This window comes from Thermoflexibacter ruber (assembly GCF_900113045.1).
GTDB classification, from domain to species: domain Bacteria; phylum Bacteroidota; class Bacteroidia; order Cytophagales; family Thermoflexibacteraceae; genus Thermoflexibacter; species Thermoflexibacter ruber.
The window spans coordinates 230,685-285,794 of record NZ_FONY01000001.1 but is presented as its reverse complement, the minus strand read 5'-3'; the positions used below and the strand labels follow the sequence as shown (position 1 = coordinate 285,794).

Below are 55,110 nucleotides of genomic sequence, written 5' to 3'. Positions count from 1 at the left end.
GCTAACATCTGGATAAACGCAACCCTTGCGTTTATTTTTAAAAACTTGCGTTTATTTCCGCTTTATCAGCAGGCTTATCCAACATGATAAAACTCTCCGCAATGATTTCTGTTACGTATTTTTTATTGCTTTCCTTATCTTCATAAGAGCGGGTTTTGATTTTCCCTTCCAAATAAATCGTACTGCCTTTCTTCAGATACTTCCCAGCCAAGTCTGCCAGACTTCGCCAAGCTACTATATTATGCCATTCTGTTTCGCTTTGTACGTTCCCTTCCTTATCTCTATAACTTTCCGTAGTGGCTAAGGAAAATTTAGCCACTGTAATGCCTCCTTCCAACATCTGCACCTCTGGCTCTTTGCCTAAGTTGCCTATCAGCATTACTTTGTTAAGTCCACGCATCTATAATTTATTTTTTTGTTTTGCGAATTAAAAAATTTGTTTTCAAATATCCAAATTATCTAACGGACTTTTTATTTGGTCAAAGCCCTTGGTTGTTACGTGTGTATAAACTTCTGTAGTTTTCGTACTTTCATGTCCAAGTAAAACCTGAATATAACGCAAATCAGTGCCATTTTCCAAGAGATGCGTTGCAAAACTATGGCGTAAGGTATGCACGCTTACTTTCTTTTTTATACCTACTTTTTTGCATATTTCTTGGAAAAATGCTTGTATGCTCCTTGCGGAGTATCTACCTCCTTCTTGCCCTTCAAACAGGTATTCCTTAGGCTTGTATGCCTTGAAATAAGTCCGCAATAGGTCAAGTGTTTTCGTAGAAAGCAAGGTATAGCGGTCTTTTTTGCCCTTGCTTTGCTCTATTCTGATTTGCTTTCTTTCAGAGTCTATATCTTTGATTTTGAGGTTAATAAGCTCGCTTATCCGCAACCCTGCGGAGTAGATAACCGTCAGGATTGCCTTGTGTTTGAGGTTGGTGCTTGCTTTCAAAATTGCTGAAACTTCTTCCATACTAAGTACAGTGGGCAGAGCTTTTTCCTTGTTAGGACGTTCTAAAAAATAAAACTTGCGTTGCCCACCCAATACTCTTTCATAGTAAAACTTAATCGCATTAATTGCTTGATTTTGAGTAGAAGCAGACACCTTGCGGTCTATCACCAAGTACCTGCAAAAAGCAATGATTTTCTCCTCATCAATTTTATCTATTTCTACGGTAGGATAGTGGTTGATAAACTCCTCAAAAAGGCTTTTGTATGCTTTGATAGTACGCTCGCTATACCGCAATTCTTTGAGTTTCAAAATCATACTTTCAGGGCAGGAGCGATAGTTGGGTACATCATATTCCGTTTTGCGGGCTACTTTGCTTGTATCAGTCTTTTCTTCTTCGTAATGAAAATTCAACCCTTCATTTTTTACAATCGCCTGAATTTGAGCCAATAACTTATCAGAAAAAGGAATTGTCCACCATTTGTTTTTGCTATCCCAAGACCAAAAAGGCATTTTCTTAATCGCCAACGTCAATGCTTTATTAAAGCTAAAAATGAGTCTTAGCCTATTGGTTTGTGTCTTTATGACCAAAACATCTTTCGCATCTATTTTTTGAGTAGTTTCCTTTCCTGTTTTTACTTCTATTTCTTGGTGAATCGTAATGTTGCAAATCCTATCTTTGAAATATTCTTTGATAAGCTCCAAGTTATCAGGGTAGTTAGGAATGAGCCAAACCTTTTGTGCCTTGTCAAATTTAGAAAATCGCAAAGTCAAGATAAATTTGGTATCTAATTCATTTTTAGGAAGTTTTAAAATTATTTTCCTGCCTATCACTTCTACTAAAACCGAAGAGACTTTGGGCAGGTTTACTTCTTCTTTTGGGACAGTTGCAGCAGGTTTAGACTTTTCTTCTGTTTGGGTTTCTGCCTTTTCAGGTTTGTCCACGATTATATCGGGGAAAAGCGATTTTAGTTTTCCAAACGCCTCTTTGGTATAAGGAATATGCCAAGCCTTGTGCGTTTTGCTCCACTTCGCCCCTTCCACTTGGCGAAGTAAAGTGATAAACTCCTGATTGTAAGGGAAATCTACTTTGATTCTTGTTTCTTCCCTGTGAATAATTTTGGTAGCTTTTATCATAATACCTGCGTTTATTCCGATATTCCGACTGATAAACGAAGTAAAATTAGCATAAAAAACAAAAAATCCAAGCCATTTGCGACTTGGATTTGGTTTAATACGCTTTTATGCCTAATACATCAAATAAAAAGGCATATTCTAAGGCGATTTCTTTCAAGGCTTCAAACCTGCCCGATGCTCCTCCATGCCCTGCTTCCATATTGGTTTTCAGCACCAAAAGGTTGTTGTCTGTTTTCAAAGTGCGGAGCTTGGCTACCCACTTGGCAGGCTCCCAATACTGCACTTGGGAGTCATGCAAGCCTGTGGTTACGAGCATATTAGGATAGGCTTTTGCCTCTACATTATCATAAGGAGAGTAGGAAAGCATGTAGTCATAGTATTGTTTTTCCTTTGGATTGCCCCATTCATCAAACTCTCCTGTGGTGAGCGGAATAGACTCGTCCAGCATGGTAGTAACCACATCTACAAAAGGCACGTCTGCTACGATTGCCTTGTAAAGGTCAGGGCGTAGATTGACCACCGCTCCCATGAGCAAACCTCCTGCACTTCCACCACTTGCAACCAATTTATCAGCAGAAGTATATTTTTCCTTGATGAGGTGTTCAGAGCAAGCGATAAAGTCAGTAAAGGTATTTTTCTTTTTCAAAAGTTTGCCATCTTCGTACCACTGTCTGCCCATTTCTTCGCCGCCTCTGATGTGGCAAATCGCATAGATAAAACCTCTGTCCAACAAACTCAAGCGCACCGAGCTAAAACTTGCATCTAAAGAATAACCATAAGAGCCATACCCGTATTGATAAAGCGGAGCCGTTCCGTCTTTGGGCGTGCCTTTTTTATACACCAAAGAAATAGGAATTTTGGTGCCGTCTTGGGCAGTGGCATAAATTCTTTCTGCTTGGTAGTTCTCAGGTTTGAATGTGCCACCCACTACTTCCTGCTGTTTGAGCAGGGTTTTCTCTTTAGTGTCCATGTTGTAGTCAAAAGTGGAACTTGGGGTAGTCAGGGAAGTATAGCCGTAGCGCAAGATATTGGTATCAAAATCTAAATTTATTCCTGTACCTGCGGCATAAGTTGGCTCACCAAAGTCGACATAGTGTTCTGTTTTGTCGTTTTTGATAATTCGTAGGTGCATCAAACCTTCTTTTCTTTCTTCTAAGACCAAAAAGTTTTTAAAAACTTCAAAACCTTCCAACAGCACTTCCTTTCTATGGGCAATGACTTCTTTCCATTTTGCCTTGTCCGCAGTTTGGTTTTCTGCTACTTCCATGAGTCGGAAGTTTTTAGCCTGCCAGTTGGTGCGGATGTAAAACTTATCGCCTACGTGGTCTATGCCGTATTCGTGTTCTCTTTCTCTTTTCAAAAAAAGTTTGAATTTTTCATTGGGCTTGCTTGCGTCTAAGATTTGGGCTTCGGTAGTCAGCGTACTGCTGGACGCAATCACCATATATTTCTTTGACTTGGTGCGATATACACCTACATTGAACGTTTCATCTTTTTCCTCAAAAATGAGTTCATCTTTGGCGGGGTCTGAGCCAAGTACGTGCTTGTAGATTTGGTAGGAACGCAAGGTTTGCAAGTCTTGGCGCGCATAAAAAATGGTTTTGTTGTCATTTGCCCAAGCGATATTTCCTGTGATATTAGGAATTACGTCTTGCAAGGTTTCGCCTGTGGTTAAGTTTTTGAAATACAAGGTATAAATCCTGCGACTTACTGTATCAGTAGAATAAGCTAAAATATCTTGATTGTAAGACACTTGCATTCCGCCTACGGCAAAATAGGCATGTCCTTTGGCAAGTTCATTTCCGTCTATCATCACTTCTTCTTGGGCTTGCAAAGAGCCTTTTTTGCGGCAGTAAATCGCATATTCCTTGCCCGTTTCATAGCGTACATAGTAGTAGTAATCATCTAACTTATAAGGCACAGACTCGTCTTGTTCTTTGATTCTGCCCTTCATTTCTGCAAAAAGTTTCTCTTGGGTTTCCTTGGTATGCCCAAGTACGGTATCTAAGTAAGCATTTTCTGCTTTCAGATACTCAATCACCTCGGGGTTTTCTCTTTCATTGAGCCAGTAATAGTTGTCTATGCGTTTGTGTCCATGAATTTCCAATTCTTTAGGGACAATTTTCGCTTTGGGAGGAGTAGCTGTCATGCGTTTAAGTTCTTTATTTTGGTTGTGTTGGTTTTCCTGACCGCAGGAATAAAGCAACAAAGTTAGCAAAAATAGATTTGCTAAGAGAAAAATGGTGTTTGGGAGTTTCATGTTATTTGTTTTTTTAAGTGAGAATGAAGTATAATTTTCAACAAAGTTATCATTTTTTGTTACTCTACCCAGTATTTACCTACTCCTTACCTTCTTTATACTCATACTTAAAACTTTTCCCTGCTATATTTCTGTAGCCCTCAAAAATGGGAGTGGGGAGGTTTTCTTTTTCTTCTATTTCTGTATCGGCTTTGATATTTTTATAAGAAAAAGCACAAATGCTCCCAACTGCCGCCCCCAAAAGATGCGACTCGAAGGAAACGCCTGAACCTGCTGGGAACAAGCCAGTTATCATGCCTCCATACAAAAAAGCGACTGCTATGGCAACAGCAATGGATTTGAGGTCGCGCCGAAAAATGCCACTAAAAAAGAGAAAAGCCGCAAAGCCGTATATCAAGCCGCTTGAGCCTATGTGATACGAAGGACGCGCAAAAAGCCAAACGCTCATGCCCGTTAAGAGATAGATATACAGAAAAACTTTTTTAGCCAACAAGGGATAGAAAAACAAAATCCCTCCACCTAAGATAATGAAGGGAACGGTATTGGAAAATAAGTGGAAAAAATCTCCATGCACTAAGGGCGAGGTAAAAACACCAATAATGCCAAAAAAAGAGCGAGGGTACAAACCCAAAGTGTAGATAAAAGAGGTATTGGTGTAATACTCGTACAGTTTAACTATCCACAAAACCAAGGCACCCAAAGAGGCTATGCCAAAACTGCGAGATAATTTCATACTCTATTTTTGAGTTTTAAACAAAGAGTCGACAAATTCTTTGCGGTTAAATATCTGCAAGTCATCTATTTTCTCACCTACACCTATGTACTTGACAGGAATCTTAAATTGGTCGGAGATACCTATGACCACCCCTCCTTTGGCTGTGCCGTCTAACTTCGTAATTGCCAATGCAGTAACCTCTGTTGCTTGGGTAAACTCTTTGGCTTGGATAAAGGCATTTTGTCCTGTGCTTCCGTCTAACACCAATAAAACCTCATGAGGCACATCGTCGGCGACCTTTTGCATCACCCTTTTGATTTTAGCAAGCTCGTTCATCAGCCCCACTTTGGTGTGCAATCTTCCTGCGGTATCCACTATCACTACGTCTGCATTCATTTCTACGCCTTTTTTTACTGCATCATACGCCACAGAAGCGGGGTCAGTATTCATGCCATGCTCTATCACGGGTACGCCTACGCGCTGACCCCAAAGTTTGAGTTGCTCTACGGCTGCTGCCCGAAAAGTATCTCCTGCGCCTAAAACCACCTTATTCCCCCTTTTTAGAAACTGTGCCGCCAGCTTGCCAATAGTAGTAGTCTTTCCCACCCCATTCACCCCTACGACCATGATGACATAAGGCTTTTTCACCTCTGGCACGAGGAAGTCTTCCAAATCTTGGGTCTTATTTTCCATCAGCAAGGCAATGACCTCTTCCCTTAGAATACGCTCTAACTCTGAGGTATTCAAGTACTTATCTTTTGCCACACGTGCTTCTATCCTCTTGATAATTTTCAAAGTGGTATCTACCCCTACATCAGAAGAAATCAAGATTTCCTCTAACTCGTCCAGTACCTCGTCGTCCACCTTAGACTTCCCTACGATAGCCCTGCTGAGTTTGCTAAATAAATTTTGATTAGTTTTTTCTAATCCTTTGTCTAAGGATTCTTTTTTTTCCTTAGTGAAAAAGTCAAAAATACCCATATAAAAGTAGTTATCAGGCAAAAATAAAAAAAGTCCCTCAAAAATAGGGACTTTACTATAAAAAACACATAAAATCTTTGTGCTAAAAATTAGTTTCCGCTCAATGCTTTCTTTGCGTCTTCCTCAAGCATAATTTCCTCCTTGAAAGTGTAAGCACCTGTCTTAGGTGATTTCACCGCCCTGATAACCTTAGCGTATTTAGCGCCGCCTTCTTTTTTCAATGTCGCAACTACTTTCTTTGCCATAGTCTAAAAAAGTTTTACTTTATTTCCTTGTGAATAGTGTATTTTTTCAAGACAGGGTTGTATTTCTTCAACTCCAGTCTTTCTGTGGTATTTTTCCTATTTTTAGTAGTGATATACCTTGACATTCCTGGTAAGCCTGAGTTTTTGTGTTCAGTACATTCCAAAATTACCTGAATTCTATTGCCTTTCTTTGCCATGATTTATCCAAAATTAAATCGTTAAAAATGAATGATTTAGGATTCAAAAAATTACCATTTTTTGATAAGTCCATTATCTTTTGCTTCTTTCAAAACAGCAGTGATACCTTTCTTGTTGATGGTTTTCAAAGCTGAGGTGCTTACTTTCAAAGTAATCCACTTGTCTTCTTCAGGAATGTAAAAACGCTTTTTGTGCAAATTAGGAGCAAAGGTGCGTTTTGTTTTATTATTTGAGTGCGAAACATTATTCCCTACTTGTGCTTTTTTCCCTGTTAATTCACAAACTTTCATGATTTGAGCTATGATTAGATGATACCTATATACCTTGCAAAAATGTTATTTTCCTTAAATGGACTGCAAAGGTAGGAATAATTTGCATATTTTCAAATCATAGCATTAATTTTTTCCTATTTTTACGGAAGAAATACTGAAAAGAATTAGCATGAAAATTTTACATACTGCCGACTGGCACTTAGGGCATTACCTCAAAGGGCAGGAAAATATGCGACTCGAGGAGCATAACCTCTTTTTAAGCTGGTTGTTAGATACAATTGAAAATGAGCAAATTGACTTATTGCTCATCGCGGGGGATATATTTGACTCGGCTAATCCACCCCATTGGGCAGAGGAGCAGTATTATCGCTTTCTGGCAAATGTCCGCCAAACGGCTTGCAAAAACGTGCTTATCATTGGCGGTAATCACGACTCGCCTACCAACCTGAATGCCCCCAAAGAAATTCTTAAATTCTTAGATGTGTATGTCGTAGGCAAAGCAAGTGATAATCTGCAAGATGAAATCGTGAGTATCAAACATCAAAATCATACAGAACTGGTGATATGCGCTGTACCTTTTCTAAGAGATAGCGATATTCGCAAGGCAATGAGTACAGAAAATATTACTGAAACAGAAAGACGCATCAAAGAGGGAATTATTCAGCACTATCACCAAGTAGCAAGTTTGGTCGCAGATTACAAAAAAGAGGGTATTCCCATTTTGGCAACAGGGCATCTCTACGCCGCAAAAAGCCAAACCTCTGATAGTGAGAAAGAAATACACATAGGCAATCAAGGACAGATAGAAGTAGAAAAACTCCCCAGCATTTTTGATTATATTGCTTTGGGGCATATTCATCGTCCTCAAAAAGTAGGAGGACATCAGCACATTCGCTATTCAGGCTCGCCTATTCCTCTGAGCTTCAGCGAGTACAACGACAGAAAACAAGTAATTATTTTAGAGATAGATACTCATGGACTTACTTCTTTGCAAGAAATCGAAGTTCCTTTATCTCGCCCTCTGTTGAGTTTCAAGGGTTCGTTTGCGGAAGTAGAAAAGGAAATTTTAAGTTATGAGCAAAAAAATCCTTTGAATGCATGGGCAGAGGTCAAGGTAGTGTTACAAGAATATGCAAACGGTTTAGGCGAAAAAATCCACGCCTTAGGCAAGGAAAAAGGCATAGATATTTTGAAAGTAAACATAGAATATGATAGGACACATTTGCCGAGTAGTGAGCCAAGTATTCAACAATCTCTAAGTGAACTTACTCCCTTAGAAGTATTTAGGCAAAAATGTGAGCAGAAAAACATTAATTTAGCAAACGAAGATTACAAAGAAGTATTGGAGGCTTTCCAACTGCTTTTAGAGGAAGTAGAAGGTCAAGAAGAATAGCCTCATGGATTCCTGATTTGTCCGTTGCTTCTGACTATCCACTTATACGAGGTAATCTCAGCCAAAGCCATAGGACCGCGTGCGTGAAGTTTTTGGGTGCTAATGCCTATTTCTGCCCCTAAGCCAAATTGGGCACCGTCTGTAAATGCAGTGGAAGTATTGGCATAGACTACCGCTGCATCTACGGCTTTTAAAAACTGGCTAATAACTTGTTCATTTTCACTAATAATAGCTTCGCTATGTTTGGAACTATACTGGGCGATATGGTCTAAGGCTTCTGAAAAGCTACCCACGGTTTTGATAGACATTTTATACGCCAAAAATTCTGTCCCAAAATGCTCAGGCTGTGCTTGGTGAAGTAGATTAGAAGGATAAGATGAGTTTTTTAATATTTCAAAAGCCTGTTCATCTGCAAAAATCTCTACTTGGTGGGTGGCAAGCGGAGCAACTAACATAGATAAATCTGCCAAGCGGCTTTGATGAATCACAAAACAATCTAAGGCATTGCAAACGCTCACCCTGCGCGTTTTGGCATTGTGAATAATTTTTTTCCCTTTCTCTACGTCCCCACTTTCATCAAAATAGGTATGCACAATTCCTGCTCCTGTTTCTATCACAGGCACTTTTGAGTTTTTTCTCACAAAATCAATGAGTTGCTGGCTTCCTCTCGGAATGATAACATCTACATAACCCACCGCATTGAGCAAGGCAGCGGTAGCTTCTCTTTCTGGAGGCAGGAGCTGAACAATATTTCTACTAACGCCATGTTTATCAAGTGCTTGATGAATGATATGGATAATGGCTGTATTAGAAAAATGAGCATCGCTTCCTCCTTTGAGTATGCTTACGTTTCCTGCTTTGAGGCAAAGTGCAAAAACATCAAAAGTTACGTTAGGGCGCGCCTCATAAATCACCCCAATTACCCCCAAAGGAACGCTTACTTTTTGCAAATGAAGCCCATTAGGCAAATTTTTTTCTTCTATCAACTTTCCTAATGGAGAAGCTAATTGGCTCACGTTCCGCATCTCTCGGGCAATTCCCTCTATGCGTGAGTGCGTTAGTTGCAGTCGGTCGTACTTGGGGTCAGCCTTGTCCATGCGGGCTAAATCTTTGGCATTCTCCGCTAAGATAAAATCACTTTGCTGAACTGCCAAATCAGCTACTTCATTGATTATTAAGTTGATAATATTTTTTTCTATCAAATTGAGTTGGCGGCTTGCTTGTTGCGCCTGCTTAAAAACCTGCTCCAAAGACATAATTTTGAGGTATTTTTTTGAGGTATTTTTCACTTGCTTTTGGCAATATTAGAGGGCAAAGTTTTAATTTCAAAATCAAATACTGATTTCTCATTTTCTTTTCTATAAATTTGCGTCTTGTAAAAAGAAAAGGGATTAAATTCACCATTAAAATATGACATTATTGGACTTTGAAAAACCAATTGCAGAGTTAGAAGCACGCTTGGCAGAAATGAAACAACAGTTGGGCGATAAGCACGATGCCGATTCAGAATCTGCATTGAAAGTTGTTGAGAACAAAATTTTGCAACTCAAAATAGAAACCTATCAAAATTTGACCCCTTGGCAACGCGTTCAGCTTTCTCGCCACCCTGAGCGTCCTTATACCTTAGACTACATATATAGCATCACTAAAGACTTCATAGAATTATTTGGCGACCGTACCGTAAAAGACGACAAGGCAATGGTGGGCGGTTTTGGAACGATAGATGGGCAAACTTTCATGCTGATAGGTCAGCAAAAAGGACGCAATACCAAAGAGCGTCAGTTCCGTAACTTTGGCATGGCAAACCCCGAAGGCTATCGCAAGGCATTGAGGCTAATGAAGTTAGCAGAAAAATTTGATAAGCCTATTGTTACCTTTATAGATACACCAGGAGCCTATCCCGGCATAGAAGCAGAGGAAAGAGGGCAAGCAGAGGCGATAGCACGCAACTTGAAAGAAATGTTTATGCTCAAAGTGCCTGTGATTTGCATAGTCATAGGAGAGGGCGCATCGGGAGGTGCTTTGGGCATTGCGATAGGGGACAGAGTTTTGATGTTAGAAAATACTTGGTATTCAGTGATTTCCCCAGAAAACTGCTCTACTATTCTTTGGAGAAGTTGGAACTTCAAAGAGCAAGCGGCTGCCGCCATGAAACTCACCGCCAAAGATATGCTTGCTTTCAAATTGATTGATGGCATCATAGAAGAACCGCTTGGCGGGGCGCATACCAACAAAGAAGCGACTGCCAACGCAGTGAAACAAGCTATTTTGGCTTATCATTCCGAACTTGCGCAAATGAGTGTGGCAGAACGCATAGACAAGCGAATAGAAAAGTTTGGAAGCATGGGTTTGGTGATTGAGTAAAATATTCCTCATAAGAATTTTGACACACATTAGATGAATCTCAAAAGTATCTCTGGGGCATAGGCAGTGTTTAAGATTATGAAAGCAATTTATCTTTTATTTTTTTATGTTTTACTGATATCATTTTGGTCTTGTCAATCAGAAAACTCACTTAACTCGACAAGCTATCAGGGAAAAGCCTTCCGATATTTTTGGGGCAATGCGATTGATGTGGATAAGTTTGATTTCAAACTTATGGTAGAAAATCAACATGATAACTTGCAAAAATACCAGTATTATTTGACCGACTCAGTAGGCAATCTGCTTAAACTGATGATGGATATAGAGGTAAAAGACAGCATTTTACTAATGACAGTAGGTGATTACAAGCCTAACGTACAGCGTAGGTTAGTAGGAAGTAAAGTGTTCTATATGGGGAAAAAACAAATTACTATTAGTAAATTTAAACGAACTGAGTTGGACGAAAATAAAGATGATGCTGTATTTATCGCCAAGGCGTATGGGGTAGTCAATATGCTTTCATATAGTCAAAAGAATAGAGTAATATACACCATTCGCTCCGATAAAAGCGTAGAAAACTTATTTGCAGAGATAAATCGCTTTTTGGAAAAAGATACTGCTGGTTTTTATTACCAATCTCAAAAATAGCATCAAAAGTAGTGTATAATGTACCTATGTGATTAAAAAATTGTAATTTTAAAGGCTTATTTGAAATTTACAATTCTAAAAATTAATAATTTCTCATTCAGTCATGTCTAAAGTCTTAAGCCTCATTTTCACAGAGGATTTCTTTGCGGGTTGTATCTTACAAGATGGTCAAATTCAGCTATTAGAAGTAGAGGGCTTTCAGCTATTACCTTTATATTTTGAGGTAAAAAATGACAGTTTGATTTATCCCATTAGCAAAAATGAGTTTGAAACCGCTCAGGGACGTACTGTTTTTGGCAATTACTTCCAACAAATAGACGGAAACACCACTTTTTCTTTGTATGGTAGTCATTATGCCTTAGTTACGATTATTACGCACCTCTTAGACCGCATGAAAGAGAAATACAAGGAATTGACAGGAAATTATCATGCGGAACAGCTTATCCCTGTTATTTTAACCCTTCCCATAAATAGTAGCGGTAGGGCAAAAGACCGCTTAAAAGACTTTATCAACAAAAGAGGCTTTAAGATAGTACAAGAAACAAGCCTTTCTAAGGCAATTAAATTAAATTATAATAATTTCTCCAAAATAGCAGTAATAGATGCGCTTGGTAAGACATACATAGAATTTGCTACCATCAGCGACAACGACCAATACAGTGAAAAAATTTATGAGTTTGATGAAGCAGGAGAAAGAGAGATAATTGCTAAAGCTCTGTTTTACAAAGCCTTAGAAAACTCCTTTTCTGCATTGGTACACGATGAGCAAAGCAAAGAAAATGAGTTAAAAAGATATATTCCCATAGCAAGAGAATGGATAAATACCCTCAAACTTAAACAAGAGGTCAATGTGCATCTGACTTTTCCTGATGGCTATGCTGGCAGTGCATTTTTGACTAAAAGAGAGGCAGATGACTTGCTCATAGATACTACTTTGATTTTAAACAAAATCAGGACTTTACAAGACAGAGTTCAGGCTGGTGTATCGCCTCAACGCATTATCTTGTTAGGCGAAAAACTCCATAATTTTGCCTTGCTGACCGCACTCCAACAGCAGTTTGGTGGAGATAAAATCTTCCAACTCACTGAAGATGTAAAGGCAGTCCAAGAAGCCGCAGCAGGAGTACTGCTGCTCTACCAAAAACAATTCCAAGACAGTGCTTCCACCCAAATACAAAAACTTATCAGCGAACACATTAGTAAATATTTAAGCATTTCTGATACTAAGCGGCTTGAGTGGATTAGTATAGCTACTAAATCAGGTATTTCAGAGGTTCAGGTAGATGAATGGATAAGCAGAGAAAGCCAAAAATTGAGAGTAGTCAAAATACTTGGCTTAGAGCAAATTACCCAATTAGAGGAAGTTCAACACCCTAAGCTTGGGAGGGTGGCTCGCAAAATAATGAAAGAGCAATATGCCTCTGACAAATACGAAAGAACTAAGTTTTTTAATGAGTGTAAAGCTATCTCCCAGCTCGACCACCCTCATATAGCTAAAGTAGTGAGTATGAGCGAAGAGAACGAACCCAAACTGTATTATACGGCAGAGTACATAGAAGGAAAAATGCTTTCTACGGCGATGCCTCTGAGCAAAACCAATATCAAACGCTATGCCCTCCAACTTTTAGATGCCTTGCACTATATTCATTCTCGCGATATTTGGTATAAAACCTTGAAACCCAAAAACATCATCATTGTCCCTACTAACGATACCTGTAAATTAGTCGCTTCGGGTTTAGAACTTACTGATAATATCAAGCAACGCCAGCGTCAAAACATCAAAGATTTTGGCTTAATTCTTTTGGAAATGTTTACAGGAAAAACGGCTTATCAGGCTATAGCCCAAGTAAGCGATGAGAAATGGGCAGACATTATCAAAAAGACCTCTACAGGGAGTGCGGCAGAAACATACAAAGAGGTTTATGAGATTATTAGAGATATAGAAGAAATGGACAAAGTAAAAACAAACACTACCAATTTTACTTTTCCAATTAAAAAAATACTTATATGGCTCACCTTGTTTGTGGGACTTTTTTTGGCTTTTGTATTTTTAAAAGATAAATTGCTACACTTACTTTCGTATTCAAATCCCCCTGATGTACCACAGATGAGAGACTTACCCAATATTCAAAAGAGATTTACAGGAAAACTGCGCTTACCTAATAAAAAAAAAATAGACATTTGGCTTACTATCAAAGACTTAAAACCTATGAATGAGAATAAAGCTGTATTTGTGTACTCTGTTAGGATAGACTCGGCAGGAGGCGATATACGTTTTTATCGTGAGCCAGAGAAGATAGGCGAACTATTGCTGGTTGATAAAAAATTAAAATTGCAAAGTCCTACATTTGCAGACTGGGAATATGAACAAGATACGCGAGGCAAAGTAAGTTTAAAATCGCTGAATATAGAAGATTTGTATTTGGATTGACTTAAATCTTTATTATACTCACAACTGACAGGTTTGTAAACCTGTCAGTTGTAAAGAACGGATACCCCAATTACTATTTCATTTTTCTTACAAAACTTCAAACTATGACAAAGCAAGTCGAGCAGGGTATAAAAAGGCTATTGGCTTTGTATGCTTCTGAAAATATCTGCCATGATGAAATGTGGGAAAATGGAAGCGTTAAACCTCATTGGCACAGTTTAATAGCTTATATGCAAGGCTTGGGCAAGCAAGAACTTACCCAAAGGCACGAGGACATCAAAAAAATACTCAGAGAGAATGGCGTAAGCTACAATATCTACGATGACCCCCAAGGTATGAATCGCCCTTGGCAACTCGACCCTATTCCTTTGATAGTAAGCAAAGAGGATTGGGAAGTTACAGAAAAAGGACTAAAACAAAGGGCAGAGTTACTCAATCTCATTTTGAAAGATATTTACGGTGAGCAGCAACTTATCAGGAAAGGTTTTTTACCTTTAGAATTGATTTACAATCATATAGGTTTTCTTAGACCCTGTTTTCAACTTTTTAAAAATCAGGCTTACCCTTTGACTTTTTATGCCGCAGATACCGCAAAAACTGCTGACGGAAGACGCTGGGTCTTAGGAGATAGGACACAAGCTCCCTCTGGGATAGGCTACGCCTTGGAGAATCGCTCCGTTATGAACAAGGTCATGCCCGAGTTTTTCCAGAACCAGCATATCAAAAAACTATCTCATTTCATTGATATACTCCAAAATACACTTTTTGATTTAGCTCCCCAACACAAAGAAAATCCACGTATCGTACTGCTTACGCCGGGAGAGAGAAATGAGGCTTATTTCGAGCATGCTTACTTAGCCTCTTTTTTAGGTTATACCTTAGTACAGGGACAGGATTTGATGGTAAAAGATGAGATGGTTTGGCTCAAAACTCTGGGAGGTTTGGAGCAGGTTGATGTAATTTGGAGAAGGGTAGATGATGCCTTTTGCGACCCCTTGGACTTGCGGGCTGATTCGCACTTGGGTATAGCTGGCTTAGTTACAGCCCTTAGGAAAGGAAATGTATCAGTAGTTAATATATTGGGAAGCAATGTCTTAGAAAACTCTGCTTTGATGGCTTTTCTACCCAATATTTGTCGTTTTTACTTTGGAGAAGATTTGATTTTCCCTTCTGTAGCGACTTGGTGGTGCGGACAAGAAAAAGAAAAACAATACGTATTGGAAAATTTGGAGCATTTAGTTATTAAAACGATTTATCCGCAAGGGAGTACTAATGCTATTTTTGGAAATAAACTCAGCAAAGAAGCCTTAGAAACGTGGAGAACCAAGATTAAAGCCAAACCTTACTTATACTTAGCCCAAGAGCAGTTAGAGTTTATTTCTACGCCCTCTTTTTTCAACCAGCAGTTAGAGCCTCGCCACGCCGTTTGGCGGTGTTTTCTGCTTGGAAATCAAAAAAATGGCTATACAGTGATGGCTGGTGGACTGACGCGCTCTGCGGCAGAGAGGAACAACCTCATTATCTCCAATCAAAAAGGAGGTATTAGCAAAGATACTTGGGTAATTAGTTCAGAATCCGAAGCACAAATGCGTCCACTCAGAATACATATTCACCAGCAAAACACCACAATTTCAAGTCGTTATGCAGAAAATCTTTTCTGGGTAGGACGATATGCAGAAAGAGCAAAACTGTCTGCACGATTGTTGAAAATTGTTATTCAAAAATACAATGAAACACAGTTAAGTAAAAGAAAATCAGATAAAAAACTACTCTATAACCTGCTTTGCGCCCTTACTCAGTTCACCATGACCTACCCAGGTTTCATAGGGGACGGAAGCAAGGCTCGCTTGCAAAAGCCAGAAAAAGAATTACTTGCCGTAGCTATAGATTCTTCTAAAAGTGGCAGTGTGGCTTCCGTAGTGCAGTACCTCATGCGAGCAGTTTACGCCATCAGAAACTGCTGGTCAGCGGATACTTGGCGAATTTTAGACCAAATAGATGACTATTGGAAAATGCTCTCTCAACTTCCAGAACTAAACCTTCGTAACATACAAATGGCTCTTGACCAGTTGATTACACATCTTGCCGCTTTTGCAGGTTTTAACAAAGAAATTCTCAATCGGAAGTACGAGCTACCCTTGTTTGAATTGGGAAAGAGAATAGAGTGTGCTTTGCTTTCTATCTCGCTTAGTCGCTCTACTTTGACATTGGTAGAATCCGCAGAAGTGGAGCATGGTTTGATAGAAACTGTTTTAGCTTGCCAAGAGAGTTTGAATACCTATCGCTTTAAGTATCAATCTTATTTGCATTTGCAGACCGTCTTGGATTTACTCTTGCTTGATGGCACACACCCAAGTTCTCTGCTCTATCAGTTGCAAGTCATTCAAAATCATTTAAAATGTCTTCCTAAATTTAATCATTTTCCTAAACTCAACGAGGAAGAGAAGTTGGTATTGGAGGCTCTTTCTATTTTACAACTCTCTGACACTCATTTGTTAGCCTCACATTCTTCAAAAAGTTTCATACGAGAAGACTTAGAAAAATTGCTTTCTAAGATTGCTGATTTGTTGGCTGGAGCTTCTACGGCAATCGTCAGTAGGTACTTCAGCCATGCCCAAATCCAACAACAACTCTCTGGCGTGCAAGAATTGAAGGATTTGTAGGCATTTAATGGGATTAAATATACCCTTGCTCATATTTGCAAAAGCTACAAAAAAATCTCAACTTAGTAAGTAGATAGCAAACTTTTTAACTCCTCAAATGATGACTTCAAGACGCAATTTTTTCAAAAAAGCAGGTGCTATTGGCTCCCTGGCAACGATTTCTCCTGTTTTTGCCAAAGACGTAGAGCAGGAAAGAGTTTTTACGATAAAAAATATAGAAAATGCAGCAAGTAAAGTGCAACACCTTTCCCCCGAAGAAGCTGCAAAAGACGAAGATTTCTGGTACTGGGTGCAAAAAGCCTTTGTCCAATCCCCCAATTTCATCAACTTGGAAAATGGCTACTGCTCTGCCCAGCCTACGGAAACCATGAATGCCTTGTTTAAAAATATCCAATACATCAATGAGTTGCCTTCTTTTTACATGAGAAGAAACCAACAGGCAGACAGAGAGGAAGTAAAAAAGCAGTTAGCAAAGTTAGCAGGAGTTTCCACAGAGGAAATCATGATTACGCGCAATACCACCGAAGCCTTAGAAACTATTATTTTTGGCTTGCAAACTTTGAAAGAAGGCGACGAGGCTATCATGACCAACCAAGATTACGGCAGTATGTTAGAGGCTTTTTACCTCAGAGCAAGGCGTTACGGCTCAAAAAACGTCATCATTTCTCTGCCCCTGCACCCTAAAAGCAATAAGGAAATCGTAGATTGCTATGAAAAAGCCATTACCCCACGTACTAAAGTCATTTTAGTTACGCACATGATAAACTTGACAGGACAGATTTTGCCTGTCAAAGAAATTGCAGAAATGGCTCATGCCAAAGGTGTAGAAATTATTTCCGACTCTGCGCACTCTTTTGCTCACATAGATTTCAAAATACCTGATTTACAATGCGATTACTTTGGTACGAGCCTGCACAAGTGGCTAAGCACCCCACTTGGAGCTGGACTAATGTATATTAAAAGAGAGAAAATCAAGCAAGTATGGGGGCTTTACGGCGAAACAGGTTTTGCTGATGATGACATTCGTAAGTTTGAGCGAATCGGTACGCACCCTTGTTGGACAAATTTGACCATTTCTAATGCCATTCGTTTTCACAACGCTATTGGAGCAAAGAGGAAAGAGGCGCGTTTGCGTTATTTGAAAAATTATTGGGCAGAAAAGTTAAAAAACAATCCTAAAATTATTTTGAATGTTCCTTTGGAGGCGGAGCGTTCTTGTGGCTTGGGCAATGTAGCCGTCAAAGGACTTAGCCCTACCCAATTAGCTGACATACTGTACGATAAGTATAGAATTTTCACCGTAGGCATAGAAACAGAAGCCGTCAAAGGCATCAGAGTAACGCCTCACTTATACACTACTTTGGAAGAATTGGACGCTTTTGTAAGGGCAATGGAAGAAATAGCAAGAACTTCTTAACAAAAAATTAATCAAACCCTATTGCATTATTCGTTTTTTTGCTACCTTTGCACCCGCAAGCACCTACGACCAGCTCCTGTGAACCCCTCCAGGACGGGAACGTAGCAAAGGTAAACGGTTGTAGCGGTGCGATAGGGGCTTGCTTTTTTATTTTTGCTTTCTCATAAACTCCACTACTGCTCTCCTTATATCATTCCGTAAATCATTCTTATCATTGATATTTGGTCGGATAATTTGCCTAATCTCAGGATTTTGCCCTGTCAAGAAATCTAAGTTTGCTTCCTGCCCCGTCATCAAAAAATCAGTAATTGCAATGCGGTAATACTCCTGCTCTTTGATTTTTTTCTTCCCTATTTTCCATTTTTTCTTCTTGGCTTTGATATTGTCGTAGTGTAGAAATCCACCCTTGCCTTGGTTGTTCCTGCCTGTTTCCAAGACCTTTTTTAGCAAACTTCCTTTCATTTCTACCTCTACAATCTGCCCGCCAAAAGGTAAAATTCTTAGCACATCGTATTCCGTAATTTTCCCTTCCAACTTGTCATCTACTCGGATAGACCCACCATTATAGACAGAAGCAAGCGATTGAGGACAAGCACGCAGCATAGCTTTGGCAATCAAGGTAGTAAGATTGGTATGTTTAGTTCGCACACTGCTCTCCAAGCCGTCCAAAGGCTCTTTTGCCTCCATGAGTTCTTGGGTGGGATTTAAACCTATTGCCCGAATGCTTTGGTCTGCTATGACCAACCATTTATCCACTACTTTGGCAGTAGCGGGGTCGTCAGGAATAGCATTATCTATTTTCTTCAGCTCCGAAGTAATCGTAAGATTTTTGGTGTCCAAATCAAAAACAAAGCGGTGAATATAAGCAGTTTTGGCATTGGCATCGGCTTTGCAAATCCTTACATTGCCTACTTTTACGTCCATGTTGTCATGCTCATGTCCTCCTATAATAAGGGCGAGTTGAGGAATTTTTTGGGCTAACTCTCGGTCTTCTTCTATGCTTTGGTGGGTCAGAGCTACTGTAAAATCCGTTTGGTCTTTCAAGAGATTGTACTCCTCCAAAGCCCTATCAAATTGATTTTCCATTTGTACAAAAGGCTTATCTACAGCCAACATCAAACCTATCAAGCCTATCTTTACTTTCCCTGCATGGATAGTGGTATGATTAGGAAAAAACTCTTTTTGCCCATTTTTTTCCCTAAAAAAAGGGGAGATAGGTGCATTAGCGGTTTTATATTTAGCATTGGCTATCACCCATTGGAAAGTAGATTCATTGAGCCTCTCTTGTAACTCGCTCATTTCCAAGTCAAACTCGTGATTCCCAAAAGTTACATAATCTATGCCCATGACGTTCATCACTTCTACCATTTGTTTTCCTTTGATATTTTTGCCTTCGTATTTGAGCGTACCTATGACAGAAGGATTCAAAAAATCTCCTGCTAATACCATAAAAGTATGCGGATTTTGTGCTTTAAGCTGCTTGTAAAGCGTGGCTACTCGTGCCATGCCCCCGACGGTGCCATTGGACAGAGGAGCGATTTCATAGACATCATTGAGTTGGAGAAAAACTACTTCTTGGGTATTTTGTCCGCTAACATTCCAAGAAAGTAAAAGAAGAAATAGAAATAAGTGGATTTTTTTTAAGACTTTCATTTGATTGGAAATATTAAAAACTGTTTGGTTAAACCGTGTCATGAAAAAAATGTTTTCAAGAATGTATGCTTGGTTTATTGACAATTACCTACAAGGATTTATATTTGTACGAAGGTGTTACCTATCGGCAAGGCACATCACTCAGGGATAAAACTTAAATGTATTTATCTGCAAAATTAGTATTATCTGTGTTTTATAGATAAAATAGGCGGTGACAAATTAAACAAGTTAATACAGTAAAAGTAATCTATTGAAAATCACATAGTAATACTCTGTTAGTATTTTCATCATAAGTTATAAAAATCAGGTCGACCTACGAACAGTCGACCTAATTTTTATATAAAAGACAGGAATTTAAAGATTTATTACTTAGCAGAATCTAACTTTTTAGTTTCTTTCCCTCCATGTGCTATGGATTCTCTCATTTCTGTATCTGCCTGTATGTTTTGTAAGCGATAGTAGTCCATGATACCTAAGTTACCGCTTCTAAGGGCTTCTGCAATAGCCAAAGGAATAGTTGCTTCTGCCTCTATTACCATTGCCCTTGCGTTTTGTGCTTTAGCTTTCATTTCTTGTTCTACGGCAACTGCCATGGCTCTGCGTTCTTCTGCTTTTGCCTCAGCTACTTTTAGTTCGGCATTAGCTTGCTCTATCTGGAGTTTTGCCCCAATATTGTCCCCTACGTCTATGTCTGCAATGTCAATAGAAAGAATTTCAAAGGCAGTTCCAGAGTCTAAGCCTTTGGAAAGCACCAGTTTAGAAATTTTATCGGGATTTTCCAATACGTCTTTGTGAGAAGAAGAAGAACCGATAGAAGTTACTATCCCTTCGCCTACCCTTGCTAAAATCGTTTCTTCACCAGCCCCACCGACCAACTGAGCGATGCTTGCCCTTACTGTAACTCTTGCTTTTACAATCAGTTGGATACCGTCTTGGGCTACAGCTGTAACTTCTGGGGTATTGATAACTCGTGGATTTACAGAGATTTGTACGGCATCAAATACATCTCGTCCTGCTAAGTCTATAGCTGCGGCTTGCTTAAAAGAAAGTTCAATATTGGCTTTGTCCGCAGAAATTAAGGCTTTGATGACAGAGGGAACGTGTCCGCCTGCTAAATAGTGAGTTTCCAAATCAGAAAGTGTAATATCTAAACCTGCTTTGGTGGAGGTAATCATAGAATCCACGATGAGGCGAGGAGGTACTTTACGAATACGCATGAATATCAAATCAAATAGCCCCACACGAACTCCTGAAAATAAAGCTGTTATCCACAAGTTAAGTGGAACGAAATATAAAAAAACAAAGAAGGCAATAATGCCCGCAATGCCAAAAATCAAAATATTTTCCATTGTTTTAGGTTATTAGTGTAAAAATTTAGTTTATGTAGTTTTGTGGTTTGTAGTTACTTGTTTTAGCTTAGTTTTCCAAACTTTTGATTTCCTCTACAAAAATCTTTCTCCCTTCTATTTTTACGACTTTAATGGGCTTGCCAACATCTATGAGTCCTTTGCTACTCGTAACTTCAAACCTCGCCCCACTAATCTCTGCATCTCCCACGGGTCGCAGGGTAGTTTTTGCTGTGCCTACGTCGCCTTCGTTGAGGATATAAATAGGGTCGTCCTCATTTACCTTACTTTTTATGCTCTTTTTCAGGGCAAATTTTTGCCAAACTCCACTTTTCAAACTGTAAAAAAAAGCACCTGCATTGGCAATAACAGTCAGCATAAGCACGATATTACCTACTTCACTCCCAAAATATGAGTAGCTTAGATAGATGCCTGCTCCGCTAAATATAGCCCCTATAATGCCCATAATGGTAACACCGGGCAAGAAAAACACCTCACCTACGAGGAATATTAACCCCAAGAGCAAAAGGAAAATGATAGTAAGCCAATCTAACATACTCAAATTTATAAATTTTAGCAATAAACTATGCAAGTATAAGAAAAAAAATCCAATTTTAATATCTTTGCAAAATTTGTAAACTTTGCAAATAAAAGTTGTGTTAAAAAATTGGGCAATGTAAGCGTTGCCTCATACATAAAATTTCATACTAATATAACAAAGCATGGAAGGATTAATTATGACTGCTCAGCTTTTGTTGGGCTTGTCCATCTTGGTAGGATTGCACGAGGCAGGGCATCTACTCACAGCAAAAATGTTTGGCATGAGGGTAGAGAAGTTTTTTATTGGCTTTCCCCCAAAAATTACGGGTTTTAAATATGGAGAAACCGAATATGCCTTAGGTGCAGTTCCCTTGGGCGGTTTTGTGAAAATATCGGGTATGATAGATGAATCTTTGGACACCAACCAAATGAAGTCCGAACCGCAACCTTGGGAGTTCCGAGCCAAACCCGCATGGCAACGACTCATAGTTATGCTCGGTGGTATTATTGTAAATGTGATTACAGGAATTTTTATTTTTATACTCATGGTTTATTTCTTAGGAGAAACTTATTTCCCTCTCAAAGAAGTAAACAAACACGGTGTATATGTTTCCAAATTAGGGGAAGAGATTGGCTTGCAGACAGGAGATAAAATAGTGGCGATGAATGGACAGCCTGTTGAGCGATTCGAGGATTTGAGGAATCCCAAGTTTTTATTAGAAGACCAAAGCTATTATACAGTATTAAGAAATAATGAAGAAATCAAAATTGCTATCCCTTCTAATTTTTTAGATAAACTCTCTGACAAAGAAAACGCAGGTAGCTTCATAGAGCCGCTTTATCCGTTCACTGTGGGCGAATTGCAAGACGGTATGCCTGCTAAAAAGGCTGGTTTGCAAGTGGGGGACAGGATAGTTGCCATTTCTGGACAGCCTGTGCAGTATTTCCAAGAATTGAGAAATATTTTGCAAGAAAATAAAAATAAAGACATAGAGGTCAAAGTAGAACGCAATGGGAGTTTTCAAACTTTGCCCATGAAAGTAACAGAGGAAGGTACAATAGGCTTCAGACCAGAAATGACCCTTGCTTCGGCTAAGATGCAATATTCATTCCTCGCTTCTATTCCTAAGGGAACGGTCAGTGCCTTCGAGGTAGTAGGTACGCAGATAAAGGCTTTTGGTAAAATATTTAGAGGAGAAGTTTCCCCAACAAAATCTTTGAGCGGTCCCATAGGCATTGCTAAGGTTTTCGGCGGAAGTTGGGACTGGATTCGCTTCTGGACAATTACAGGTATGCTTTCTATGGTCTTGGCTTTTATGAACTTATTGCCTATTCCTGCTTTAGACGGGGGACACGTAGTATTTTTGACCTACGAAATCATCTCAGGACATGCTCCTTCAGAAAAGTTCTTGGAAAATGCTCAAAAAGTAGGTATGGTTATTTTGCTTGTCTTAATGGCTTTTGCCTTTGGTAATGATATTTATAAGCTCATTTTTTAAAATGATATACTCAAAATAAAATGATTTTTCAATCCCTTTCTCAGCAAGAGAAAGGGACTTTGGTTCTCTGAAACTTTTTGTAGAGTTAGCCAATAAACAATACCACATGTAACTTTAAGCCCGTAGGGCTGTCATCTTGGTAGAAAAGAGTAAGCCCAAGCCACCTACAGCAAGGCTGTAGGCATGAAATATGCCACTACTACGCGGTTCTATATGGTCTAATATTCATTATTTTCTACAAAAATAGCACAGCTACGGTGTTAGTCTGAAAGTCCAATGCTTACATAAGTTTTACAAAGGAAGTGTCAGAGAACAGGGACTTTGGAGTAAAGAAAATTTCAAAACCACTTTTGATTGAGTATAAAAAAAAATATAATCAATACAAAGACCTGTCAGATTTCTAAAATCTGATAGGTCTTTTATTTGAAATAACCTATGTAGAAGTTTTTATTTTGATAGGTATGACAGGCATTAGTCCGTGAATCCTGTATGCTTTTTTAGTTTTTTGTTCTATGCACTTATAGTTTTTTCGCAATTTTTCTCCTTTGAGAAAGATACGTCCATCATCTATCTGAAAATAACTATTAGGTGCAACTTCCTCTAAATGTATCACATGTGTTTCTTTATCGTACTTTCTCAACAGTCGCATGAGGTTTTCATCTCTACAGCTCGAGGCGGCGGGATTGCTCATATAGTTTTGCAATGCTTCCTCAATTTCTTTTGGGAAAATGTGCTTATCAAAAAATAGGCTCATCAGTTTTTGGAACTCTCTTTTCCACTCTATTCCATGGGGGAGGACAAGGTGTCTATATTTCTCATAAGTAGTCAGATGTGCCAATTCATGCACAAAAGTCAGCAAAAAGGCATAAGGATTCAGGTTGCTGTTGATAGAAATGCGATGCCCATACTTTCCATCGGGAGAGCGATAGTTACCTAAAATACTGCGGCGAGGTGCGGCAATCTTAAGGTGTACTTTGTACTGAATCAACCATTTCACTACTTGGGTTACAGCCTCAGCAGGAATATATTTTTTGATGATATTTTTAATTTTATCTTCTGTCAAGGGAGTTAATTGGGGTCAGGGTTTTATGCTAAATCATATTTTCTTTACAAATTTAAGAAATTTTTAATTTACCCTAAGTATTTACTTTTCTTTAAAACTTTTTTACCTTAGCTATAAAGAATTTCACGTTTGTATGGACAAAGTTAAAGATGTGAAATATTGGTACTTGCGCAATCACCAAATTTTTTCACAAATGAATGAACAAGAAATCAAAATGCTTTGCGTAATTTCTGGATTTAAAAGAGCCAGAAAAAATGATTTGATTTTCTTTGATGAGGTGAAAAGAATTTACTTCCTCAAAAAAGGCATTGTTAAAATTATTCAAACTGATGCAGAAGGGAACGAAAAGGTCAAAGATTTCCTCCAACAGGGAGATATTTTTGGGGATATTACTTTGGAAAAAGGAAAAAATAGTTTAGGAAACTCCGAGTATGCCAAAGCGGTGAGCGATGAGGTAATTATCTGTTCTTTTATGCCTGATGACTTTGAGCAAGTATTAGAAAAAAATCCGAGCATTGCCCTTAAACTGACCAAGAAGGTAGGAGAGGAACTTCGCACCTTACAAGTCCGATACAATGATTTGATTTTCAGAGATGTAAAAACAAGGCTTATTAACTTTCTCGTAGATTTTTCCCAAAAAAATGGGAAAAAAGAACAAGATAGTATTGCTGTAAAAAATTTTCTCACCCACCAAGATATTGCTGACATCATTGGTGCTACTCGTCAAACGGTAACTTCTCTTATCAACGAACTTGAACGCGATAACAAGCTTCATTATTCTCGTTCAAAGATCATTATTCCTAACATCAACGACTTAAAGATAGGCTAAAAGCCTTCTTCTCTGCTGACTTACAGCTAATTAGGTAGATTTTCCTTTCAAAGACGATGCTCGTACAACCAATTCAGAATGTAAGATAATAGCATTAGTATCTTTGATACTTGACTGTTCGTTGAGATGATTGATGAGGCTTTTTGCTGCTACTTCTCCCATTTCCTGCCCATGATAGCGCACGGTAGTTAAGTTAGGTTCTACTACCATAGCAATAGGGTCATCATTGAACCCTACAATGGCAATATCTTCAGGGATAGAAAAACCTGCTTGTTTGAGGGCTACAATGCAATGCGCTGCATAAAAGTCGTTAGTAATAAAGATAGCATCAGGGACAGGCTTAAGGCTTGTCAGGTATTGTACCATCTCATTGACAGATTGATAGCTAAAATCAGTGGTACGCACCAACTCCTCGCAGTAATGAAGCCCGCTCTCTGCCAAAGCTAAGCGATAGCCTTTCAAGCGGTCTTGATAGACATTCCTTTGTAAGTTGCCTGTGATGTGCATAATGTGTTTGCAACCTTGCGCAATGAGGTGATTAGTAGCTTCGTATCCCGCTTTCAAATTATCTATGACTATGCTCGTACATTTCTTATGCGTAAGTACACGGTCAAAAAAGAGGATAGGTACTCCTTTTTTTATCAGAGGCTCAAAATGGTCTAAGTTTTCTGTGTCATAAGAAAGCGACACAAGCAAACCGTCGACATGGCTGTTGAACATGGTTTTGACGTTAGCCATTTCCTTTTTTACAGATTCTAAAGACTGGGCTATGATGAGGTTATAGGAGGCTTCGTTAGCTACTTTTTCCATACCTGCCAAGACGGTGGACATAAAATAGCTGTTCAGGCGAGGTACTATGACCCCAATCGTATTTGTTTTTTTCCTTCGCAGGTTACTTGCAAAAATATTTGTTCGGTAGCCCAACTCCTTTGCCTTGCTAATAATTACTTTTTTCGTATCTATATTAATAGCAGGGTGGTCGTTCAAGGCTCGACTTACCGTAGCTGGGGATATATTCAACTGCTTGGCAATGTCGTAAATCGTAGTTTCCTTTTCCATTTTCATATTTGCATACTATTTCTGTAAGTTATAAAAGTAAAAACAAACCAACAAGTTTGATGATTAAATCTCTTTGAATTTTTCAAAAAATTGCATTTTTTATGCAATCGGTTTAAAAAAATATCGCTTTTTTTAGGCTAATTTTAAACATTTTGAAGTTTGTTTATTCAAAATAATACTTTTATTTAACAATATTACTTGTTTAGATTAGTAAAAACCTCATAGTGTTTAAAAAATTTTTTACGTAAATATAAAAAATATTTATGCAATCGGTTGCATTTGTTGTAAATCTTTTGCTATATTTATGTTCAAAATGACCTATGAGTCTATAGTGTCGCTTTTTGTATCTCATTTTCAATATTTTAATTATTGTTTGTTAAAAAAAACTACAACAAAAAATTATCAGCCTAAAAAATAAACTTTTTACTCGACCAGAACCACTTGAAAGAATAAGTAACCCTTAGCATCGTATCGAACCATTTATTCAATTAATTAACTCTTATGAAAATGAAAAACTTCATACCCAAAAAGGCTTATGAGTTACTATCGCTTGGATTATGGAGATGGAAATTTGCAATTATCGCATTTGCCTTTCTTCTACTTAGCATGAATAGTAGCTTAGCACAAACCAACCAAGTATCAGGTAGAGTAACCAGCGAAACTGGTGAAGGACTACCGGGCGTAAACATTGTTCTGAAAGGCACAAATAAAGGTACGACCACCGACAGCGATGGGAAATATGCCTTTGCAGGAGTAGATGCCAACTCTGTACTTATTTTTAGTTTTATAGGCTACACTACACAAGAGATTGTAGTTGGTAATCAGACTACTATCAATGTTCAGTTGATGCTGGACATGAAAACACTTTCTGAAGTAGTAGTCGTAGGTTATGGTACGCAGAAAAAAGCAGACGTTACTGGTGCTATTACTTCGGTATCAGAAACAGCTTTGCGCGAAGTACCTGTGGCTAACTTACAGCAAGCACTGCAAGGTAGAGCGGCAGGTTTGGAAATTCAGCGTACCGGTACTCGTCCTGGGGCAGGGGCGCAGATTCGAATTAGGGGAACTCGCTCTATCTCTGGCTCCAATGAACCTTTGATAGTATTGGACGGTATTCCTTTTGACGGAAGTTTGAACGACATTAACCCCAATGACGTGGCTTCTATTGAGGTACTAAAAGATGCCTCGGCTACAGCTATTTACGGCTCAAGGGGTGCAAATGGGATTCTTTTGATTACTTCCAAAAAAGGGGAAACAGGAGATACTAAGGTTTTTTACAACGGCTATCACGGTATAGGTACAGTAGCCAACAAGTATCCTTTGTTTAGTGCCGCAGAGTACCAAGCTATGAGGAATATCTCGCCATGGGCAGAAGGTTACATGCCTGAGGAGCTTAAATCTATCCAAACAGGTAGGACTACCGATTGGCAAGACCTCATGTACCAAGGAGCGTACCGTACAGACCACAATTTGACCATTTCAGGGGGAACCAAAGCCAATACTTTCTCCTTAGGAGCGGGCTATTTTAAGGAAACAGCCCTCTTACCCGGTCAAGACTTTACGCGATTTAACCTAAGAACGGCTATAGATAGCAAGATAGGCAAAAGGATTAGCGTAGGGATTAGCTCTATCAATAGCTTGAACATTACCAATGGTTCTCAGTTCGTAGTAGGGGGGACGATGTACCCTATTCTTTCTTTGAGCCCTTTGATGCCTTCACGCGACTCCTTAGATAGGATTTATAAAGTGCCTTCTGGTAATATTCTGGACAATGTTACTTACAATCCACTTTATCTCAAAGAAAACAATAACAACTGGGTGGACAGGGTAAGAAGATTGAGGACTTTCAATAGCTTGTATGGCGAGTATGAATTTTTTGAAGGCTTAAAATATAGACTAAACTTAGGTCTGTCTTATGAACAACAAGAAAGTGCGCAGTTCCAAGCCTCTGACTTAGCTTCTAATCCAAGTTATTTCAGACCTCAAAGAGGAAATACTGCTTTTGTAAATAACTCTCAAGCATGGGGCTATACCTTAGAGAACTTATTGATTTATGATAAAACCATCGCACAAAAGCACAGAGTAAACTTCACGGGATTGTATAGTATCCAAGAAGGGCAATTTTATAATACTTCTGTAAGGAAAGACTCTATCACTGATAACTTTGTGCAGTTCTACAATTTAGCCCTCTCCACACCAATCAACTCGTCTAATACTGCCTTGGGTGGGGGAGAAAGCAGGTCGGCTATTATTTCCTACATGGGGAGGTTGAACTATGCGTATGATGATAAATACCTGCTTACAGTAACAGGCAGAAGGGACGGCTCATCTCGCTTGGCAGTGGGTAATAAGTGGTTTAACTATGGTGCAGTTTCCGCAGGTTGGAATATTACCAATGAGGACTTTATGCAAGATATTAAACTCTTGACCAACCTCAAGCTCAGAGCAGGTTACGGAGTAACTTCTAACCAATCCGTAGGGATTTATTCCTCTCTGGGTTTAGTATCTAATAATAACGGTTTACAAGCACCGGGAAATATTATCTCTTACAATTTCGGCAATACGATTTTGAGTGGCTATCAAGTTTCTGCCCTGCCCAATGCAAACCTTTCTTGGGAGTTCTCAAAAACAACTAACGTAGGGGTTGATTTTGGAATTTGGGAAAACAGAATCACAGGCTCTATTGAGTATTACCACCAAAAAACAGATAGGATTATTTACGGAGTCAGCCTCCCGGCTACTTCTGGGGTTACGGGTAACTTCCAAACCAATATTGGGGAAATGGAAAACAAGGGCTTTGAGTTTAGTATCTCAAGTGTGAATGTTCGTTTGGACAATGGATTTACTTGGAGTATGGACATCAACCTTTTCACTAATAGGAATAGAATCTTGAAACTGAGCAACAATGTACAAAGAGATATTGCCAATCAGTTACACGTAGGTTATTCTATGACTTCTATCTACGACTTTAAAAAATTAGGTATTTGGCAGATAGACGAGGCGGCAGAAGCGGCGCGATATGGGGCAAGACCCGGACAAATTAAACTCTTGGATTATAGTGGACGCGATGGTGTGCCTGATGGAGTAATCAACGATTTTGATAGGCATATCATTGGTAACGCTGATGCCAAGTTGCAAGGGGGTATGACTCACCGTATTACCTACAAAGGTTTTGACTTCTCAACAGTATTCTATGCAAGATTTGGCGGTTTACTCATTAGCCAGATTCACCAGCCAGATGCCGCCTACTTGACCAACTTAGACGGAAGAAGAAATGGCATCAAGGTCGACTATTGGACACCAACTAACCCAAGTAACTGGTTCCCTATGCCTGGGGCTAACAGAACGGTGAGTACAGAATGGACAACTTTGGGTTACTACGATGCAAGTTTTGTCAAAATTAGAAGCATCAACTTTGGTTATACCTTTGACAAGAGCATACTCAGTAGATTTGGTATGCGGTCAGTTCGCACCTATTTCACTATAGATAATGCAGCTATCTTGTTTTCTCCCTATTTTAGACAGACAGGCATAGACCCTGAAGGTACAGGAACAGGAAATCAAGGGGTTTCTAATCCCGGTAATATTCGCGGCGGAGCAAATGGGGTAGTTACTATCAGTGCAAGCACACCTCCCGCAAGAACATTTACTTTTGGCTTAAACATCTCACTCTAAATCTTATAAATTCGTATGAAAATGAAGAAATTATATAAAATCATTGGCTTTTTAGCTTTGATAAATGTAGCTACTTTTTCAAGTTGTGAAAATAAACTCATTGAAAAACCTTTTACGGTTTTTACACCTGAGTACTTTAAAACACCTTCTGGCTTTCAAAGTGGAATTGTTGCACTCTATTCAGGGTTAAGGTTCTTATACGGACCCGAAGGAGCAGTTACTTTAGGTACAGTAGGTACTGATGAATGGACTTACGCTGACCAACCTCGCACAGGAGCGGGAGGAACGCAAGACATTGTTACTATGGGGAACTACACTTTAGACTTAGGCAATGGTCAAATCCTAACTCCTTGGAATAGAAGCTATTTTAATATCAACTTGGCAAATGGCTTGGTAGAATTTGCAGCACAAGTACCTATGAGCGAATCAGAAAAGAACATTGGTTTGGCAGAGATTCGCTTTCTGAGGGCTTTGTACTATCTCAACTTGGTACAACACTTTGGGGCAGTACCTTTGGACTTAGGCAGTGGAGAGTTGAAATTTAACCAAGTGGCTTTCCAAGATATGAACCGTTTACCTTTGGCAGAGGTACTCACAAAAAACTATCAGGCTATCATAGATGACTTAACTTTTGCAACCAAAAATCTTCCTGATAGGCGACCTGCCAATGCTTTCAGACTTTCCAAAGCAGCAGCATTTGCATTATTGGCAAAAGCGTATATTCATAGAGCTTATTCTTCTGCAAAGCAAGCCACCGACTTTGAAAATGCTTTTACCGCTGCCACAGAAGTAATAAACAACCAAGCAAGGTATGGTACAACTCTGCTCCCTAACTTTGCTGATGTGCATAGACCAAGAAATGATTATAACTTAGAAATTATCTTTTCGGTAGAAAGAATACCCGGTAATAATAATGCCAACGAAGTAGGCAACCCAACGGGTATTGGAGGAGGCAAAGGAGTAGATGCTGCCAATGATTTTAACCCTGACTACACGGCAGTGAGGGCTCCTTTGGTAAACTCAGCTACTCAGCCCTGTGCCACAAGAAATTTACTATACGGTCGTCCTATTAGACGTTTCTGCCCTACACCTTGGTTGTATAACGTGGCTTTTGCTGACAAAGAAAATGATAGTCGCTTTGATGGCTCTTTTCGCATGGTTTGGTTAGCTACCCAAGATGGTGGTGGCTTCAGAGCCAATATAGATACAGGATTTGTCTTAGCAAAAACCAATAGAATTGCAGACTCTTTGAACGCGCTTACTTCCCCTACTGGAGGTCGTTTGAAGCCTTACAGGGTCATAGCACCCAGAGAATTTTATCTGATAGGAGGTTCTTTTGCTCAAAATATCTATCCAGGTCTGAGCAAGTACGAAGACCCTGATAAACTAACTCCTAACGATACAGGAGGTCGTCCTTTCCCAGTGATAAAACTTTCAGAAGTTTATTTATTAGCAGCAGAAGCGGCGGTTCAGCTTGGACGAACTAACGAAGCTGCCAACTTTATCAATGTGCTCAAAAGAAGAGCCGCTTTCCGTCCAGGGCTGACCAACGCTCAAGTAGAAGCTCGCTATAATGCGATTCGTGTGTCGCCGGCTCAGATGAACTTGGATTATATCTTAGACGAACGTACAAGAGAACTCTGTGGAGAAAGCAACAGATGGCCTGACTTGGCAATAAGAGGCAAACTCTTAGAAAGAGTAAAAGCCTTCAATCCTGACGGAGCAGCAAATATCAAAGATTTTCATGTGCTAAGACCTATTCCAAGAAGTCAATTAGATGCTTTGACCGTACCTAATGCATCGATTTATCAAAATCCGGGCTATTAACCACTAAACAATTAAAATTCAAGTAATTATGAAAAAAATAATGAAAAATTTGAAATTGCCTTTATTGGTAATGGCAATTTTACTATCAGCTTGCAAAAAGGAGGTAGAAACAGGAATCTTAAATAAGAGTAACTTTCCTGAAAGTACTACGCCTTTGAAAGATGCCGCAGATTTCCCTATTGGTGTAGCTATTGATTTTACACCGATGATTAATAACCAACAGTATAGAGAAGTGGCTCAGAGAGATTTTGACGGGGTAACTTTCAGCTACCACATGAAGCACGGGGCGATAGTGAGAGATGACGGCACGATGAATTTTACGAATACCGATGCTTTGGTGCAGGCTTCTGACAACTTAGAGATTTTTGGACATACCTTAGGCTGGCATCAAAATCAAAATGCCAGCTACTTGAAAAACTTTTCTGGTATTGTGATTCCTGCCACAGTAAACCTAATACAAAACGGTGGTTTTGAACTGGGAGGAGCGACCAACTTTAACAACTGGGCAACCTTCAACTCTGGTAATCCTGCGGGGTCTGCTACTATTACCGTAGGCACAGGAAACGAAGTAAGAACAGGCACAAGGTCTATGAAGGTCATAAACCCTACAGCCTACCCAGGTAATCAATGGAGAGTACAAGTAGCAAGCGACTTAGTTCCTACCATAGTAGGAAGACAGTACACTGTTTCTTATTGGGTGAGAGCCTTGAGCGCAGGTGGTTCTATCAGACTTTCCACCCAAACAAGTGGGGGAGGAGAACCTCAATACCAAGGCGACCAAACCATAGGCACTGCTTGGCAGCAAGTAAACTGGACAATTACCGCCAACTCGCCTCAAACACGTATCCTATTTGATATGGGGCAGGCGGCTAATACCTATTTAATTGATGATGTGAACTTTAGCGAAGCAGTAGTGGCGCCATCTGGTGCGCAAATTGTTACTCGCTTAGACCAAGCTCTCAACAACTTCATCACGCAAATAGTAACTCGCTACAAAAACAAAGTAAAGGCGTGGGACGTAGTCAATGAGTTATTTACCGAAGACGGAAACATTCGCAACAACAACAATACCTCTACTACGCCAAGCGACGTATTAGTTTGGTCACATTATTTAGGGAGAGATTATGCTTTAAAAGCTTTTAACTATGCCAGAGCTGCCGACCCCAATGCCGACTTATATATCAACGACTACAATCTTGAGTCCAGCCCAAGAAAGTTAGATTCTTTGATAGCTTTCGTAGGCGAACTCAAAAGAAAAGGCGCAAAGGTAGATGGCATTGGTACGCAAATGCACATATTTTGGAATAGCTCTCATGCGGGCATTGATGCCATGTTCCAAAAATTAGCCGCTACAGGCTTGAAAATCAGGGTTTCTGAGTTGGACGTGAGGATTAACCCCACCAATAAAGGTAGCTTTATTTTTGATACTTATATGGAAGGCTACCAAGCTCAAATGTATAATTATGTAGTTAAATCTTATATCAAACACGTACCTCCCGCCCAAAGAGCAGGAATTACTATCTGGGGCATTAGCGACAATACAAGCTGGCTCTATAACAACGGTAGGGACTACCCCTTGCTTTACAGAGCAGATTTCTCCAAAAAGCAGGCTTACGGAGGTGTATTAGATGGGCTACAAAAAAGATAATTACTGAAAATTCGTTCTTCATATTTACTCACTAACTAACAAACAGATTTCTAACCAGCTATACAAACAAACAGATTTCTTTTTCTACTAACTTTGGTAAAGCCTCAAAACTTTACCAAAGTTTTTCCCTTTATTTAAAATCCAATTGAAAATGAAAAACCAAATCAAAATTATTGCCTTTTTATTCTTTTTTCTTATCCATTGGGCAAACGCACAATCTCCTACTGCCGCTCCTTCTTACATTGCTTTTGAAAATGGAAAAGGTTATTTTCCTTTAGCAATAGAAGGGAAAACAGCATCTTTATACACTGATAAAGAGGAGTTTGCTGGAGTAGTCAGAGCCTTAAAAAACTTGCAAAGCGACCTCAAAAAAGTTACAGGAACTGAGCCTAATTTTGCTCAAAACACGGATTTTAAAGAAAAAAATATCGTTTTAGTAGGGACTTTGGGGAAAAACAAGGCAATAGACGATTTGGTAAAAAGTGGCAAACTCAATGTCAAAGAAATTCAAGGGAAGTGGGAAACTTTCCTCATTCAAACCATTGAAAAGCCATTCAAAGACGTAGAAAAGGCTTTGGTAATTGTGGGGAGCGACAAAAGAGGGACAATTTTTGGCATTTATGACCTTTCTGCCCAAATCGGTGTGTCGCCTTGGTATTGGTGGGCAGATGTACCTGTCAAACAGCAAAACAACTTATTTGTAAAAGCAGGGAAATTTTCCGCAGGAGAGCCTCACGTCAAGTACAGAGGCATTTTTATCAATGATGAAGCCCCTGCATTTTCAGGCTGGGCTTGGGAAAAATTTGGTGGCTTCAAAAGCAAAATGTATGAAAATGTTTTTGAATTGATTTTGAGGCTTAAAGGCAACTTTTTGTGGCCTGCTATGTGGGGAAATGCTTTTTATGATGATGACCCTTTGAACCCCAAATTGGCTGATGAGTATGGAGTAGTTATCGGCACTTCGCACCACGAGCCGATGATGCGGGCGCATGACGAATGGAGGCGTTACGGCTCAGGCAAGTGGAACTACACAGTAAATGATTCAGTATTAAGAGATTTTTGGCGAAAAAGTCTGCAAAGAATGGGCAATTACGAAAGTTTGGTAACGGTAGGCATGAGAGGGGACGGAGATGAACCCATGACCGAAGGAACACAAATCGCACTATTAGAGAAAATTGTAAAAGACCAACGCCAAATTATTCAGGAGGTTACAGGGAAAAAAGCCGAAGAAACGCCCCAAGTTTGGGCTTTGTACAAGGAAGTCCAAGACTATTACGACAAGGGCATGAGAGTAGATGATGACATTACGCTTTTGCTTTGTGATGACAACTGGGGAAATATCTGCAAACTCCCCAACCTTGCTGAAAAGCCAAGAAAAGGAGGATACGGCATTTACTACCATTTTGACTATGTAGGGGGACCTAGAAACTATAAGTGGTTGAATACCAACCCAATCGCCAGAGTTTGGGAACAAATGCACTTAGCATATCAGTACAAAGCAAGACAGATTTGGATAGTCAATGTAGGCGACATCAAACCTATGGAATTTCCGATTTCTTTCTTTTTAGATTATGCTTGGAATCCTACCAAAATCCAAGCAGAAGACTTACAAAAATATACAGAATGGTGGGCTTCGCAACAGTTTGGCAATCAATATGCTAAGGAAATTGCCGAAATGCTTACCAAATATACCAAATACAACGGCAGACGCAAACCCGAGCTTTTATCTCCTGATACTTACAGCCTTTTTTACTACAAAGAAGCAGAAACCGTAGTAGAAGAATACAATGGCTTGGCAAGGCGAGCAGAGTTCCTTTACAATTTCATACCTGCCCAGCAGAAAGATGCTTTTTTTCAGTTGGTGTTGCACCCTATCAAAGCCTGTGCAAACCTCAACGAGTTGTACTTGACGGTGGCTAAAAATCGCCTTTACGCCCAGCAAGGTAGGCTCGCTACCAATGACTTAGCCGACAAAGCAAGAAAACTGTTTGAAAAAGATGCAGAAATTTCCAATTTCTATCATAAAAACGTAGCCAACGGCAAGTGGAATCATTTTATGAGTCAAACCCATATTGGCTATACCTATTGGCAACAACCCCCTAACAATGTGATGCCTGACGTAAAAATTATTCACCCAAGCAGTGAAAATGCAGAAATGGCGATTGCTATGGAAGGCTCAGAAAAGTTTTGGACAAATCCCCATAAAGACATTGTTTTGCCTACTTTTCATTCTTTGAAAAGGGAAGCCTTTTATTTTGAGGTCTTTAATAGAGGACAAAAGCCTTTTGAGTGTAGCATAGAAACAGAAAATAGTTGGGTAAGACTGTCTTTTGCAAAAGGAATGATAGAAAAAGAACAAAGGGTCTGGGTAAATATAGATTGGGAGAAAGTACCTTTGGGTAAAACGGAAGCAACAATTAAAGTAAAAGATGCCAGAGGAAAAATCATTCCTATCAAACTAAACTTAGAAAATATAACACTTCCTGCTGATTTTAAAGGCTTTGTAGAAAAGTCATGGTTACGTGTCTATGGAAGCGGAGCATTTTAGCAAGGCAGTAGGAAAAAATGGCATTACTTGGAAAGTTATTCCCAGCTTAGGCAGGACACTTTCAGGAGTAACGAGCTTGCCTGTAACTGCCCCCAGCCAAACGCCAGCAGGAGATAGCCCGCGTTTGGAGTACGTTATTCATTTTTCCTCAGCCTCAGAGGTAAGCGTACAAGCATTTTTCTCCCCCACTTTGAACTTCCCCAACGGGAATGTGGAAGGCTTGCGCTATGGGGTTTCCTTTGATGATGAGCCTGTGCAAGTCATTAATTTACACAAGGATAAGTCTGAAAAAGCATGGGAAAAATGGGTAGCGGACAATATTAATATCGGAATGTCAAAGCACAACTTAGGCAAGGCAGGACAACATACCCTCAAAATTTGGTTGGTAGATTCAGGCTTAGTTTTGCAAAAAATAGTGGTGGACACAGGAGGCTTAAAACCCAGCTATTTGGGAGCAACGGAAAGTTATTTGAAAAAATAAGTTGCTATTTTTAATGAGAAAATTTGACTGGCAAAAAAAGCCACCAACTAAATATCAAAATTTGTTGGTGGCTTTCCTTCTTTTGTCTTAATTTTTTAACTTTGCACTCCTTTCAAATTGATGAAAGAGAATAGGCATTACCAACCAAATAAACTACGCTTTACATACTTTTATCGTGTTTTAAGTAAATTGTAAATCAAATGAATGAAGTCTTAGTAGAAGAAAGAAAAGCAATCATTCCTGCACTTTCAGAAAGAATCAATGCGATGGCAGAGTCGCAAACCTTAGAAATGGCTAAAAAAGCACGCGAACTGAAAGCCAAAGGCATTGACGTTATCAGTCTCAATCTCGGAGAGCCTGATTTTGTTACTCCACAACACATCAGAGAGGCTGCCAAAAAAGCCATAGATGAGGGTTTTACCTTTTACACCCCCGTTTCAGGTATTCCAGAACTTCGCAAAGCCATTGCAGAAAAACTTAAACGCGATAATAACTTAGATGTCAAAGCAGAAAATATTGTGGTTTCCACAGGCGCAAAGCAGTCTTTGGTCAATACTTTGATGGCTTTGGTCAATCCGGGCGATGAGGTCATCATCTTTGCACCTTATTGGGTGTCCTATTATGAAATGGTCAAGATGGCAGAGGGTGTACCTGTGTTGGTGCATGGTTCTTTGGAAAAGCAGTTCAAAGTTAGTGCAGCGCAAGTAAGAGCCGCAATTACGCCCAAAACGAAAGCTATTTTGTTCTCCTCGCCTTGCAACCCCACAGGAGCGGTATTTTCCAGAGAGGAATTGACTGCTATTGCAGAAGTAGTTGCCGAGTATGACCATATTTTTATCATTGCTGATGAGATTTATGAATACATCAACTTCTCAGGCGAGCATTTTAGCATAGGTTCTTTGGATATAGTCAAAGATAGAACCATTACCGTCAATGGTTTCTCCAAAGGTTTTGCTATGACAGGCTGGCGAATGGGGTATATCGCTGCTCCCAAATGGATAGCTGATGCTTGCGACAAGATGCAAGGACAGGTAACCTCTGGGGCGAACTCTATTACACAAAAAGCGGCTTTGGCAGCCCTAACAGGCGATATGGCAGAAACCAAAAAAATGTCAGAGGCTTACCGCAGACGTAGGGACTTGGTGATAGACCTGCTCAAAGAAATCAAAGGCATTAAAGCCAACGTTCCTGAGGGTGCTTTTTATATTTTCCCTGATGTAAGTGATTATTTTGGAAAGAGTTATGAAAACTATTACATCAAAGATAGCTATGACTTGTGCATTTACCTGCTCAATGAGGCACATGTATCTTTGGTAGATGGCGGAGGTTTTGGCGCACCTAATTGTATCCGTATTTCCAGTGCCGCCTCTGATGAGAACTTGAAAGAGGCAATCCGCCGAATGAAAGTAGCCTTAGAAAAATTGAAATAATTTGTTTTTATATCTAAAAAGCGAATGTTTCCCTGAAAAGGGCGACATTCGCTTTATCAATTCTACTCTTTTTTTTTCTTCTTTTCCTGTGCATCTACCACCGCTATTGTTACCATATTCACAATTTCCCTTACCGAACTCCCTAACTGCAAGACGTGAACAGGTTTTTTCATGCCTAAGAGAATGGGACCTACTGCCTCGGCTGTTTTCAGTTCTTGTAATAGCTTGTAGGCGATGTTTCCAGAAGCTAAATTAGGGAATACCAAGATATTAGGTCGTCCTTTCATCAGGTCAGAAAAAGGATAGTTTTCTGAAAGTATCTCAGGATTCAAAGCTACATTGGCTTGAATTTCTCCGTCAGCAATGATATGTGGATATTTTTCCTTGAATTTGCGTACCGCTTCTCTCACCGTTCTTGGCTCAGCATCATCAGAAGAACCGAAGTTAGAATACGCAAGAAAAGCAATACGCGGTTGGATATTGTACTGCTGCACCGCCTGAGCTGCCAAATAGGCGATACCTACCAATTCGTCAGCCGTAGGATTTTGAATGACCGTAGTATCTGCTAAGAAAAGAGGCTCATTTTTGGTAAGCATCATATACATTCCAGAGATTTTGGTATTTGGCTCTGCTCCAATAGTTTGTATAGCAGGACGAACAGTGGCTTCGTACTTTCTTTCTAAGCCAGAAACTACTGCATCGGCTTCTCCTGTTTCCAACATCATCAATCCATAGTAAATGCGTTCTCTAACGGCTCTCTTAGCTTCATACAGGTTAAAGCCCCTTCTTTTTCTTTTTTCAAAGAGAATTTCCGCATACTTTTCTATCATAGGCAAGGAGTCCTCGCTCAAAGGGTCTATGATAGGTGCATTGCCTAAGTCTATGCTGTATTCTTTCATTACTTGGCGTATTTTTTCTATATTACCAAGCAAAATAGGTTTGGCAATTCCTTCATCTTGAACTATCTGTGCCGCTTTTAGTACTTTGTAGTTCTCTGCCTCTACAAAAATGACTTTTTGAGGGTCTTGCTTTGCCTTACTTACTAATACTCTGATAATATTCTCATTACTTCCCATGCGAAGGCGAAGTTCTTTTTCATACTCCTCCCAATCATTAATGACTTTACGTGCTACTCCACTTTCTATGGCGGCTTTGGCTACCGCAGGGGCTACCGTAGTGAGCAGGCGAGGGTCAAGCGGTTTAGGAATAATGTATTCTCTGCCAAATGTTAAGTTTTTTTGGTTGTAAGCCACATTTACTATATCAGGAACGGGCTTAGTAGCCAACTCGGCTATTGCCTTGACTGCTGCTAACTTCATTGCTTCGTTGATTTCTTTTGCCCTTACGTCCAAGGCACCTCTGAAAATGAAAGGAAAGCCAAGCACGTTGTTCACTTGATTAGGGTGGTCAGAGCGACCTGTCGCCATGATGACATCTTTGCGCGTAGCAATGGCTAAATCGTAGGCAATTTCGGGATTAGGGTTTGCCAAGGCAAATACTATTGGGTTATCTGCCATGCTTAAAAGCATCTCTGGCGTAAAAACATCAGCTTTAGAGAGTCCTAAAAACAAATCCGCTCCTTTGATAGCTTCTTCTAAGGTGCGTAAAGGGGTGTCATGAGCAAAAACTTGTTTATATTTATCTAAATCGGTACGTCCAGAGTGAATCACTCCTTTGCTGTCGCACATAATGATATTTTCTGCTTTTACACCTAACTCTATGTAAAGTTTTGTACATGCGATTGCAGAGGCGCCTGCCCCAGAAACGACCACTCTGATTTGGTCAATTTTTTTATTTACGATTTCTAAGGCATTGAGCAAAGCCGCAGAGGAGATAATTGCTGTTCCGTGCTGGTCATCGTGCATGACAGGGATTTGCATTTCCTTTTTCAATCTTTCCTCTATCTCAAAACAGTCGGGGGCTTTGATGTCCTCTAAGTTTACTCCTCCAAAGGTAGGCTCTAAGGCTTTGACTACGGCAATAAACTCCTCCACATTTTTTGTACCTACCTCAATATCAAATACATCTATCCCTGCAAAAATTTTAAATAAGATTCCCTTTCCTTCCATGACAGGCTTAGATGCCTCTGCCCCAATGTCCCCCAGACCCAATACCGCCGTTCCATTGGAAATCACAGCGACTAAGTTTCCTTTGGCAGTATATTTATACACATCTTCCACATTTTTAGCAATTTCCAAGCAAGGCTCAGCTACTCCTGGGGAGTAAGCCAACGCCAAATCTCTCTGCGTTTTTGTAGCTTTGATAGGCACTACCTCGATTTTTCCCGGACGGTCTAAGGCATGGTAATCCAAGGCATCTTTGCGTTTCTGTATGGTTTTATCAGTTTTATCAGACATGTCTTTAATTATAAATGTAAGCGAATTTGATTTGTATATGAAAATACGAAATTAGAGGGTATTTTTTAAAATACAAAGGAAGTAAATATCAATCCTTTCAAAGAAAATTTTTCCTGCTACTTCTATTCGCTAAATTTTTTTATTTTTGATGAAAATTAAAGATGAAAATGAATAGACGAGACTTTCTGGTTAAATCTACCACTGCTACCGCTGTAGGTTTAGCCTTTCCATATATCAATTTTGGGAAAGCCAAAGAAGATACCATACTTGGACATGGACAGTACCGCTACAAAGTAGTGAAAGATTGGGGAATTTTGGACAATGATACGCCCGTCAAAGACTGCCATGAAATGGTACAAGACAGCAAGGGAAGGCTTATTTTGCTTACCAATGAGGTGAAAAATAATACCATCATTTACAATAAATCAGGCAAATTGCTTTCCAAGTGGGGAACAGAGTTTCCCGGAGCGCATGGACTGACGCTAAGCAATGAGAATGGGGAGGAGTTTCTCTACATCACCGACCACGACCGCAGACAGATATTTAAAACTACCTTAGAAGGGCAAATCATTTTCAAAATAGGCTATCCTAAGGACGCAAATGTGTATAAATACGATGGTGCTTATTATAAGCCTACGGAAATTGCCGTTGCGTCTAATGGGGACTTTTATGTGGCAGATGGCTACGGAGAGCAGTACATCAGTCGTTACAATTATAAAGGAGAACTTATCCAAGTGTTTGGAGGACGTGGAATGGAAAATGATAAATTCACTGAGTGTCATGGGATTACATTGGACAATCGCAATAAAAATAATCCTACCTTGCTCATTACAGACCGACAAAAGCATCAATTCAAGCGATTTAGTTTAGACGGCAAATACATCAGCACTATTCCTTTGGGTAATCTGTGGAACTGTCGGGCTGTTATCAAAGGAGAGAACATTTACTTTGCTGCACTCAAATCCAATGACAAATGGGATAACAATGGATTAGGCTTCGTAGGCATTATTGATAAAAATGATAAGGTAGTTTCCTGTCCAGGAGGGGCAGAGCCTATTTATAAAAATGGTGAATTACGAGCTATTCCACAAACCTCCAAGCTATTTACTTACCCTCACGATGTCTGCATAGACGATGAGGAAAGTATTTATGTTGCTCAGTGGAATTCAGGAAGAACTTACCCAATCAAGTTGCAAAGAGTTTGATAAAAAACTATGTCTTTGAAAATCACCTATTTCCCACATCAGCTTTTCTTTCGCTTTGAGGCGGGTACATCGCGAGGAGTGCTGACAGAAAGAACGGCATTTTTTATACAAATTTTTGAGGAAAACAACCCCCAAATACAAGGCTGGGGAGAAGCAAGTCCTCTCAAAGGGCTAAGTGTAGATGACCGTACTGATTTTGAGGAATGTATCCAATATTTTATACAAGTATTTGAAAACCAAAAGTTTCAGGCTATATCGGAAGTAAGTGATATTTGGCTAAGAGAAAATACTATCCGACTGCCAAGTTTGCGATTTGCAGTGGAAACTGCACTGAAAGACCTTTTTTTGGGGGGGCATCGCAAAATTTATGACAATAGCTTTTTCAATGAAGGCAGACCTATTCCTATCAATGGATTAATCTGGATGGGTAAAGAGGACTTCATGAAGCAACAGATAGAAGATAAACTTAGTCAAGGGTTTACCTGCCTCAAAATGAAAATAGGAGCAATAGATTTTCAAACAGAGTTGGACATACTCAAATCTATTAGGAAGCGTTTTTCTGCGGAAACCATTACGCTGCGCGTAGATGCTAATGGGGCTTTTTTTCCACAAGACGCATTAAAAAAACTTCATCAATTAGCCAAATATGACCTACACTCTATTGAGCAACCTATCAAAGCAGGGCAAATAGAGGCTATGTATCATCTTTGTAGGAATACGCCCTTGCCGATAGCCCTTGATGAGGAACTGATAGGGATAGAGACCTTAGAAAAAAAAATGACTTTGCTGCAAGCTACTCAGCCTCAATATATTATTGTAAAACCTACGCTTTTGGGTGGTTTTGTGGAAAGTGCAGAATGGATTGAAATTGCTGAGAAACAAGGTATTGGCTGGTGGATTACTTCTGCCTTAGAGGCAAATATTGGCTTGAATGCTATCTGCCAGTTTACTGCATCGTATGCTCCTACTATCCCACAAGGATTAGGCACGGGGCAGCTATACAGCAATAACTTGCCTATGCCTTTGGTGGTCAAGCAAGGACATATTTTTTATGAGCGAAATTAGGGCAGATATTACAAAACAAATCAATAGCAAAGGACAGATAACTTTTAGCACAGATTTTGACCTGAATCGAGCATGAAACTTGGTATGGTTACTTATCTTGCGCTGATATGGATACTCTGGGTAGGCACTCCCTCCTATACCTATGCCCAATTTTCACCTCATCAATCTCTTGCCTACCAAGAAATTTTGAACCTTAAACTCAAAACTGCTGAGGTTATGCTTGCCAAAGAAAATAAAAAAGATGCCATAGATGCTTATTTGAAAAACTACATACTTGTTTTACAGCTACTTACTTCTCAGCATGATTCCCTATTCCAAGCCAAAAAAGAACAAGAAGAAATTACTTTGAATCAAATCAAGAAATGGAACAGAAAATCTGCTTATCATCGCTTTTTGCAAGCAGAAGTCAAAATACAATGGGCTATTGTCAAACTTATGTGGGGGGAAAACCTTGCGGCAGCGTGGTCTATCAAGCGTGCTTATCACTTATTGGAAGAGAATGAGCAACTCTATCCTGACTTTTTACCTACTAAGAAGTCTTTGGGGCTACTGCGTGTAGTTTTGGGAAGCGTTCCTGAAAAATACCAATGGTTTTTACAACTTTTTGGTTTAGAGGGAAATATTAAGCAAGGTTTGGCAGATATGCAATCCTTAGCTGAAGCTAATACGATTTTTTCCTTAGAAACCCAACTATTGCTCATGTTAGTACAAACCTACGTACTCAATGAGCCAGCACAAGCTATACAGGTAGGTATAGCAGTGAGCAATACAAGTAAAAATAGTTTACTTACTCGTTTCGTCCATGCCTTAGTAAGTATGAAAGCAGGTAAACTACAAGGAGGCGATAAATTACTTATGCTACCAGCCAGCGATTCTGGCTTCATTTATTCCCCATTTTTTGATTATTTGAATGGTGAAATTTGCTTGTTATCAGGGAGTTATGAGCAAGCAAACCATTTTTATAAACTTTTTCTTGCTCACTATCAGGGCAAAAACTATGTAAAAAATGCGTATTACAGATTGTTTTTATCAGATTGGCTCAGTGATAAACCTCAAGCAAGCAGATACTTAGATTCTTGCCTAAGCAAAGGGCAGACCCAAATAGAGTTAGACAAAAATGCAGAAAATTTTGCTAAGCAGAGAAATCTGCCACACAAGGCTTTGATGAAAGCCCGCTTACTCACTGATGGCGGTTTTTATGAAAAGGCTTGGCAAGCAGTACAGCAAATTTCTGAAAAAGAACTTAGCAATCAAAAAGATAAAATAGAATTGCTTTACAGAAAAGCAAGAATTTTAGATAAACAAGGCAAATACGAAGATGCTTGCCATTTTTACCAAAAAACTATAGCTCTATCGGGAAATTTACCGTATTATTTTGCTCCTAATGCTGCCTTGCAACTTGCTTATCTTTATCGCGATGTTTTTAAGGATAAGAACTTGGCAGTGAGTTACTTCAAAAAAGTACTGACCTATCCTCAGCACGAATACAAAAATAGCCTTGACCATAAAGCAAAAACAGCCTTGAAGAGATTGTGAAAACAAAAATCTTTTAAGTGGTAAAAGTTATTCTTTTGTTCTGTCTTACTTTTTTGCACCTTTGCAGGCGATTTTTTCATAACCTTATTTACTTTTTTGTGTTATCTGGTAAGGTAAGAAACTTGATATCTCTTATTTAAGTGTTATCTATCAATAATATACCTTGTCAATAAGCAAAACATACAAATTTACTTGGCTTATTTGCTATAAAAAGACACCACCCCTCTGGGGTTCTTATGGATAATGGGCTTATTTACTACAAAAATATGATGGGGTAATTGAGCTACCAAACACCGAAGGTGTGCTATATTTGTAGCAACAAAAGTGATTGTTCTGAGGAACTCCGAAGGAGTGAAATCTTACTTGTAGAAAGTTTATCTTTTTAATCTTAGGACTTTGTCTTTCACGTGATAACACGTGAAAGAGCGCAGAAAGCTATTTTTCATGTGTTATCACATGAAAAACGTAAGCCCTAAATCTATAACAACATAAATCTTGTTGGTAATTATCTCTTAATGAATAGTATTACTTAAAATTCATGAAACTCAAAACAGGCATTTTATTAGTAAATCTTGGCACCCCTGATAGCCCTTCCGTTCCTGACGTAAGAAAATATTTGCGTCAGTTTCTCATGGACGGTAGAGTCATAGACATTAATCCTATTGGACGTTTTTTCTTGGTCAATGGCATCATTGCTCCCTTTCGCGCTCCCAAATCTGCTAAAACATACCGAGAATTGTGGACTGACAGAGGTTCGCCTTTGCTGTTTTATGGAGAGGAGTTGGCTGACTTATTGCAGAAAGCTTTAGGAGAGGATTATGTGGTTTCCTTGGGTATGCGTTATCAAAATCCAAGCATTGCTTCTGCCTTAGAAAAACTCAACCATCAGGCTATCAAAAAAATCATTGTACTACCTCTTTTCCCTCAGTATGCCTCAGCTACTACGGGTTCGGTGCATCAGGAAGTCATGCGAGTAGTGAGCAAGTGGCAACTCATGCCTCAATTAGTCATGATTGACAGCTACCCCGCTCACCCTGAAATGATTGCGACCTTTGCAGAGTTGGGTAGAAAATACATGAAGGAACATACTTTTGACCATTTTATTTTTACCTATCATGGCTTGCCTCAGCGACAGCTCAAAAAAGCAGATGCACGTTGCCTAACCAATGGCTGTTGTGATATTTATTCAGAAGAAAATCGCCTCTGCTATCGCGCTCAGTGTGTAGAAACCTCTCGCCAGCTGGCAAAGGCTTTGGGCTTAGAAGAAAAAGATTATTCCATTTCTTTCCAATCTCGCTTAGGCAGCGACCCTTGGATACAGCCCTATACTGATGCCACGATTGAGCGGTTGGTCAGAGAAGGCAAAAAAAATATCTTAGTTTTTACTCCTTCTTTTGTGGCGGATTGCTTAGAAACTACCATAGAAGTAGGGGAGGAGTACAAAGAACTTTTTGAGGAAAAAGGAGGCAAGCATTGGCAAATGGTAGAAAGCCTGAATACTCACCCTAGATGGGTCAATACCTTGAAAGACATCGTATTGAACGCTTGATTTTGTTTGCTCTATATTTATCTTTTACATCTGGCAGGTTTGTGAAATCTGTCAGATGTAAAAGACCTCCAACTTACTCAAAAACTCAAAGAAGCAGGAAAGTTTCTGGAAATACCTGTCTTAGACCATATTATTTTTACCGACCATAGTTTTTTTTTAGCTTTATTGATGAGGGTATATTTTGATTTGTAACAATTTGCTATTTTTGTTTAAAATATATCATCTATATTTAAGCTATTTATAATCAATAAGTTATAAATATTGGTAAAAGAGCTAATGTAATAAAATATTCTATGTTGATTATTTGCTTATGCTTATTATCATTATTATTGTTATATTAAACTTTTAATGAGTATGAAAATTAAACTTGATTTTTTTACTAAGTATATTTGGGTGTTACTGATAGTGCAATCTTGTTATCAAAAACAAGAATATGTAAGAAAAGTAGTTTCTAACCCTTATATGAATTATGCAGTGTTAGATGGTTATGAGAAAATTCAAAATTTCTCTATGGTAAATGATGAATCAGCGTAAGGTAATTTTAAGAAAGAAAAAGAAGTTTCTTTGAAAGCAGTGGAGATTTCCTTAGATGCAAACAGTAGCTACATGATGCGTTTGGTGAATGAAAACTTAAATTATAAAGGTATTTTAGTAGAACTCTATGATGAAAAAGGTATAAAGTTAGCAACTAACTTTGTAAATGATAAATACTATAATGGCTGGTCGTATAAGACAAAAGATGGCGGCAGATACATAGTTAAATTTATTACTGACGAAAAAGCTAAACCATTCCAAGCAACATTAAGTAAGCGAAAAAATCAGAATTAGCAGGATAAATTATGAAGAATATAATTTGCAAAGTGCTGCTAATAAGCTTTTTGAGTATTTTCCCATCAGAAATAGAAGGTCGTCAATCCAACCATGCGTGTTTTTACAGTAGTGTAATTTGTATGTGTACCCTCATTGGTGGAGATGATGTTCCTTGCTTCGGTCCTTATGGAATTTGTAGCTGCAACGGTCTCTGTGGTTGTGATGCCAATTGCCTACCCGACCCTAATTGTAATTAGTCAAAATATTTTACGTAAAAGGTTATTGATTTATCTTTAGTGACCTTTTACTTTTATATGCTTATAAGTAATTGTAAAGCAACCCGTTCTCATTTATGAGAATATATATATTTAATTGGTCTTACTACTGATGATAAGCATAACTATTTTCTTGTATATTTTCCTTAGTTTTCTCTGTATCTGTGCCGAACAACAGAAACCAACAGTTTCTCTAAAATTTCTGCATCAGATAAATATTCCTATAAATAGTACCAACATCTCCTTCCCCTTATTAGCTTATATAGGCAAGCAAGAATTTATTTCATACATTTCTTACCATTCTCATTCCTTAGAGTTTGTAGAACTACCGTCTTTGAAAAAACAAAGTATCAGTTTCCAATCAAAGCAAAACTTCCCTTACAGCCATTTCCCAGTAAGCAAAGACTCAATCATTCTATGTTATCAGATAGAAGGAGAGTGGGGGAAGTTCCCTTCTTTGATGGATAAAACTGGGAATATTATCAAAGAATACAGTCAAATCAAACAAGTAGCCGAAGATGGTAAAATACTTTTCTATCCTCACTTAATGCCGACTTACATATCAGCGGAGTATCTATATGCTACGATTAATTTATTTGACTATCCAAGGAATCGGGATTATTTCTCTGTACCACACAAGTTTATTAGTAAAACTAACTTGATAAATGGAGAAACTACGTTTGCTCCTATTCAATACCCCCAATCCTATCAAGGGCATTTGTGGAGAGAAAATTTAGAATGGTGTTTAGGGAAAAATGGGGAGATAGTTTATTCTTTTCCCGCCTCTTCGTTCTTAGTAATCCAAGATACTTTGATAAGTACAAAATTGTATAAAGCCAATTCAATCCGCATAGATACCATCAAACCTCTCGCTTCTTGGGAAGATTTAGAGGTAAAAATTAGCTATATGAGAAATACACCTTTTTACAAAGAGGTTATTTATGATAAATACAGAAACCTCTATTACAGAATCGCTAAGTACGCCAACGCCGATAAGGATAAAGCTAAGTATTCGCTCATCGTTCTCAATGACGCTTTCACCAAATTGGGAGAGGTAGATTTTCCCTTTGACATGGTAAATGATAAGCGAAGCGTTCCGCTCATAAGCAAGGAAGGTATCTATTTTAGATATTTAGATGTTCCTAACAATCAACTAAGTTTTAAAGTGTATCAAGTGCTTGTAGATTAAAAAGGGATTGCCAATATCACAGCTATAAGAATATTACCTTAAAAGTATATCCAATGCCATACAAAGCCATCTCTGTCGTTCCACTCCAGCGTAGGCAGAGGTAATTTAATAGCATTGAGTAAAAAAATGAAAGAATTAATAAGGGTGTATTTAGATGAAAATGCAGGCAAATGCAGGTCAAAAGAAATGAAGTACCGTCTAAGAGGAAACAATCCTATTGCTTCATTTTGATACGCTCTCCCAAAAATCATTTCCTCAGCACTGTATCCAATAGCAAGATGAATATAGCTCACCCATTTTGGTAAGTGCTTTTTGCCAAAGAAAGAGAAAAAGGGTAAGGAGTACCAATAGGTCTGCCCGTTGTAATCTTTGAAGATTTGCAATAGCTTATTATCTCCTAATACATTCGGTCTTTCTGTGGCAAATTTTGTAAAGTGAAAAGAAAACTTAGGCAGTACAAAAAACTTGCTGAGGTAGATTTTTTGTACACTAAACAATATCGCACCTAAGGCATTGGCTATGAGGTCATAAATACTTGCACCGTAGGTAGGTGCGAAGCCGTCTAAGATTTCTATGGAAGAGATTAGCAAAAAACTAATGAGGCTACTAAAAAGAACTAAATCATGCTGAGGCAGAGGCAGTGGCTGAGTTTTCTTTTTGAGCAGATAACCTACTATGGTGCAGAGAAGGCTACTCAAATGGAAAGCAGAAAACAAATGCCCCAATTTATCCATTTGTTTCCATTCCTGCCAATCATCAAACCAATGAAATTGACTAAAATTTTCGTATTGATACCAGAGTAGGTTGGATAGCCAAAGTATGACAGAGTAAAGTAATAAAAAGAAAACAAAGAGTTTACGAAACACTTAATTGTTATTTATTTGAGTAGAAATATACCTAAATCACGGGACTATAATTTTTGTATAATCATTAATCCGTCCCTAAGAGGCAAAAGCGTATTACTCACCCTATTATCTTTCTGTATTTTCTCATTAAAATCATGGATTGCTTTTGTGTCTTTGTCTTGCTTTTCGCCAAGCACTTTTCCATACCAGAGCACATTGTCAGCGATGATAAAACCACCTTTGCGTACTTTTTCAAAAACAAGGTCGTAATAGTGAGCATAATTTATTTTGTCTGCATCTATGAAAACCAAGTCAAATATCTCGTCAAGCGTAGGAATGAGTTGCATGGCATCGCCTATCAGCAGTTTGATTTTACTTTCCAAACCAGTTTCTTTGATATACTTTTGCACCATTTCTTCTAATTCTTCATTAATATCAAGGGTGTAAAGCAGACCTCCCTCTGCCAGTCCTTGTGCCAAACAAAGAGCAGAATAGCCTGTAAAAGTCCCTATTTCTAAGATTCTTTGAGGCTGTAGCATTTTTGAAAAGACAGCTAACATATTGCCTTGTAGATGTCCAGACAACATCCTTGCATGCAGTATCTTTGCATGAGTTTCGCGGTTTAACCTTTGAAGTATCTCATGCTCAGGAGTGGAATACTTCTCTGCATATTTTTCTATTTCCGGATTGATAATCATAGTACTTCAATGAAAAATGACAGCCCCCTGTAAAGACTGTCATTTGATAATGCTATATTTTAAATGTCTTATTCCTCCATCATAGCCCCACCGCCCATCTCTTGCAATTCTTCCTCGGCAAGGATTTTGTCAAAGCCGGGTACTCCTTCCATTTCTAAGCGAGCGGCGTGCATATACCTATTACTTTTCAAGGCAATTTTGAAGTTTTCCATAGCAAAAAAGTTCTGTGAAGCGGGGTCGCCTTGTGGAGATTTGGCGGCTTCTTTCATAATAATACCTAAGGCAAAAGCAAAACGTGCTTTCAAGTCAGCATTAAGGTCTTCTGACTCAGTAACATTTTGTAAATCAGCCGCAGCCTCATTGAACTTACCCGTCCTATACTGTGCGATTGCCTTCCACAAAGTAACTTGTAATCTTTCAGGGAAAAACTTCAAACATTCATTGGCAGAGAGGGCAGCACCTTCAAAATCAAATGTTTCAAATTGTAATTTGCACAAGCGGCAATACACGTCTGCTCTCTTCTTTTCATCTTTATTTATTTTTACAGAGTCTTCTAAAAGTTTAATCCCCTGTTGCTTTCCCTTTACGGACGCCTTCATTCCTGTAATTCTAATCGCTAACTCTTGAGGCTCTTTGTATTTAGAATCCATTGCCAATGCTCTATTGATAGCTTCCTGGGCTTTATCATAGTTAAAAATATCAAAATAGGCAAGCGCAATCTCATATTGGTATCTTGGCAACAAGACAGATACTCTCTTTTTGAACTTGCCAAAATCTGCCTTTTTCAAGAAAATCAGGGAGCTATCAAATTTTGCTTGTTTGTTATAAGCATAACCTATTTCATAGTTAAATCTATCTAAATCTCTTGGTGGTTTCAAAGTAGCCATTTGCCCAGCTTCATTACGACCTTTGTACTTGGCGAAATTAGCAAGCATAAATTTTGACTTTTCTATGGCTGCCTCATACTGACCTAATTTGTTTAAATTTCTGATTTCCATGTACATAATATCGCCATTGGTAGGGTCTAACTTCTTAGCTTGTTCCAAAAGGGCAGGGATAGAATCAAATTTCTGGTTAGCATTCATAATAGCAATGACTCTGTTAATGCTTTCTAACTTGGTTTTGGGGTCTGTATCATACTCAGCTGCTTTTTTATAATAATACGCTGCCTGCATGTAATCTTTTTTGGCTTTTTCATAAATAACAGCTAAGGTTTTATAGGCTTCTGCATAGTCAGTCTTGAGGCTTGCCGCTTTTTCAAAAGATTTGATAGCATTGTCTATATCTCCCATTGCCCTGTAGCATAAACCCATATCATAGTAATACCTTGAAGCGGTAGGTTCTAATTTGATAGCGTCTTGATAGAGTTGGAGAGCAATGTCATATTTTTTTGCTTTACGCGCTCTATCAGCTTGCACATATTTATCTACGCCATCTTGGGCAAAAGCACTCCCTATACCTATGAGTATAAAAAAGATAGAAAGGTAAATTTTTGTGGATTTCATAAAAAAAGATTTATTGAGATATAACATAGAGTCAAGAATGTAAAAAGGCAATATTTGCACCAAATTAAGTTTAGCAAAAAGCATACTTAAAATGAGTAAATACTATAAGAAAAACTACTAACTTATTAATAACAAGAAACTTACAAATAAAAAATTAACAATTTTTAGGCAAAAATATTACTTTTGTTTAAGTATTCACTCAGCAATATTGCTCAAATATCGTATAAAATTTATACAAATATTTCTTAAAACTGTATTATTTTTTCCTCTATTATGCTTGCAATTTTTTCCAGATAGGTTTTATCTATTGCATCATAATCATTGAGTTGAGTACTATCTACGTCCAAAACCATAATCACTTGATTATCTTTGACAATAGGGACAACTATCTCAGAGCGAGATAAGGAGCTACAGGCAATATGTCCGGGGAAAGCCTCTACGTCAGGAACTATAATAGTTTCCTTTTGTTGGTAACAAGCACCGCATACTCCCTTGTCAAAATCTATGCGTGTGCAGGCGACAGTCCCTTGGAAAGGTCCTAAGACAAGTTGCTGGCCTTTCACCAAGTAGAAGCCTACCCAGAAAAAATCCATGCCATATTTGAGTGCCGCACAGACATTAGCAAGGTTGGCAATGAGGTCGGTTTCTCCTTCTATGAGTGCCTGAATTTGAGGTAATAAATCCTCATATTTTTCTTTTTTAGTCAAAGAGTGGTCAATATAAATTGATTCTGCCATGAATGATAAAGGATTGAAAAATTGATATGGCAAATATAATAAAAAAAGTTTCTAAGCCTTAATAAGACTTAGAAACTTCAACTGTACATCAGACAGCAAAATCTAATATACTTTGGAGCGTATAGACCCTTCTGGTATATCGCCTTCCCGAATTTAACCCTGTTAGGATTAACCCCTTTTTATTTAGGTAATCCCCTTTTTACTTCGCTACAAAGTAAATAAATATTAAATTAAAAATCAATATTTATTTAAAATATTTTGATAAGTTTTATAAAATATTTATGTCTGATATATAGCCCGTTCTAATCTGCTTGATTGCTCTTGTTTGCACTTACCCTTGCTTTTTAATAAAGGTGATTTCTTCCTGTTCGTCTTCGTTAGAAGCGTCTAATTCAGCTTGGTCTTTGGCATTGCTTTCTACCATTTCTAAAACGACATCTTCTAACAGGAAACGCTCTGCAATAGAGAGGGCTTGGAGGTCTATTTCCTTGTGTTCCCAAGAAAAGGGATTAGCCGTGTAGAAAAGTTCTCCTGCGGAGTTTTGGTATTCAGGAATCTGGAGCGAAGATTCCATCTTGATATGCAAGGGCTTATATTGATTAATCAGATTTCCTTGTGAACGCTTAATTTCTTTGATAGGGATTATGACTTCTTCTTGGGAAGAGAAAAGAGTTTTCCTATAAATCATTTTTTCAGAGTCTATAAAAATCACCTGTCGACTCAAATAGTAATAAAGGAGCGAATAAATAGCAAAGCACAACAATGCTATCCCAATCATTACAGGAATATAGCCTAATAGACTTGTGCGAGCAAAAAATTTGATAGAGGCGTAAATGAAAGTGATACAAACAAATATGCTTAGCAAAATGGCAATGATGGAACTCCATTTTAGTACATTCCATTCCAACCAAATAGCTTGGTCATTGGCAAATATGCTGATATTATGCACTCTGCGGTTAGAGATTCGCATAGGGCTGTACTGTTTTTCTGGAATGGTAACTTTGAGTTTTACCTCTGGTGATATATCTAAAAAAACATTCTTGATGGACGCAAACTGCCCTAAGAAAGGCTCTTTTTGAGCGTCATCTATACTTGTAACATAAATAGGCAAGGGAAGAAAAGTAATGAGCGTTTCTATATTGGATTTGAGTTCATTATAACTTTTTCCATGATAAATCTCTAAGGAAGATGCCTTGTGTCTGAGTATGTTTACTTGTATGAGGGTTTCTCCTTCTAAGTTAGGGTTGCTTACTCTATTTATCCAAATAGCTTTGAAGTTATCGTAGGGAATGACTACTTGTGATTTGCGTTGGGCGATGATAAGCATTTGTTTTTCTTTGTCTAAGAACATTTTAAAATGCTCGTTCATACTTGCTAAGAGTACAGTAATAATCAAGGTTACAGAGATAGAAAGTAAAATGATAAGAAACTGCAAAGACCCTACTGTATTGAAAAACAACAAAGTCGCTTCTAATACGCTTAAAGAAAAGCCCACAATAAACCAAACGTGAGGCATATAGCTTCCAAAGTGTATGGTCAGTACGTTAGTTGTCGAAGTATGTATTCTCATAGGTATAACTTCATGTAGAAATCAAAAATAAAGGGCATCGTATTTCAATGCTAAGAACGTCATTATTTAGGAAAATGATGTAATTTAAGGCTTTTTTTTGAAAAAAAATATACTATACACAATAAAAATACTTACCTGACTCGTTCAAAACTCTATGGCATGTCTAATATTTCCCAAGTATGGTCTGCTAACAAGCGAATAGCGGCAATACACTTATCATATTTTTTGCTCTTTCCCCACTCGTTAGGGGCTATGAGTGAAAGTACATCACTTTTACCATGTCGTTCATAAAGATAGTAGGTGCGTCCTATCAAAGGCTCAAAGCGAATCTCTGCCTGATAGATTCGCTCTGAAATGGTTTTGCGCGTGTTTATATTTTTAGCTTGCTCTGCCAAAAGTTGCATCTGCTTATAAATCTGCTCCATTTGCATATCAGTTTGCTGATACATGGCTTCCAAAGCATTTGCCTTGATTTTTCCTTGGTCTTCAGGTTTGATGACTGCCCCGCCAACTGTATGAGCATACGGAAGCATACTTGGTTCTTCTGTAACTTTTTCTCTGAGTTTTTCCAAGTCTATTTGCTCTATGTCTATTGGGCGAACTTCCTGATTTTCCTTATTTATTTCTTGCATTAGCTTATGATATTTGATAATATCAGGTAAACTACTTACTAAGCGCAATAGTTTAAAACTTATTTTGCCTATATTTCGTGAAAAATAGATATTTATTACAAATGCAAAAATAGCTTGTTTTTTTAAATAATGGCGTATGGTTTCTATTCTTTTGTTGGAAGATGATTTAGTCATGGCGGCTCAGATTAAGCAATTCTTAGAAAATCAGCACTTTCACTGCGAAGTCATGCACAATGGCGAAGTTTTTTTACGAGAAAGAGCAAAATTTCACTATGATATATTTCTTTTAGACATTAATGTACCCTCCGTCAATGGATTAGAAGTTTGCAAAAGAATTAGAGCAGAAGATAAAACAACTCCTATTTTAATGCTGACAGCTTACGGAGCGGTACAGGACAAAGTGGAGGCTTTTAATTTTGGAGCTGACGATTACTTAGTAAAACCTTTTCACTTTGATGAGTTGCTTGCCCGCATCAAATCTTTGCTTAGGCGTTCTAAAAACGACCTCGCCCAAGATGAAATTATCAAGATTGCAGATTTGGAAATCAACTTAACTCAAATGCACGTCAGTAGGGCAGGACAGACCATTAACTTAACTCTGAAAGAATATAAACTTTTAGAACTTTTGGCTTTGGCAAAAGGGCGTGTCCTTTCTAAGCAAACTATTGCCGAGCAGGTCTGGGACATCAACTTCGAAACAGGCACCAATACCATAGAAGTCTATATCAGCTTTTTGCGGAACAAGATAGATAAGGGCTTTGAGCCTAAACTTATCCATACGCGTATCGGCTATGGTTATTATCTTAAAATAGAGCAAGAATGAAATTTGGCGGAACTTTATTGTGTCATTTTCTCAAAAAGCCGTATTCCTATACTTTGGGTTATATTTTTTGGGCAAGGCTATCTAATTTATCTCTCAAATCGGCTATGAGTTTGTTGTAAGTTTCATCTTGGCTTCTGTTATTCATCTTGCCTTTTTCATTTCTGCCCTGAAAATACTCCTTAATATCATACAGCGAAGCGTTCACTTTTATATTAGGCTTGCTGTGATAGTATTTCCACAATGCTCGCCCAGCCTCAAAAACGGTTTGGGCTTCATCTGAAAAAGTGAGTGGTGCAGTGCGCACTTTGGTAGGTTCATACAAAGTGCCGTTGCCGTTAGGCTTTAACTTTCCCTGAATGAACTTGACCATAAAATTGCTATCAAACCGCTCGCGCGCATTGACTTCTGCTTCTGTGAAGGGTATCCAATGGTCTGTCCCTTCTTTGCAAGAAATTCTGTTCTGACTATGAAAAAGGGTAAAAGCCAAGCAATCATTTTGAAATTCGGTGTCTTGTTGTCAGCCGTCGTTAGGATATAAAAATTGGTCGCGGTCGTTGAGCCATGTGGCTTCTATGCAGTGCCGAATGGCAAAATAGAGGCAACCTTGAAAAATATTATGCTCACTAAAACAGTAATAATTGTTATGTCTTGTTCCTTTTTTGTACTGATATTCAAAAACTTATTATTTTGAAAATTGGGGGTTGGATTTTCTATATACCCTAATCCGTTCCCATTGCCATTTTTGTAATCAAATGTCTTTATCCATTTATACTCAATAAAAATTGGTTTTGGTTTTAAAATTCCAAGAAATTAGCCTGTCTAATTCCTGCTTATACTGGGCAATATGAGTAAAAAACTCACAGACCTTTTCCTTAAAATCTTGAAACTTCCTATAAAAACAAGTATCAATGACCTTCTTACGCTTCGGCAGGCTAAAAACAATACTGGCTTATCAACAAGAGAGGCACATACATTATTAACCCCTAAGAATTTTCAAAATCCTTAGGGGTTTAGATAGGCTTCTTTGACTATAAGGGCTTAGATTACTTTAC

Annotated in this window: 46 protein-coding genes and 1 other RNA gene (1 of these 47 cut by a window edge); 24 read left to right on the top strand and 23 right to left on the bottom strand. The window is 38.7% G+C overall.

The genetic code is table 11. From position 1 onward, the window contains the following. Positions 1-37: 37 nt before the first annotated feature. From BM141_RS01100 to rpmB, 8 genes are all read right to left on the bottom strand, one after another. Positions 38-400, bottom strand: coding sequence for a single-stranded DNA-binding protein (locus tag BM141_RS01100; protein ID WP_091538491.1), 363 nt, complete (start codon positions 398-400; stop codon positions 38-40). Positions 401-442: 42 nt separating this feature from the next. Further along, entirely contained in the window at positions 443-2,077 is a 1,635-nt protein-coding gene (xerA, locus tag BM141_RS01095; RefSeq protein WP_091538487.1) for a site-specific tyrosine recombinase/integron integrase, read from the bottom strand. Positions 2,078-2,171: 94 nt separating this feature from the next. Next, a complete protein-coding gene (locus BM141_RS01090; protein WP_091538484.1) occupies positions 2,172-4,337 on the bottom strand; it encodes a S9 family peptidase in 2,166 nt (721 codons plus the stop codon). 79 nt (positions 4,338-4,416) lie between these two features. After that, positions 4,417-5,070: a rhomboid family intramembrane serine protease gene (locus BM141_RS01085; protein WP_091538481.1), complete on the bottom strand. Its 654-nt coding sequence runs from the start codon at positions 5,068-5,070 to the stop codon at positions 4,417-4,419. A gap of 3 nt (positions 5,071-5,073) precedes the next feature. Next, on the bottom strand, positions 5,074-6,033 hold the full coding sequence (gene ftsY / locus BM141_RS01080; RefSeq protein WP_091538479.1) for a signal recognition particle-docking protein FtsY: 960 nt from the start codon (positions 6,031-6,033) through the stop codon (positions 5,074-5,076). 89 nt (positions 6,034-6,122) lie between these two features. After that, positions 6,123-6,278, bottom strand: coding sequence for a DUF4295 domain-containing protein (locus BM141_RS01075; RefSeq protein ID WP_091538478.1), 156 nt, complete (start codon positions 6,276-6,278; stop codon positions 6,123-6,125). A 14-nt stretch (positions 6,279-6,292) separates the two neighbouring features. Further along, the gene (rpmG, locus tag BM141_RS01070) at positions 6,293-6,475 is read right to left on the bottom strand and encodes a 50S ribosomal protein L33 (RefSeq protein ID WP_091538476.1); all 183 of its coding nucleotides are present in this window, start codon (positions 6,473-6,475) and stop codon (positions 6,293-6,295) included. 51 nt (positions 6,476-6,526) lie between these two features. Continuing rightward, entirely contained in the window at positions 6,527-6,769 is a 243-nt protein-coding gene (rpmB, locus tag BM141_RS01065; protein WP_091538474.1) for a 50S ribosomal protein L28, read from the bottom strand. 148 nt (positions 6,770-6,917) lie between these two features. Here rpmB and BM141_RS01060 point away from each other — a divergent pair, with 148 nt between their 5' ends. Continuing rightward, positions 6,918-8,141, top strand: coding sequence for an exonuclease SbcCD subunit D C-terminal domain-containing protein (locus BM141_RS01060; protein ID WP_091538472.1), 1,224 nt, complete (start codon positions 6,918-6,920; stop codon positions 8,139-8,141). Between the two features lie 2 nt (positions 8,142-8,143). Here BM141_RS01060 and BM141_RS01055 read toward each other — a convergent pair whose 3' ends face one another. Further along, positions 8,144-9,397 carry a glutamate-5-semialdehyde dehydrogenase gene (locus BM141_RS01055; protein ID WP_091538570.1) on the bottom strand — a complete coding sequence of 418 codons (1,254 nt, stop codon included), beginning with the start codon at positions 9,395-9,397 and terminating at the stop codon, positions 8,144-8,146. A gap of 154 nt (positions 9,398-9,551) precedes the next feature. On the opposite strand from BM141_RS01055, the gene BM141_RS01050 reads away from it, so the two are divergent. The 6 genes from BM141_RS01050 (at position 9,552) to ffs (ending at position 17,813) form a co-directional block, all read left to right on the top strand. Continuing rightward, positions 9,552-10,505 (top strand): acetyl-CoA carboxylase carboxyltransferase subunit alpha, encoded by a 954-nt coding sequence (locus tag BM141_RS01050; RefSeq protein ID WP_091538470.1) that lies wholly within the window; start codon positions 9,552-9,554, stop codon positions 10,503-10,505. Positions 10,506-10,583: 78 nt separating this feature from the next. Beyond that, positions 10,584-11,153 carry a hypothetical protein gene (locus tag BM141_RS01045; protein ID WP_091538468.1) on the top strand — a complete coding sequence of 190 codons (570 nt, stop codon included), beginning with the start codon at positions 10,584-10,586 and terminating at the stop codon, positions 11,151-11,153. 103 nt (positions 11,154-11,256) lie between these two features. After that, entirely contained in the window at positions 11,257-13,584 is a 2,328-nt protein-coding gene (locus BM141_RS01040) for a protein kinase domain-containing protein (RefSeq protein ID WP_091538466.1), read from the top strand. Positions 13,585-13,688: 104 nt separating this feature from the next. Further along, on the top strand, positions 13,689-16,247 hold the full coding sequence (locus BM141_RS01035; RefSeq protein WP_091538464.1) for a circularly permuted type 2 ATP-grasp protein: 2,559 nt from the start codon (positions 13,689-13,691) through the stop codon (positions 16,245-16,247). A 97-nt stretch (positions 16,248-16,344) separates the two neighbouring features. Further along, entirely contained in the window at positions 16,345-17,664 is a 1,320-nt protein-coding gene (locus BM141_RS01030) for an aminotransferase class V-fold PLP-dependent enzyme (protein ID WP_091538462.1), read from the top strand. A gap of 52 nt (positions 17,665-17,716) precedes the next feature. Next, an RNA gene (ffs, locus tag BM141_RS01025) (signal recognition particle sRNA small type) lies at positions 17,717-17,813 on the top strand. Here ffs and BM141_RS01020 read toward each other — a convergent pair. From BM141_RS01020 to BM141_RS01010, 3 genes are all read right to left on the bottom strand, one after another. Beyond that, complete coding sequence (locus BM141_RS01020) at positions 17,812-19,359, bottom strand: bifunctional metallophosphatase/5'-nucleotidase (RefSeq protein ID WP_091538460.1); 1,548 nt, start codon at positions 19,357-19,359, stop codon at positions 17,812-17,814. The genes ffs and BM141_RS01020 overlap by 2 nt on opposite strands. Before the next feature lie 323 nt (positions 19,360-19,682). Continuing rightward, complete coding sequence (floA, locus tag BM141_RS01015; protein WP_091538458.1) at positions 19,683-20,666, bottom strand: flotillin-like protein FloA; 984 nt, start codon at positions 20,664-20,666, stop codon at positions 19,683-19,685. 67 nt (positions 20,667-20,733) lie between these two features. Then, entirely contained in the window at positions 20,734-21,219 is a 486-nt protein-coding gene (locus BM141_RS01010; protein WP_091538456.1) for an NfeD family protein, read from the bottom strand. Positions 21,220-21,385: 166 nt separating this feature from the next. On the opposite strand from BM141_RS01010, the gene rseP reads away from it, so the two are divergent. Further along, a complete protein-coding gene (rseP, locus tag BM141_RS01005) occupies positions 21,386-22,702 on the top strand; it encodes an RIP metalloprotease RseP (RefSeq protein WP_091538454.1) in 1,317 nt (438 codons plus the stop codon). 433 nt (positions 22,703-23,135) lie between these two features. On the opposite strand, the gene BM141_RS01000 is transcribed toward rseP, so the two are convergent. Continuing rightward, the gene (locus tag BM141_RS01000; protein ID WP_091538452.1) at positions 23,136-23,765 is read right to left on the bottom strand and encodes a SprT family zinc-dependent metalloprotease; all 630 of its coding nucleotides are present in this window, start codon (positions 23,763-23,765) and stop codon (positions 23,136-23,138) included. A 193-nt stretch (positions 23,766-23,958) separates the two neighbouring features. Here BM141_RS01000 and BM141_RS00995 point away from each other — a divergent pair, with 193 nt between their 5' ends. Beyond that, positions 23,959-24,594, top strand: coding sequence for a Crp/Fnr family transcriptional regulator (locus tag BM141_RS00995; protein WP_245763951.1), 636 nt, complete (start codon positions 23,959-23,961; stop codon positions 24,592-24,594). A 30-nt stretch (positions 24,595-24,624) separates the two neighbouring features. Here the strand turns inward: BM141_RS00995 and BM141_RS00990 are convergent, their stop codons facing one another. Then, complete coding sequence (locus tag BM141_RS00990; protein WP_091538567.1) at positions 24,625-25,653, bottom strand: LacI family DNA-binding transcriptional regulator; 1,029 nt, start codon at positions 25,651-25,653, stop codon at positions 24,625-24,627. Between the two features lie 507 nt (positions 25,654-26,160). Between BM141_RS00990 and BM141_RS00985 the strand changes: the two genes are divergently transcribed. The 6 genes from BM141_RS00985 to BM141_RS00965 all read left to right on the top strand — a co-directional run bounded on the left by BM141_RS00985 (position 26,161) and on the right by BM141_RS00965 (position 37,262). Continuing rightward, on the top strand, positions 26,161-29,328 hold the full coding sequence (locus BM141_RS00985; RefSeq protein ID WP_177217223.1) for a SusC/RagA family TonB-linked outer membrane protein: 3,168 nt from the start codon (positions 26,161-26,163) through the stop codon (positions 29,326-29,328). A 21-nt stretch (positions 29,329-29,349) separates the two neighbouring features. Further along, a complete protein-coding gene (locus BM141_RS00980; RefSeq protein ID WP_177217222.1) occupies positions 29,350-31,155 on the top strand; it encodes a RagB/SusD family nutrient uptake outer membrane protein in 1,806 nt (601 codons plus the stop codon). A gap of 40 nt (positions 31,156-31,195) precedes the next feature. Continuing rightward, positions 31,196-32,803, top strand: a complete 1,608-nt coding sequence (locus BM141_RS00975) for an endo-1,4-beta-xylanase (RefSeq protein WP_221407607.1) — start codon at positions 31,196-31,198, stop codon at positions 32,801-32,803. A gap of 151 nt (positions 32,804-32,954) precedes the next feature. After that, entirely contained in the window at positions 32,955-35,351 is a 2,397-nt protein-coding gene (locus BM141_RS00970; RefSeq protein WP_221407606.1) for a glycosyl hydrolase 115 family protein, read from the top strand. Then, the gene (locus tag BM141_RS23380; protein ID WP_221407605.1) at positions 35,332-35,832 is read left to right on the top strand and encodes a hypothetical protein; all 501 of its coding nucleotides are present in this window, start codon (positions 35,332-35,334) and stop codon (positions 35,830-35,832) included. The genes BM141_RS00970 and BM141_RS23380 overlap by 20 nt, the downstream gene beginning before the upstream one ends. Before the next feature lie 200 nt (positions 35,833-36,032). Then, positions 36,033-37,262 carry a pyridoxal phosphate-dependent aminotransferase gene (locus BM141_RS00965; protein WP_091538444.1) on the top strand — a complete coding sequence of 410 codons (1,230 nt, stop codon included), beginning with the start codon at positions 36,033-36,035 and terminating at the stop codon, positions 37,260-37,262. A gap of 62 nt (positions 37,263-37,324) precedes the next feature. On the opposite strand, the gene BM141_RS00960 is transcribed toward BM141_RS00965, so the two are convergent. After that, entirely contained in the window at positions 37,325-39,619 is a 2,295-nt protein-coding gene (locus BM141_RS00960; protein ID WP_091538442.1) for an NADP-dependent malic enzyme, read from the bottom strand. Between the two features lie 167 nt (positions 39,620-39,786). Between BM141_RS00960 and BM141_RS00955 the strand changes: the two genes are divergently transcribed. The 8 genes from BM141_RS00955 (at position 39,787) to BM141_RS00920 (ending at position 47,248) form a co-directional block, all read left to right on the top strand. Next, positions 39,787-40,824 carry an NHL repeat-containing protein gene (locus BM141_RS00955; RefSeq protein WP_091538564.1) on the top strand — a complete coding sequence of 346 codons (1,038 nt, stop codon included), beginning with the start codon at positions 39,787-39,789 and terminating at the stop codon, positions 40,822-40,824. A 9-nt stretch (positions 40,825-40,833) separates the two neighbouring features. Continuing rightward, complete coding sequence (locus BM141_RS00950) at positions 40,834-41,889, top strand: o-succinylbenzoate synthase (RefSeq protein ID WP_091538440.1); 1,056 nt, start codon at positions 40,834-40,836, stop codon at positions 41,887-41,889. A gap of 72 nt (positions 41,890-41,961) precedes the next feature. Beyond that, complete coding sequence (locus tag BM141_RS00945) at positions 41,962-43,425, top strand: tetratricopeptide repeat protein (protein WP_091538438.1); 1,464 nt, start codon at positions 41,962-41,964, stop codon at positions 43,423-43,425. A gap of 538 nt (positions 43,426-43,963) precedes the next feature. After that, entirely contained in the window at positions 43,964-44,974 is a 1,011-nt protein-coding gene (hemH, locus tag BM141_RS00940) for a ferrochelatase (protein WP_091538437.1), read from the top strand. Positions 44,975-45,022: 48 nt separating this feature from the next. Then, positions 45,023-45,166 (top strand): JAB domain-containing protein, encoded by a 144-nt coding sequence (locus BM141_RS00935; protein ID WP_245763954.1) that lies wholly within the window; start codon positions 45,023-45,025, stop codon positions 45,164-45,166. Between the two features lie 162 nt (positions 45,167-45,328). After that, positions 45,329-45,508 (top strand): hypothetical protein, encoded by a 180-nt coding sequence (locus BM141_RS00930; protein WP_091538435.1) that lies wholly within the window; start codon positions 45,329-45,331, stop codon positions 45,506-45,508. Positions 45,509-45,538: 30 nt separating this feature from the next. Next, the gene (locus tag BM141_RS00925; RefSeq protein ID WP_091538433.1) at positions 45,539-45,802 is read left to right on the top strand and encodes a hypothetical protein; all 264 of its coding nucleotides are present in this window, start codon (positions 45,539-45,541) and stop codon (positions 45,800-45,802) included. A gap of 369 nt (positions 45,803-46,171) precedes the next feature. Next, positions 46,172-47,248 (top strand): DUF4221 family protein, encoded by a 1,077-nt coding sequence (locus BM141_RS00920; RefSeq protein WP_091538432.1) that lies wholly within the window; start codon positions 46,172-46,174, stop codon positions 47,246-47,248. A gap of 38 nt (positions 47,249-47,286) precedes the next feature. Here BM141_RS00920 and BM141_RS00915 read toward each other — a convergent pair whose 3' ends face one another. The 6 genes from BM141_RS00915 to BM141_RS00890 all read right to left on the bottom strand — a co-directional run bounded on the left by BM141_RS00915 (position 47,287) and on the right by BM141_RS00890 (position 53,235). Further along, positions 47,287-48,114 (bottom strand): DUF2279 domain-containing protein, encoded by an 828-nt coding sequence (locus tag BM141_RS00915; RefSeq protein WP_143090738.1) that lies wholly within the window; start codon positions 48,112-48,114, stop codon positions 47,287-47,289. A gap of 44 nt (positions 48,115-48,158) precedes the next feature. After that, positions 48,159-48,791, bottom strand: a complete 633-nt coding sequence (locus BM141_RS00910; RefSeq protein ID WP_091538428.1) for an O-methyltransferase — start codon at positions 48,789-48,791, stop codon at positions 48,159-48,161. 68 nt (positions 48,792-48,859) lie between these two features. Beyond that, entirely contained in the window at positions 48,860-50,296 is a 1,437-nt protein-coding gene (locus tag BM141_RS00905) for a tetratricopeptide repeat protein (RefSeq protein WP_177217221.1), read from the bottom strand. Positions 50,297-50,541: 245 nt separating this feature from the next. Continuing rightward, complete coding sequence (locus tag BM141_RS00900) at positions 50,542-51,033, bottom strand: GAF domain-containing protein (RefSeq protein WP_091538424.1); 492 nt, start codon at positions 51,031-51,033, stop codon at positions 50,542-50,544. 331 nt (positions 51,034-51,364) lie between these two features. Further along, positions 51,365-52,603, bottom strand: a complete 1,239-nt coding sequence (locus BM141_RS00895; RefSeq protein WP_143090737.1) for a hypothetical protein — start codon at positions 52,601-52,603, stop codon at positions 51,365-51,367. Between the two features lie 152 nt (positions 52,604-52,755). Beyond that, a complete protein-coding gene (locus BM141_RS00890) occupies positions 52,756-53,235 on the bottom strand; it encodes a DUF2452 domain-containing protein (RefSeq protein ID WP_091538560.1) in 480 nt (159 codons plus the stop codon). 136 nt (positions 53,236-53,371) lie between these two features. On the opposite strand from BM141_RS00890, the gene BM141_RS00885 reads away from it, so the two are divergent. After that, entirely contained in the window at positions 53,372-54,058 is a 687-nt protein-coding gene (locus BM141_RS00885; protein ID WP_091538420.1) for a response regulator transcription factor, read from the top strand. Positions 54,059-54,116: 58 nt separating this feature from the next. Here the strand turns inward: BM141_RS00885 and BM141_RS00880 are convergent, their stop codons facing one another. Both BM141_RS00880 and BM141_RS00875 read right to left on the bottom strand, forming a co-directional pair. Beyond that, positions 54,117-54,545 (bottom strand): hypothetical protein, encoded by a 429-nt coding sequence (locus BM141_RS00880; RefSeq protein ID WP_091538418.1) that lies wholly within the window; start codon positions 54,543-54,545, stop codon positions 54,117-54,119. A 556-nt stretch (positions 54,546-55,101) separates the two neighbouring features. Continuing rightward, positions 55,102-55,110, bottom strand: partial view of a glutamine synthetase III family protein gene (locus BM141_RS00875; RefSeq protein WP_091538557.1) — the end only. It continues 2,178 nt past the right edge of the window; only the last 9 of its 2,187 coding nucleotides appear in the window; its start codon lies off the right edge, out of view; it ends in the stop codon at positions 55,102-55,104.

Bases quoted from the DNA above. Each gene is read 5' to 3' on its own strand.
- BM141_RS01090 (WP_091538484.1), bottom strand. From the start codon at position 4,337: ATGAAACTCCCAAACACCATTTTTCTCTTAGCAAATCTATTTTTGCTA.
- BM141_RS01040 (WP_091538466.1), top strand. From the start codon at position 11,257: ATGTCTAAAGTCTTAAGCCTCATTTTCACAGAGGATTTCTTTGCGGGT.
- BM141_RS00885 (WP_091538420.1), top strand. From the start codon at position 53,372: ATGGTTTCTATTCTTTTGTTGGAAGATGATTTAGTCATGGCGGCTCAG.
- BM141_RS23380 (WP_221407605.1), top strand. From the start codon at position 35,332: ATGGAAGCGGAGCATTTTAGCAAGGCAGTAGGAAAAAATGGCATTACT.
- BM141_RS00960 (WP_091538442.1), bottom strand. From the start codon at position 39,619: ATGTCTGATAAAACTGATAAAACCATACAGAAACGCAAAGATGCCTTG.
- BM141_RS00965 (WP_091538444.1), top strand. From the start codon at position 36,033: ATGAATGAAGTCTTAGTAGAAGAAAGAAAAGCAATCATTCCTGCACTT.
- BM141_RS00970 (WP_221407606.1), top strand. From the start codon at position 32,955: ATGAAAAACCAAATCAAAATTATTGCCTTTTTATTCTTTTTTCTTATC.
- BM141_RS00975 (WP_221407607.1), top strand. From the start codon at position 31,196: ATGAAAAATTTGAAATTGCCTTTATTGGTAATGGCAATTTTACTATCA.
- BM141_RS01020 (WP_091538460.1), bottom strand. From the start codon at position 19,359: ATGACACGGTTTAACCAAACAGTTTTTAATATTTCCAATCAAATGAAA.
- BM141_RS00950 (WP_091538440.1), top strand. From the start codon at position 40,834: ATGTCTTTGAAAATCACCTATTTCCCACATCAGCTTTTCTTTCGCTTT.
- BM141_RS01010 (WP_091538456.1), bottom strand. From the start codon at position 21,219: ATGTTAGATTGGCTTACTATCATTTTCCTTTTGCTCTTGGGGTTAATA.
- BM141_RS00995 (WP_245763951.1), top strand. From the start codon at position 23,959: ATGAATGAACAAGAAATCAAAATGCTTTGCGTAATTTCTGGATTTAAA.
- BM141_RS00955 (WP_091538564.1), top strand. From the start codon at position 39,787: ATGAATAGACGAGACTTTCTGGTTAAATCTACCACTGCTACCGCTGTA.
- BM141_RS00985 (WP_177217223.1), top strand. From the start codon at position 26,161: ATGAAAAACTTCATACCCAAAAAGGCTTATGAGTTACTATCGCTTGGA.
- hemH (WP_091538437.1), top strand. From the start codon at position 43,964: ATGAAACTCAAAACAGGCATTTTATTAGTAAATCTTGGCACCCCTGAT.
- BM141_RS01055 (WP_091538570.1), bottom strand. From the start codon at position 9,397: ATGTCTTTGGAGCAGGTTTTTAAGCAGGCGCAACAAGCAAGCCGCCAA.
- BM141_RS00900 (WP_091538424.1), bottom strand. From the start codon at position 51,033: ATGGCAGAATCAATTTATATTGACCACTCTTTGACTAAAAAAGAAAAA.
- BM141_RS01100 (WP_091538491.1), bottom strand. From the start codon at position 400: ATGCGTGGACTTAACAAAGTAATGCTGATAGGCAACTTAGGCAAAGAG.
- BM141_RS00890 (WP_091538560.1), bottom strand. From the start codon at position 53,235: ATGCAAGAAATAAATAAGGAAAATCAGGAAGTTCGCCCAATAGACATA.
- BM141_RS00905 (WP_177217221.1), bottom strand. From the start codon at position 50,296: ATGAAATCCACAAAAATTTACCTTTCTATCTTTTTTATACTCATAGGT.
- BM141_RS00895 (WP_143090737.1), bottom strand. From the start codon at position 52,603: ATGAGAATACATACTTCGACAACTAACGTACTGACCATACACTTTGGA.
- BM141_RS01035 (WP_091538464.1), top strand. From the start codon at position 13,689: ATGACAAAGCAAGTCGAGCAGGGTATAAAAAGGCTATTGGCTTTGTAT.
- BM141_RS01030 (WP_091538462.1), top strand. From the start codon at position 16,345: ATGATGACTTCAAGACGCAATTTTTTCAAAAAAGCAGGTGCTATTGGC.
- BM141_RS01050 (WP_091538470.1), top strand. From the start codon at position 9,552: ATGACATTATTGGACTTTGAAAAACCAATTGCAGAGTTAGAAGCACGC.
- rseP (WP_091538454.1), top strand. From the start codon at position 21,386: ATGGAAGGATTAATTATGACTGCTCAGCTTTTGTTGGGCTTGTCCATC.
- BM141_RS00930 (WP_091538435.1), top strand. From the start codon at position 45,329: ATGAAAATTAAACTTGATTTTTTTACTAAGTATATTTGGGTGTTACTG.
- BM141_RS00910 (WP_091538428.1), bottom strand. From the start codon at position 48,791: ATGATTATCAATCCGGAAATAGAAAAATATGCAGAGAAGTATTCCACT.
- BM141_RS00990 (WP_091538567.1), bottom strand. From the start codon at position 25,653: ATGGAAAAGGAAACTACGATTTACGACATTGCCAAGCAGTTGAATATA.
- rpmG (WP_091538476.1), bottom strand. From the start codon at position 6,475: ATGGCAAAGAAAGGCAATAGAATTCAGGTAATTTTGGAATGTACTGAA.
- BM141_RS01075 (WP_091538478.1), bottom strand. From the start codon at position 6,278: ATGGCAAAGAAAGTAGTTGCGACATTGAAAAAAGAAGGCGGCGCTAAA.
- floA (WP_091538458.1), bottom strand. From the start codon at position 20,666: ATGGAAAATATTTTGATTTTTGGCATTGCGGGCATTATTGCCTTCTTT.
- BM141_RS00980 (WP_177217222.1), top strand. From the start codon at position 29,350: ATGAAGAAATTATATAAAATCATTGGCTTTTTAGCTTTGATAAATGTA.
- ftsY (WP_091538479.1), bottom strand. From the start codon at position 6,033: ATGGGTATTTTTGACTTTTTCACTAAGGAAAAAAAAGAATCCTTAGAC.
- xerA (WP_091538487.1), bottom strand. From the start codon at position 2,077: ATGATAAAAGCTACCAAAATTATTCACAGGGAAGAAACAAGAATCAAA.
- BM141_RS00920 (WP_091538432.1), top strand. From the start codon at position 46,172: ATGATAAGCATAACTATTTTCTTGTATATTTTCCTTAGTTTTCTCTGT.
- BM141_RS01085 (WP_091538481.1), bottom strand. From the start codon at position 5,070: ATGAAATTATCTCGCAGTTTTGGCATAGCCTCTTTGGGTGCCTTGGTT.
- BM141_RS01060 (WP_091538472.1), top strand. From the start codon at position 6,918: ATGAAAATTTTACATACTGCCGACTGGCACTTAGGGCATTACCTCAAA.
- BM141_RS00945 (WP_091538438.1), top strand. From the start codon at position 41,962: ATGAAACTTGGTATGGTTACTTATCTTGCGCTGATATGGATACTCTGG.
- BM141_RS01045 (WP_091538468.1), top strand. From the start codon at position 10,584: ATGAAAGCAATTTATCTTTTATTTTTTTATGTTTTACTGATATCATTT.